This is a genomic window from Paenibacillus kribbensis (genome assembly GCF_001705305.1).
GTDB lineage: Bacteria > Bacillota > Bacilli > Paenibacillales > Paenibacillaceae > Paenibacillus > Paenibacillus kribbensis_B.
The window spans coordinates 1-57,671 of the sequence record NZ_MCBP01000019.1; the positions used below are offsets into that span (position 1 = coordinate 1).

The following is a 57,671-nucleotide window of genomic DNA, read 5'->3' on the forward strand; positions in this document are numbered from 1 at the left end:
TTTCCCAATTAGTAAGACCCCTTGAAGACGACGAGGTAGATAGGTTGGGGGTGGAAGTGCAGTAATGCATGGAGCTGACCAATACTAATCGGTCGAGGGCTTATCCTAAAGATAGGACGCAATAGAGTTTCGGATCCAGTTTTCAGGGTGTAGGTTTGATATAGCGTAAGCTCAAGTAGCTTAGGCTGGACAAGCGAACACACAGCATTTGGCGATGCTGATACCTGAATAAGAATTTGCGAAGCAAATTCATGTTTGGTGGCGATAGCGGAGGGGTTCCACACGTACCCATCCCGAACACGACCGTTAAGCCCTCCAGCGCCGATGGTACTTGGACCGCAGGGTCCTGGGAGAGTAGGACGTTGCCAAGCAACAGATAAAGAGGACCATGATCTCAATGAGATTATGGTTCTTTTTTGCTTATACATATATTTTAGAAACGTCCTTACAAAAGGAAGGTAACATTTTTGTTACGGAATGTAAGAGTAAACCCTGTATAATAGGTATTGAATCCCATACACACGCTGCATTATTGCAGAATTATGCAACTTCCTATGGTGGAATTTGTATAATCAATCAGGCTGGTAAGGAGGGAAGATCATGCGGCGAAATAAATGGCTTGCTCTATTGGTGCTATTCAGTGTCGCTGTCGCGATTCTTACCGGGTGCGTGGAAGAGGAGCCTTCTTGGACATCGTTTGAGGGAGCAGCCAACGAGAAGACGTTCCCGGTTCCCAAAGAAGCTAGTAAAACGGATCGGGCCAGCAGCAACTCGGATATGGACTATGTCCGCTATGCACTACCGGCGTTGAAGGAAAGCGATAGCTTGCCTGCTCCTTATTTGGAGGAGATTGCGGCTTGGGGCTGGACGGAGGAACCGAATTTATCCACTTCTAATCAGAAAGTGTTTCAGAAAAATAAGCACATGGTGCATTTGTCTGTACATGATGGCTCTTTTACTGTATTGGTTCCGAAGGATGGAAAGACTGCTGTGAAGAGCAAAAGTGTGGACCTTAATTAGTGAGCTCGCGATTTTCAACAAGGGTGCAAGGGCATGCAGCGCAAAACATGTTGTATGTCATTGTTAGTTCCAAATCATGCGGGTAGAATGCTGTGTATAATACTGAATGAAGAGATTAGATAAGGGAGCACTCAAAACTGCTGTTGAAGTAGCGGAGTGGCTTCCTTTCATATATTTGTGTATAGGTAAAAAAGGAGCGACTCTGTTGAGGTTGCTCCTTTTTTGGTAATAGATGATCGGGGATAGCCAGATCGGATCTGACCTTCTATCTGTGTGGATAGATGAATGGCAGGACTTACTGTTGATAATAGGAGGCATCTTCATCAGTAAACTTCAACATGCCGTCCTTTCTCTCGCCTGTAAGCCGGCTTAGAATGTATAGACGCGGTGCAATAAGCCAGAGATGCCAGAAGAGTAAGGATACAGTAAAGGCTGGTGGAGACCAGAGTATGAATACAGCTGACAAGCAAATACCGATCCAGAGTGTATGTATGTGTACACGACGAAAGATACTGTAGCCTATGTATTGGTCTGTCATATATCCCAGCCAAGGCAGTTTGCGGTGAAATGTCCAGCGTTTGCGGAAAGCTGTTCCGCCGCCTATGAATAGTACAGATCGCGAAATGACGAAGTGTACCCATAAGGTCAAGAAAAAAGCGAGGGCAAACAAAAAAATGCTGGTCCAGGAAAAGGCAACAAGCAAAAAAAGAAGCATAATGACAGGCAGTGAGATGTGGCTCCATATCAGCTGACGCGGTATACTGATTTTTTTAATGAGCTTATAGTGATAGTAGGTAGCTTTGGTTCCGGTTTCCTCTGTCATGCAAACAGTCCTTTCATTAATCTACTGCATCACAAGTGGCTTCCCGCCCACAGCCGGATAAAGGGACGGTACTTCGCTCATGCCGCTTTAAACAAGCATCAAATCGTTTTTTGTAAAAGTACAGAATGATTGGCGTCTAGCGTTAGCTAACCTATTCTATAATTAGAGGGAAAGCTATCACTAATGAAGTGTACAAGGCTCCCATGAAAGGGTATCCATACTTAGGAGCTTTTCTTATTATATCGGCATAGGCGGCAGTTTTTTTAAACATACGGCGTACAAACACCATAAGGGCCCAGAGGGAATATATATAGAGTATATCGTCGAGCTGGGCTATGAAAAGGTTTAAAATAGTAGAAAGTGCCCCATACTAATAGTAAAAGAAACAAGGTGGGATGGATATGCATGATCAAAACGGCCACCGCTGCATCATATGCGGCCAACACAAGCATGAAGGCATTTTTATCGTTTCCGAGTTTATCTGCGATGCGTGTGAAGTAGAAATGGTGCACACGGATGCAACAGACGCCAAATATCATTTTTTTATTGATCAACTTAAGCAAATCTGGGTTCAGAAAAATGCATAATATCCTTTGTCGGCTAGTCTTTAGAGGATTGGCATTCCAAGGCCTGTCGATACGGGCCTTTTTTTCTGTGAGTAAAAGTAGGATTCTGCTTGATTTTACGATAAAATAGGGTAGATATAAAGCTTTGTTTCGGAAGGATTGCAGAAGGATGGGGAAAAAGGCGGGACATGCACCATTAATGGAAGCCCTCATACGTTATCGGGATAAGGGTAGTGCTTCTTTTCATGTACCGGGTCACAAAAATGGACAAGTATATGAGCATGAAGATATCGCGTCTCTGCTACAAGAGGTGATGTCGATTGATGCGACGGAAATTACGGGACTGGATGATTTGCACCACCCAGAAGACGTGATTCGTGAAGGGCAAGAGCTGGCTGCGAAGTGTTTTGGTGCGGAGGAGAGCTTTTGGCTGGTTGGGGGGAGCACGGTCGGTAATTTGGCTATGATTCTGACAGTATGTACAAGGCCGGGAGATGTACTGCTGGTACAGCGAAATGTACACAAGTCTGTCCTAAATGGTCTTATGCTGGCAGGAGCTACTGCGGTGTTCATGGAGCCCGAAATAGATACGCTTAGCGGGCTGGCGGTTGCTCCGTCGACGGATACGGTAAAGGCTGCGCTGAAGGCCTATCCCTCGGCTAAAGGGGTACTGCTTACGCTACCTAACTACTACGGGATGGGGTATGATCTGAAGACAACGGCTAAAGCCTGCCATGCAGCCCATGTGCCGCTATTGGTAGATGAGGCACACGGCGCTCATTATGGGCTGCATTCTCGTTTACCAGCCTCTGCTCTCTCCTGTGGGGCTGATGTAGTTGTTCAGTCGACACATAAAATGCTCCCAGCTATGACCATGGGGGCCATGCTGCATGTGCAGGGAGAGCGAGTCCATCGAGAGCTGCTCCGTCAGCGACTAGCTATGGTACAAAGCTCCAGCCCCTCGTATCCGTTAATGGCCTCGCTGGATTTGGCAAGATGGCATATTGATGTTCATGGCGAGGAAGCCTTTACGAAGGGCTTGGCGGCGGTGGACGCTTTTAGAAAGGGTCTGGAGCAGCTTCCACGCTTTCGCTTGGTAGAGCCTACACGGCAAGCAAAACGTGGGGAAGGAGCTCATAAGGACAGCTCTGAGGGCTTGGAAGGGGACGGGGAGAGGACTAGTGAGTATTCAACCCAGGACCCATTTAAAATAGTATTGTACGATACACTGGCTGTATTGGATGGCTTTGGACTAAAGCATGAGCTGGAGACTTACGGGTGTATTCCGGAGATGAGTGACGAAAAACATGTTGTTTTACTGTTTACGTTAGGCTCTACGGTCAGAGATGCGAGTCACCTGTTGCAGGCGCTTGTGCATATAAATAATGATATAAGGTTTAAGAAGGCGGCTGGTGAGTCGGGTTCCATGGAGCTGGAGCAGCATGGACTAGATTTGGATTTTTCCACGTGGAACAATGATCGTATGACGGTTTACTCTAATCCGGTGCAGTTCGGACTTCAACCGATTAGCCCGGAACAGATAGAGGTCGTGTCGGTAGAGGACTCAGCTGGCAGGGTAGCTGCGGAAATGATTATCCCGTATCCTCCAGGTATTCCGCTGCTGTATGCAGGAGAGAAGATCACGGAGGCGAATGCTCTGCGGATGAGGCGTCTACGTGAGCTGGGAGCCAAGTGGCAAGGAGTAGCAGATGAAAGTATGCTTACGATTCGGGTATTCCGTTTAGAATAAAAATTAGGTACGAGAGACTCAACAAATACAGAAGGCTGAATAAAAGAAGCATACGAGCCTGTGGGTGACTTTTATTTTTCAGGCTGGAAAGCAGGGAATGATATGAATCGCAAAGGCATTTTTATTACGCTGGAGGGGGGAGACGGCTCCGGTAAAACAACCATGATCCAACGACTGGCGAAGTTTATGGAGGAGGAAGGCCATCCTGTCATCACGACGAGGGAGCCGGGTGGCATCGAAATTTCTGAGAAGATTCGCTCTATCATTTTGGACCCGGCCCATACCAGTATGGATGCCCGGACAGAGGCGCTTTTATATGCGGCAGCTCGGCGCCAGCATTTGGTGGAGAAGGTAAAGCCGGCTATTGAACAGGGAGCTATCGTATTGTGCGACCGTTTTGTGGATAGCAGCTTGGTCTATCAAGGATTTGCAAGAGGAATCGGGATAGATGAGGTTGCTTCAATTAATCGTTTTGCGGTCGACGATTGGGAGCCGGATGCTACTTTTTATCTGGATATCGAACCCGAGTTGGGATTAGCGAGAATTAATGCGTCACGGGGAGAGGGAATGGATCGCCTCGATATGGAGAGCATTTCGTTTCACCATAAGGTGAGAGAGGCCTATCTGGAGCTTGCTCGTCAATTTCCGGAGCGAATTACGATTGTCGATGCATCTCCTGCACCGGAGCAGGTAGAGCAAGTATTAAAGGATTTGCTGAAAAAGCGATTTATTCAGAATTTTAACGTGTAATTGTCGAAGGATATACGGTAAAATTGAGCTAGGGACAAGGTTGTCCCAAATATGGCTTGAAGGAGGAGTACAGGATGAAGCTGATTATTGCGATTGTACAGGATAAGGATAGTAACAGATTATCCAGCGGACTGGTGAAAGCTAATTTCCGTGCTACGAAATTGGCGAGCACAGGGGGATTTCTGCGTGCAGGTAATACGACGTTTATGATCGGTGTCGATGACAATCAGGTGGACTCGTTGATGAATGTCATTCGCAGCAGTTGCAAGGTTCGTGAACAGCTGGTCACACCCGTTACTCCTATGAGCGGGACGACGGACTCCTATCTGCCGTTGCCTGTTGAAGTACAGGTGGGCGGAGCTACGGTGTTCGTGATGCCTGTAGACCGTTTCGAGCATTTCTGAATCTACACAATAGAACCTATTCTGCCGATATGATAGGGAAAATGCATATTTCTTGCTCACATGATTGGGAGTGAGGGCAAATCCACTAAAACGGCAGCGCCAAAGCGCAGTCCCCGGAAAGCCGATGGGACCCCTAAGTTCCAGATTGAACTGTTGAAGAGGGGGAAAGTGGAAGCATCCGGGGAGAAAGCAGGTTTATATGAAAATAAATCCGGGCTATCGCCCTTTACAAAGTACGTTGTCTACAAATGAGATGAGCACGAAGCCGATTCAGCCCAAGAGTTTTTCCGATGTTATGCAGCAAAATGGGGAGCAGGCTTCGCAGCAGGAATTGAATCGGCGCTTCAAGGAAATTCAAATGCAAGGAGATCGTCTTGCACGCTCAATGACGATTCGTGAGCTGAAGGCTTACAAGATGCTGGTCAAACGGTTTTTGGAGGATACAGTTCGGAGAGGCGTATCTATGAAGGATACGAAGGGCTGGGATCGGCGCGGGCGCAGCAAGCGTTACAAGCTAATCGATGAAGTGGATGAGATATTGCTCAAAATGGCGGATGAGTTGCTTGAAACCGAGCAGGGCAAGATTGAGCTTTTGCAAGGAGTCGGTGAAATAAGAGGGTTGCTGATTAATCTCTCTTTTTAATGCAGAGTTATGCTATAAATGAATATAACGGGCTGTCGCCACGAAGAAATAATCTGCTTGCTGATCATGCTGGCAGATTATTTTTGACTATGTGGTGCATGTGAGCAGACGTGAAAGTGAGGAATTATGTCTTTCCAACATATAATGGGACAGGATATAGCCAAAAAAATGCTGCAAAGCGCGCTACGGAATCACACGGTCAACCATGCCTATGTTTTTAGCGGACCGCCGGGAAGCGGGCAGATGAAAACGGCGCAGACCTTTGCCAAGGCTTTATTTTGTGAAGAGCGGACGGATGATGCATGTGGAGAGTGTTTGTCATGTCGTAAGGTAGAACACGGGAATCACCCGGATTTGCATATTGTAGAGCCAGATGGAGCTACGATTAAAATTGACCAGATTCGTGGGCTTCAGCGTATATTTTCTTACAGATCAGAAAGCTCCAATCCGAAGGTATATATCATCCAGCGAGCGGATACCATGACAGTGCAGGCTGCAAACAGCCTGCTTAAATTTCTGGAGGAGCCCCAGTTACCCGTGGTTGGCATACTCATTTCTGACAATGGACAGGCTTTACTGCCTACGATCCAATCACGGACGCAGATGGTTCCTTTTCATGCTTTGCATCCGGAAGTGATGATGCAGGAGTTGATTGGGGAAGGCTATACGGCAGGGCTTGTTCGGTCGGTGGTTTATATTGCTTCGGGACTGGAATCATGTAGAGAAATTCTCCAGCAGAATTGGTTTGCAGAAATTAGAAACGTAGTGTTACAATTAGTGAAGGAGTCCATGAGCCGGGGGAGCTCGTCCATTATTCTGGCTCAACAGAAGATTTTTAAAACTGGACTTTCTGAACACCTGGATATTCTGTTTCATCTGTTTCATTTGTGGTTTAAAGATATGCTTCATTTCCGTTACGGAAGGCACGAAAGCATTGTTTTCATAGATCATTTGGAGTCCGTCTCCAAATTGGCAATCACCCGCAGCACGGAACAATGGGTCTCTTATATGGATTTGGCCGCGAATTGCAGAAAAAAGCTCCGTTTTAACGTCAATGGGCAATTATGCGTGGAGCAGCTTCTGATTGGGTTGTCCGATACAAGCGGTTCTATCACCGGCTAACAGGAAGGCGCTTGTTCCACTCTGCACAATCCGCGACGCCAGGTTCCCGGTTTGTGCGACAGTGAGACTTCAATTGCGGCCATTCGTACAATGTCGGCTTCAAATGAGGTTTAGTGGCATACAAGGGGGTTAATTTTTGTATAGTGTAGTGGGTGTCCGTTTCAAAAAGGCGGGCAAGACTTATTATTTTGATCCGCTGGATCTTCCAGTGGAGAAAGAAAACTGCGTCATTGTAGAGACCGCACGCGGTATTGAATATGGCAAGGTTGTGGTGGGCAAAAAAGAGGTAAATGACTCGGATGTTGTCCTGCCTTTAAAAAAAGTCATTCGTATTGCCGGAGATGATGATGCTCTTGTTGTAGAAGAGAATAAATTGGCGGCCAAGGATGCATTCGGTACGTGTTTAAATAAAATTAAAGACCATGGCCTTAAAATGAAACTGGTGGATGTGGAATTTACATTTGACCGCAATAAGATCATTTTTTATTTTACGGCAGAGGGTCGGGTGGATTTTCGAGAACTTGTAAAGGATTTGGCCAGTATCTTTCGTACACGGATTGAGCTGCGGCAGATCGGGGTACGGGATGAGGCTAAAATGCTCGGCGGGATCGGACCATGTGGACGTATTCTGTGCTGTTCCTCATGGCTGGGGGATTTTGACCCGGTATCTATCAAGATGGCGAAGGATCAGAGCTTGTCGCTGAATCCGACGAAGATTTCCGGGTTGTGCGGAAGATTGATGTGCTGTCTCAAGTTCGAACATGATAACTACGAGAGCATGAAGGAAGAGCTACCTCAGGTGGGTAAGATGGTGGTCACCTCTTTGGGGGAAGGTAAGGTTGTAGGCGTAAATGCAGGTCATCGTACAGTGCATGTTCAATTGTTTGAGATCAGCAAGGTCAAGGAACTTCCAATGGACGATGTAGTCGTCAAGTAAACCATTAGGTTGCTTCGGGGTGGAAACTTGGATAAATTAAATGTTTTTGCGCGTATTCACGAAATGGAAACCCAAATGGGACAGTTGTATAGCGATCTGGGTGAATTGAAACTGGCAGTGAAAGAGCTGCTGGAGGAAAATCAACGACTAACGATTGAAAACGAACAGGTGCGCAAGATGCTCAAGCGTGAAACCTCTGGAGAAGAAAAGCCGGCGAGCAAACCGAAGCTTCCTCCTCCAATCGTCATTAAAGATGAAGAGGGAACGGGCGAGGTCGTGGGCGAAGGCTACGACAATCTGGCACGGCTGTATCATGAAGGATTTCATATATGCAACGTGTATTACGGACATTTGCGAACAGAAGGCGATTGCCTCTTCTGTCTGTCATTCTTGAATAAATAAAAACAAGCCGTAGGAGTAAGATGCCTACGGCTTTTTTGTAAGGAAGTAAGAGTGATTCCGGTTAAAAAAGATGGGAGATCACATATGTACGAAAATGAAAAGAAGTCCGAACGGATTGACGATCTGCTTTCACATAATCTGCGTATTATTCAAAGTGATGAGGTATTCAGCTTCTCAATGGATGCAGTCCTGCTGGCACGGTTTGCCGGTATTCCGCAGCGAGGAAAGATTTTGGATCTGTGTACAGGAAATGGGGTTGTTCCTTTGCTGCTTACGACACGAACCAAAGCGGCTATTGAGGGAATTGAAATTCAGCCACGTCTCGCGGATATGGCTAGACGCAGTGTCAGCCTGAATGGATTGGAGGAAACGATTCAGATTCGGGAAGGGGATCTGCGCGAGCTGGTTCAAATTACGGGACATGGTGTTTATGATGCGATTACCGTGAATCCCCCCTATATGCCGTTAAACGGCAGCGATTTGAAGGTGAACCCTCATCAGGCCATTGCGCGTCATGAAGTTAGCTGTACATTGGAAGACGTCATTCAGGCGTGTACCCGACTCGTCCGCAACGGGGGAAAAGTGTCCATGGTTCATCGCCCGCAGCGGTTGGGTGAAATTATATCTCTGATGCGTGCTCACAGTCTGGAACCGAAGCGGATTCGTTTTGTTCACCCACGGGCTCATATGGAGGCCAATATGGTACTGATCGAAGCGCTGCGTGACGGTAAGCCGGAGGTTCGCTTATTGCCCCCGCTCATTGTTTATCAGGAAAATGGGGATTATACTCAGGAAATAAGGGATATCTATGGGGAAGTAAGCAAGGGGGATTCAGTGTGAAAGCAGCTGTGCAAAAAAGCTTTAGTACCAGTGAGGAAGAACGAGGCAAGCTGTATCTCGTTGCAACACCGATTGGGAATTTGGACGATATGACCTTTAGGGCGATTAACACCTTAAAATCGTGCAGTATTATAGCGGCAGAGGACACACGGCAGACACGCAAACTACTGACACATTTTGATATTACGCCGGAAATGCTCTTCAGTTATCATGAGCATAATAAGGTTGCCAGTGGGCCTGAGTTAATACGGTATATAATAGAAGGAAAAAATTTGGCACTGGTCAGCGATGCCGGTTTACCAGCCATTTCAGACCCCGGTGCAGATTTGGTCAAGCTGGCCCTGGAAGCAGAAATTAGCGTCATTCCTATTCCAGGAGCGAATGCGGCATTATCAGCTTTAATTGCCTCTGGGCTGGATACAGAAAGGTTCACCTTCGCTGGATTTCCACCACGGGAGAAAAAGGACCTCGAGAAGCTGCTGCAATCGTTTCAGGTATCTCACGGTACGATTCTTTTTTATGAATCTCCACATCGTATTGTGAAGACACTGACGGTATTAAAGGAAACATTGGGATCACGTAAAGTGGTGCTTGCGCGTGAGCTGACCAAGCTGCATGAGGAATGGGTGCGGGGAACGGTTGAGCAATGCCTTGCTAAACTGGAGGAGTATCCACCGATTGGTGAATATTGTCTGGTCGTTGAGGGAAAAAACGAAGCGGAAGAGGAGCAGGAGCGTCAGGCATGGTGGCAGACCTTATCCTTGGAGGCCCACGTCGCTCATTACGAGGCAGAGGGTATTACACGCAAGGATGCGATGAAGCGTACAGCCGCGGATCGCTCCATTTCCAAGAGAGATGTTTACAACGCACTGCTGTGAATACTTGTCCGGACAAAAAAGGGCCTTCCAACGGTTGGGTTCAAACCGTGGAAGGCAACAAGGAGTATATATGAAAAAGGTTAGAATTAACAATCTTTGATAAGTCTATTATATACTAAAATTCTCAGTTTGTCACAGGTGTTGGGATTTCAGAAATGCAATCTTGGCAAACAATTTTTCCTTTGAAGTAAATTACGTTCTCAGCATTGCCGCAGAAGATACAAGCAGGCTCGTATTTTTTAAGCATGATGCGCTCGCCATCAACATAAATTTCCAAAGCGTCTTTCTCTCCGATTCCCAGAGTACGGCGCAATTCGATTGGAATAACAACACGTCCGAGCTCGTCAACTTTTCTTACAATACCAGTGGATTTCATCATAATAAATCAGGCTCCTCTCGCCAATTAAAATAATATAAGTGTCATGATTCGACAAAATTTTCTCTTTTCTGATAATTACTATACCAACGATTCCCAAAACAGTCAACCTAAAAAAAGTAGTAACAGGCTGATTATGCAAAAATATTTAGATTAAAGAGCTTGATTCGTGTCAATTACCTTATTTTACAGATGATTTATCACTTTTGTCGATTTGGAAATGCCTAAAAGTCATGATTCGACATATTACGACAAACGATGTCGAATGAGGGAAACGATTTAGGATTTTAATGTATTTTAATCCATTATTCCGAAAATTAAAGGAGTTGATATCTTGCACCAGCCACTTAGTGAAGAAAAAGTTTTTAAAGACCCGGTACATAACTATATCCATGTTCAGGATACAGCGATATGGCGGTTGATTAACACGCCGGAGTTCCAACGGTTACGCCGCATCCGGCAGCTGGGTACATCTTATCTTACGTTTCATGGAGCGGAGCATAGTCGTTTTTCACATTCATTAGGCGTATATGAAATTACGAGACGTATTATTTCCCAATTTGAACGCGGGGATTTTCCCGATTGGCCAAAGGAGGAAAGGCTGGTTGCTCTGTGCGCCGCTTTGTTGCATGATGTGGGGCACGGTCCATTTTCGCATTCCATAGAAGAAGCCTTTCATATGAACCATGAGGATTGGACGTGTCGCATTGTATTAGGGGATACAAAGATCAACGCCGTACTGCGGCAGGTCGATGAGGAGCTTCCGCAAAAGGTGGCTGCGGTCATTGCCAAAACGTATGACAAGCCAATCGTCGTCAATTTGGTAACCAGTCCGCTGGATGCCGATCGTATGGATTATCTGCTGCGGGATGCTCATTCGACAGGTGTCAACTACGGCACCATTGACTTGGATCGTATTTTGCGGCTGTTGCGCCCACATAATGGGAGAATCGTCGTAAAGGAGTCTGGCATGCATGCGGTAGAGGATTATTTGATGTCACGCTACCAGATGTATTGGCAAATTTATTTTCATCCTGTAACACGCAGCTCGGAGATCCTTTTGCGTAAAATTTTCAAGCGGGCGAAGGAATTGTTTAAAAACGGATATGAGTTTGGTTTTCTGTTGGACCCGCTTCCGGACCTTCTGAAGGGAGACCTTACAGTAGAACAATATCTGATGCTTGATGAGTCTCTGATTCAGACGGTATTCAGCCAGTGGAGACGAGAAAAGGACAACATTTTAAGCGATTTGAGCACTCGTTTTATGGATCGTAAATTGTATAAATATGTAGAGATTGATAACATGGATACAGATACCATTGACAGTATTCGAGGAGCTTTGGCTGAGGCTGGTTTGCACCCGGAATATGATCTTGAAATTGATTTTCCAACCGATCTTCCTTATGATGTGTTTCGGAAGGGTGGCTCGACGGACAATCAGATTCTACTGCTTGGACGTCAGGGTGAGGTGAGAGAGATTTCCGAAGTTTCGGAAATTGTGCGCTCGATTAGTGGCATTCACCGGGGAAAATATCACATGTATTATCCCCAAAATAAATTGAATGGGGTAAAAGACAGGCTTCCTGCCGAAATAAGGAATTATTTTGTCAAACAATAGACAACTATATAACAATGAAAGTGAAAAAAGGAGATCAATACCTTGGAATTATTCGACACTCATACTCACTTGGATGCGCCGCAATTTGACGAAGACCGTGAAGAAGTTATAGCACGTGCTGTCGAATCGGGAGTAACCCGGATGATTAATATCGGATTTAATCGTGAGACGATTCCATCCACGATGAAATTGGCCGAGACGTATGATTTTATATATGCGGCAGTCGGATGGCATCCTGTGGATGCCATTACAATGCAGGAGGGCGACCTGGAGTGGATTGCATCGTTATGCAGTCACAAAAAAGTTGTTGCCATCGGGGAGATTGGTCTGGATTATTATTGGGATACATCACCGAAGGATGTACAGCATCGGGTGCTTCGAAATCAAATCGGTCTGGCTCGGGAGCTGAATATGCCCATTGTTGTCCATAACCGGGATGCGCATGAAGATATTATTAAGATTTTACGTGAGGAAAAAGCGAGCGAGGTTGGCGGAGTCATGCACTCCTTCTCCGGAAGCTGGGAGACAGCTAAAATGGTGCTGGATATGGGCTTTCACCTTTCCTTCGGTGGGCCAATTACGTTCAAAAATGCAAAGCAGCCCAAAGAGGTGCTTGCACAGGTTCCGCTGGACCGTCTGCTCATTGAAACGGACGCACCTTATCTGACACCTCATCCATTTCGTGGAAAACGAAATGAGGCTGCACATGTGAGGCTGGTGGCAGAGGCGGCTGCCCAAATCAAGGGGATTACAGTGGAGGAATTGGTGTCCATAACGACCCAAAATGCCTTGGAACGATTTGACATCAGATGAAAAAGAGAAGAAACCAACCAAAATAATGAGATAGACGGAGCTAATCATAAATTTGTTGCAGGAAACTCGAGAATATTACAATATTTTAACCGAATATTTTGAAAAATGTACTTGAAACCCGCTTTACAACATGCATAGAAACAGGATATCATCTTTTCAGTGAATTGTTGATTGAATGTAAACTCCAACAAGTCATTTCATGAACCAGTCTCGCTGAGTCCCTTTTACAGGGAACGGGGGAACCGGTATGGCTTACTGCAAGTCCGTCAAGCCATATTTCGATTTCTTTCTGGGTCTTCGGGGTGAATGTGAAGGCGACCGCCATGAGCGGTTGACCCAAGCTAGGGCGACTCTCTACGTCCGAACCCGACAGCTAACCCCGTAAGCGTAAACAAGAGAGAAGCCATCTCGTGCATGATTTTTCCGCATATTCACTACATGCCGGAAGCCACGAAAGAGCTCTCTAGTCTCTTTCTCTGGCTTTTTTTGTTTGTGAATAAAAGAAAATCTGTCATCATACTGTGATTAAACAGAGGAGGACAGCATGCCGCGAAGACGGGTACATGGTGCAGGACAGTCGCAGTACGGGCTTGTCTTGTAGAAAATCTGTTATAGTCACGTCAAATCTCAACTATGTCTTACTCTAGACGGCGGGCTATGTAAGGAGGACGGAGGAAATGGGCATTTTCCAAAAAGAGGAGACCCATGAGTCACGCTCATCCAGCATGTCTTACGTATTACGTTGGAAGAAGGAAAATGTGCGCCAGGCTGCTTTGGTTGCTATTTTTCTAATTGCACTAACGATTATGATTTCAATTCTGGTGTACACTCAATCCAAGAAACAGGTCTTTTTTGTCATCAATGGTAAGGCATCTGCGGTAGAAACCCGGGAATCCAAGCTCCAAGATTTGCTCAATGAGCATTCCATTTCAGTGCAGCCGCATGATACGATTTCTATGCCGCTGAACGGAGCCATACAGGATGGGGATCGCGTAATTATCAAACGTGCCAATCAAGTTAAAGTGACCTCAGGCAATGAGACGAAAAAGCTGTACACAACAGAAAATACAGTAGAGGGTGCTATTCGCACTTCGGGCTATAAATTATCGTCAAATGATAAGGTTTATCCCGCGCTCGACACTTCTGTTTCGTCTAACATGGACATAAAAATCGTCCGCGTGAAGAAACAGCAGGTCGAACAGAAGAAACAGGTGCCTTATCAGGTCATCAAAACGTCCGATCCGAGTCTCTATAAAGGCGATAATAGGGTCCTCCAAAGCGGTAAATCAGGTGTTGTCGTCCAGCACGTTCAGAAGGTATATCATGACGGAAAATTGGTATCCAAGCAGCTGGTCAACAAGGAAGTCGCACAGAAGCGTGTGGATAAGGTAATTGCCGTAGGAACGAAGAAAAAACCGGTCGTTCTGGCTGCTTCTGTCGGTCCGGAAGATGCCGGTAAGGTGACACAGGTGAGTTCGGGCAATGCTGTCCGTAAAGCGGGTGTAGATTTTAAATACAGCAAAGTATTGCAAAACGTCTCCATGACGGCGTACTCCTCACAGGAGCCAGGTATCGGTACACGTACCGCCTCTGGTACACGTGTCACGGAAGGGCGTACCATCGCTGTCGATCCAAGCATCATTCCAATCGGCTGGTGGGTGTATATTGAAGGGGTGGGCTTCCGCCGTGCGGAGGATACCGGTGGCGCCATTAAAGGCCACAAAATCGATGTGTATTATGAGAGTTTGAGCCGGGCTAATCAATTTGGTCGTAAACACGGTAAAACCGTATATGTAATCGGGCCGGTAAAGCCTGAAATGAACTAAAACGGCTTGTGTATGTTCAGGGCAATGCGATAGTATTAACATCATAGTTATGCCATGCTAAGAAGAGGATATCCTCTTCTTATTTTGTTTTCAAAAGCAGGGAAAGATAATATAGCATGCTGTGTAGCAGTGGAGGGAAACGCAAATGATCAAGGAAGTGATCGTGGTCGAGGGTCGGGATGATACAGTGGCTATTCGTCGTGCTGTTGAAGCGGACACAATAGAAACGGGCGGCTCTGCCATTAATAAAATGACGCTGCGCAAAATTGCATTGGCGCAGGAGCGGCGGGGTGTCATTATTTTGACCGATCCCGATCATGCAGGAGAGCGCATCCGCAAAATTATTGCCTCCAAGGTACCCGGCTGTAAGCAGGCCTTTATACCTGAGGCGGAAGCGACGCGTAAAGGGGATATTGGGGTGGAGAATGCTTCACCCGAGGCCATCAGACACGCCCTCGCACGAGTACATACGACGGTGGAAGGAGCCGATCCGCTGATTGAGTGGGCGGATTTGATTGACGCCGGACTTATCACCCACCCAAATGCTGCTGCGCGCCGTATGGCGCTCGGCAATGTACTGGGTATTGGCTATTGTAACGGAAAGCAGCTGCATAAACGGCTCGCTGTATTTCAGATCAGCCGTGAGGAATTTGCCGGTGCGCTGGCACAAATCGAAAGTGAAGGATTGTGATATCCGTATGACAGGGATTCAAGATATAGCAACACCGAGGCGTACGAAGGAAATTATTCAGCGGCACGGTTTTTCGTTCAAAAAGAGTTTGGGACAAAATTTTCTGATTGATCAAAATATTCTGAACAAGATCGTGAGTGCTGCCGGATTGGATGACACCAAGGGCGCACTTGAGATCGGTCCCGGGATTGGTGCTTTGACCGAAAAGCTGGCGCAATCGGCCAAGGTCGTGACTGCTGTCGAGATTGATCAGCGGCTGCTGCCTATTCTCGAGGAAGTGCTGGCTCCTTATGAGCATGTGAAGGTGCGTCACGGAGATGTGCTGAAGCTGGATTTGCGAGAGGTGTTCGCCTCTGATTTTGCAGGGGTCAGTAAAGTGAGCGTGGTGGCTAATCTGCCGTACTACGTCACTACACCGATTCTGATGAGGCTGCTGGAGGACAAGCTTCCTCTGGAGAATATCGTGGTCATGATCCAAAAGGAAGTGGCTGAGCGTATGGCTGCGTCTCCAGGTACGAAGGATTATGGCAGCCTGAGCATTGCAGTGCAATATTATAGCGAGCCTGAGCTGGTCTGCATCGTACCGAATACGGTGTTCATTCCCCAGCCGAATGTAGAATCGGCAGTGATTCGTCTGCGTGTGCGAGAAACCCCTCCAGTGGAGGTGGTGGATGAGAAGCACTTTTTTGAGGTCATTCATGCCGCTTTTGCCCAGCGTCGCAAAACGATCTCCAATAACTTGAAAAGCCGCTTCTTCACCAAAGAGAACAGGGACGCGCTGGAGCCGTTGTTGCAGCAGGCTGGTATTGAACCTTCCCGTCGGGGAGAAACGCTAAGCATTGAGGAATTTGCGCGTCTCAGCGCCGTGCTGCTGGAGGCCGGGATTTCCTAAGCTGTAACCAAACTGTGCATTCACCCATACGATATAGGAGGGGTGATACAGTGTGATGATTTTAGGAGACTTGGTCGTTCGAAAATCGTATGGCGGAGATGTCACGTTTCGCGTTGAGGACATCCAGCGGGATAAAGCGATCATCAAGGGGACGGAATTTCGGCTGCTGGCCGATTCCCCGGTGAACGATCTGGTCAAGGTGCCTGCGGACCAGGTTAGCGGTAAGACTCGGCAGGCCCATATTAAGGCTGGAGAGTCTCTTAATCTGCTGCAGCAGGCAAGACAGCGGCAAGCTGCCCGCAGTCAGGCGGCTCTGATTGGCGAGTGGAGTGATCCGGTAGAGTCGACATACTTTGAAATGCCCGGTAAGGTACTTCATCTGGATGGAGACCCTGGCTACTTGAAAAAATGTCTCAGCCTATATGAGCAGCTCCGTGTTCCCGCAGAGGGGCATCACGTTCATGAATCGGCGATGGCCGACACGTTGTACCGACTGCTTCCCCGCATCCGTCCGGATATCGTAGTTATTACTGGACATGACGGTGTATTGAAGCAGCCGCAGCCTTATGACCTGTACAGTCTGAAAAGCTACAAAAATTCGCAAAATTTTGTGGCTGCGATTCAGGTAGCCAGACAATATGAACGTCATCTGGATTCACTGACGATTGTGGCGGGGGCGTGCCAGTCCCATTTTGAGGCTCTGCTGCGTGCAGGAGCGAATTTCGCCAGTTCACCGGGCCGAATCCTGATTCATGCGCTGGACCCGGTTTACGTGGCTGCCAAGGCGGCCTTTACGTCAATCCGAGATACGGTCAACATGGGCGACCTGTTTCACCAGACGATCAGTGGCAGCCGTGGAGTGGGTGGTATCGAAACTCGGGGAAGTTATCGCATCGGCCTGCCCAAGCTTGAAAATTTGTCGACCCTTAAAGTAACGCCTTCCGCTATCTAGGATTTGAACGTGCTAATGCTGAATAAAATTTGCCTGAACAAAAGCCTCTGTATACAGGGGCTTTTTGTCATTTTTATACGGACCATTCCTGTTCGCAAAAATTTAAATTGACAACTTATTTTTTGTGTTGTTATAATATTTAGCTTGATTTGACAATCTCTCTAAAATTCGTTATAATGGACAAGGAAAGAGGTGGTCGTTAGGCAATGGCAAAAAATACGCTGTTGGAAATCAAACGCAGTCTCGACGCACATGTAGGGCAAAAAATTTTGCTGCGGGCTAACGGCGGACGCCGTAAGACCGTCGAACGAACTGGTGTCTTGGAAGAAACGTACCCTTCTGTTTTTATCGTCAAGCTGGATCAGGAGCAACAAACGTTTAAACGTGTCTCCTATAGCTATGCTGACATCCTTACCGAGTCGGTGGAGGTCACTGTATATGATCCCGACTCCCATACAAGTGTAGTCGAGTATTTTGAAGCACCTTAATTGGTTTTACGTAATTTATACCAGCTTTGCAGGTTTAACGGCGGCCTCGTCATTCCAAATGACGAGGTCGTTTTGTATATGTGGAACAGGATAAAGCTTGGCATCTCTGCGCATACTAAGGCGGGAATGATCTTCCTTATTCCATTGCCGAAGGAGGCGTATGCATGAGCCGAAGAAGACGGAGCGTTATGTCGGAGGAGCTAAAGTACGAGCTGGCCAAGGATCTCGGGTTTTACGATACGGTCAAGGAAGAGGGCTGGGGAGGCATTAAAGCCAAAGATGCGGGCAATATGGTCAAGCGGGCCATTCAGCTTGCGGAGCAGGCAGCTTCCCGCAAATCGTAATCATCGGTGGTGCTATGAAAAAGCGGGGATATCCGGTCTGTACCGGGTAATCTCCGCTTTTTTGAACCTCATGACTTGACACGCTGAGTCTGATATAATATGTTAAGCTGTCTTGAGGGAAAAGTTGAAGGTGGGTGAACGCCTTGAAAATATACGAAAAAGCACCGGCGAAAATTAATTTAATGCTTGATGTTTTGCACAAGCGGAATGATGGATATCACGAGGTCGAAATGATCATGACCATGGTCGATCTGTCCGATCGTTTGACGATGTCCGAGTTACCGCGTGACACTATTATTATTTCGAGCCAGGCCGGGTACATACCGTTGGATGAAAAGAATTTGGCCTTTCAGGCTGCACGTCTGATTAAGGAACGTTATAACGTGTCTACGGGGGTGCATATCCATCTGGATAAGCATATCCCGGTGGCAGCAGGATTGGCGGGCGGAAGCAGTGACGCCGCTGCCGCACTGCGTGGATTAAACAGGCTGTGGAAGCTTGGCATTTCGGATGCGGAATTAAGAGTGCTGGGTGCGGAGCTGGGCTCAGATGTGCCTTTCTGTATTACAGGGGGTACAGCTTTAGCGAGCGGACGCGGAGAACTGCTCAAGCCGCTTCCGAACCCGCCCCAATGCTGGGTGATTCTTGCCAAGCCGCCGATAAATGTATCGACCGCAGAAGTGTACGGCCGTGTCAAAGCGGACCAGATTATGCACCATCCGTCTGCCCGGCAAATGGAGAATGCGATCCGCAACGCTTCTTTTACCGAGGTATGCGATGCATTGGGGAACGTTCTGGAGGATGTAACGCTGAAGCTCTATCCAGAAGTGGAGCATCTCAAAAACTCCATGATCCGGTTGGGGGCAGATGGTGTGCTGATGTCAGGCAGTGGACCTACGGTATTCGGACTAGTGTCGAAGGAAGCGAAAGTGCCGCGGATTTACAACGGCCTGAGAGGTTTTTGTAAAGATGTGTATGCAGTACGACTTTTGACCTGATTTTAATTATTTTTTGCCAATTATAGTGGTAATTGTTGTACAAATACGTACGAAGATGATATATTTACTATTAAATATTCGGATTTTACTATACCACTTACATTCCGCCAGCAACCGGCCAGTCCGCCGGTGCTTTGCTGTACGAAGCGGGCGGCAGGAGAATAGATCGCGAGGAATTGTTGTGAAGAAACTTAAAAGAAGCTCACGATTGGTGGAAATGACGCAATTTTTGTTATCACGGCCGCATACGCTGGTGCCTCTTACTCATTTTGCGGATCGCTATGGGGCGGCCAAGTCATCTATAAGCGAGGATCTGGCCATTATCAAGGAAGTATTCGAGGATGAGGGCATTGGCGAGCTTCTGACGCTTGCAGGAGCGGCAGGGGGCGTCAAGCTCATTCCAAGGCTTTCCAAGGAGCATGCACTTGCGTTTGCGAACGACCTGTGTGCCCAATTGGAACAGCCTGATCGCATATTGCCGGGGGGATATCTGTATCTGTCCGATTTGCTGGGCCAACCGGCGATGATGAACGAGGCTGGCAAAATATTTGCGACCGCTTTTGCAAATCGCCAGATTGATGTGGTGATGACGGTGGAGACCAAGGGGATTCCACTCGCTTATGCAACGGGAGCGCAGCTGAATCTGCCAGTCGTTCTCGTACGGCGTGACCATCAGGTGACAGAAGGCTCGGCTGTAAGTATTAATTATGTTTCAGGCTCGCAAAAGAGCCTGCATACGATGTCTTTGTCCAGACGTGCGATGCGAGAGAAATCGCGTGTGCTCATCGTAGATGATTTTATGAAGGCAGGCGGAACAATTCAGGGAATGGTCGATTTGCTGGCCGAGTTTGACGCTGAGGTAGCCGGAGTAGGTGTGCTGGTGGAATCGGGCGAGGTTGAGAATGAAGAGCGCCTGCTGCACGATTATATTTCACTGGCTAATCTGACCGCAGTCGATTCCCGAAGCAAACAAATTACAGTCAAGCTGGGAAATTATTTTGATGACTTGGCAGGGCAGTAAATTGTCACAATCCATCATAAAATACCTAAATATGTCGAAAAGAAATCTTTTCAAAAAAATTACCTGAATTTAGGATACGAATTGTCCAAAAAAAGAAGGAATTCGAATTGCTGTGTGGAATATTACACCAAGTCCTATTTGGAAAAAGGTGGTGAAACACACATGCAGATTACGGATGTTAGACTTCGCCGAGTGAACTCAGAGGGAAGAATGAAGGCGATTGCATCCATTACGATTGATAACGAGTTTGTTGTTCATGACATCCGAGTTATCGACGGTAATAACGGAATGTTCGTAGCTATGCCAAGCAAACGAACCCCGGACGGAGAGTTTCGCGATATCGCTCACCCAATATCTTCAGGAACCCGTGAGAAGATTCAGGCTGCTGTTTTGACTGAGTACGAACGCGCAGCTGTGGATGAAGAAGTCGCTATTGAAGAAGGCGCTTAATTCGCCTAAAGCAGGATTGGGGTACAAAAGAAAAAGAGAGCCACTAACTGTGGCTCTCTTTTCTTTTTGGCTGGAATGAGATATATTCTTTAGTGAGTTAACAGTCAGTTTTAAGGCAACTTGGAGTCATCCGGGCTGCCGAAGCGGCTTTTTCATAAGACAGGGACTGTGCAGCTATGCGTCCCGGGGATGAATGTCCAGCACAAGCTGGCCTGAAAAAATAGCCATTAACCAAAGGTTCGCCGTTATTTTTCAGGAGGATTGTGAAAAGTTAAGCAAAATCTGATCTGGGAATTAACGATTTAGCCAAGGGGTAACTGTTATTTTCAGGATAGGAGGTTGGACTTGTTGGAAAGGTTGGCAGTCATTCTTGCCGCAGGGCAGGGAAAACGTATGAAATCCAAATTATATAAAGTTCTGCATCCGGTGTGCGGAAAACCGATGGTTGGCCATGTGCTCGACACGGTTCGTGAAATCGGGGTGTCCCGAAGTGTAGTTGTCGTGGGCCATGGTGCAGAAGCGGTACAGTCTTACTTGGGACCATCAGCAGAATATGCGCTTCAGGCAGAGCAATTGGGAACAGGCCATGCCGTCAAGCAGGCCAAAGACTTGCTCGGTCAGGAGAAAGGTACGACCATCGTCATCTGTGGAGACACTCCGCTGATCACAGCGGAAACGCTGGAGGGCTTGGTGCAATTGCACGAAAGCCGCGGAGCGGCTGCTACGATTCTGACTGCTGAGCTGGATGACCCGAAAGGATATGGACGAGTTATCCGTGACGCCTCAGGAGCTGTGCTCAAAATCGTGGAGCAGAAGGATTGCTCACCTGAGGAGGATGCTGTTCGGGAGATCAACACGGGAACGTACTGTTTTGACAATGCCAAGCTGTTCACAGCGCTGGACAAGGTAACGAACACCAATGCGCAGCAGGAATACTACCTGACAGATGTCATTGGTATTTTGCATGGCGAAGGTGAGCAGATCGAGGCGTATTTGACAGCTGATGTGTCGGAATCCATCGGTGTAAACGACAGAGTCGCTTTGTCGGTGGCTGAGGGCTATATGCGTGAACGTATCGTTCGCAAGCACATGTTGAATGGTGTCACAATCATTGATCCGTCCTCTATCTACATCGGGAGCGAGGTTGTCATTGGTTCCGATACGGTGCTGTACCCGAACACATGGCTGCATGGTCAGACGCAAATTGGCGAAGATTGCGTCATTGGGCCGCAGGCTGAGATTCAAAATACGATTGTTCATTCGGGCGCAACGGTAAAACATTCAGTGTTGAACGAAGCGGAAGTGGGAAGCAGCACGTCTGTAGGTCCGTTTGCTTATCTGCGTCCAGGTGCGAAGCTTGGCGAACATGTGAAGATCGGTGATTTTGTTGAGGTGAAGAATGCGACCATTGGGGATCACTCCAAGGTGTCTCATTTGAGCTATGTCGGTGATGCCAAGGTGGGAACAAACGTAAATATTGGCTGCGGGGCAATAACGGTCAATTATGATGGATATAATAAATCCATTACAGAAATTGAAGACGATGCCTTTATTGGCAGCAATGTGAATCTGATCGCCCCGATTAAGATTGGAAAAGGGGCTTATGTCGTAGCAGGCTCCACTGTAACGCATGCTGTCCCTGATAATGATTTGGCCATTGCCAGACCACGTCAAGAGAACAAAGCCGGATATGCGGATAAAATCCGCGCGCGTGCCAAAGCGAAGAAAAAAAGATCGGAATGACCTTAATCAGCAAGCTGTTGAATCTGTAATGAATGAACCAGCACGGAGGGTTTCTATTAATGACTTATTGCGATTCCAAACTCAAAATATTTACTTGTAACTCCAATCCGAAGTTAGCCCACCAGATTGCGGACTACATCGGAATCCCAATGGGGGAATCCCATACCACATCGTTTAGTGACGGTGAAATTCAGGTTAAGCTGTCGGAAAGCGTTCGCGGCTGCCATGTGTACGTTGTGCAGTCGACTTGTCTGCCGGTTAACGATAATTTGATGGAGCTATTGGTTATGATTGATGCACTTAAACGCGCTTCCGCGAAAAGCATCAATGTCGTTATGCCATATTACGGTTACGCTCGTCAGGATCGTAAAGCCCGTTCGCGTGATCCGATTACAGCGAAGCTTGTCGCCAACCTGATTGAGAAGGCGGGAGCTCACCGCGTAATCAGTATGGATTTGCATGCCATGCAGATTCAGGGATTCTTTGATATTCCAGTGGATCATATGCTGGGAGCGCCAATTTTGGCCCAATATTTCCGTTCCAAGCAAATTGAGAACCCGATTGTCGTTTCACCCGATCATGGCGGGGTTGTTCGTGCGCGCAAACTGGCGGACTTCCTGAGTGCGCCGCTCGCTATTATTGATAAGCGTCGTCCAGAGCCAAATGTCAGTGAAGTCATGAACATTATCGGGAATATCGAGGGGAAAACGGCTATTTTAATTGATGATATCATTGATACAGCCGGAACGATTGTGTTGGGTGCAAATGCGCTTAAAGAGGGCGGCGTCAAAGACGTGTATGCGTGCTGTACACATGCGGTGCTGTCCGGTCCTGCAATGGAAAGACTGGAGAATTCGCCATTAAAAGAGGTGGTCGTGACGGATACCATTCCGATCGTTCACCCGAATCCGACAAGCAAGCTGAAGATTCTGTCTGTGGCTCCGTTAATGGGAGAAGCCATCATCCGTGTGCATGAGGAATTATCGATCAGCAAACTGTTTGAAATCGAATAAGCGCTGGCTCATTAAAAAGGGGTTGCTTTTTCCATTCGGAAAAGGTAACCCCTATCAGCATGTCAGGCTAAAAGCCTGGCCGAGATATAAATGTGAAGCGTTGACGATTGTATAGCGTGTCCTCTATTTCGACAAAATGCTCATTAAAACGTGCAATGATGCCAATCTGGATGTGCACATTCCCGTCATAAATCTGGACAGGAACGGAATGTTTTAAATGATATAGAAAATGGCTGTCGTATAAGAGGCTATCACCCTGATTGAGCATACCGGCACGCACCTTCCTGTTCAATACAACTATTTTACCAAAAAATACAGACTTCGAAAGAGGGTGTTACGGTTCATGAAGTGGATTGTAGGATTGGGTAACCCTGGTCCCCAATACGAGAAAACGAGACATAATGTGGGATTTATGGCGCTCGATGCACTGGCCTCACGTCATAACATCCAGATCAATCAAAGCAAATGCAAGGCGTTAATTGGAGAGGGACATATCGGCGGCGTGAAAACCGTGCTGATCAAGCCGATGACTTATATGAATCTCTCAGGCGAGTCTTTGCGTGCTTATATGGACTACTATAAAGCGGATCTCGAAGATTTGATCGTCGTGTATGATGATCTGGATACAGAGGTTGGTAAAATAAGATTGCGTTATCAAGGCAGCGCAGGCGGCCATAACGGCATTAAATCAATCATTCAGCATACAGGAACACAATCCTTCAACCGGATTCGTATGGGCATTTCTCGTCCAGAGCCTGGACATGCTATTGTCGATTACGTTCTGGGGACCTTCCCCAAGAAGGAAAAAGATTCGTTAACCGGGATGATAGAAGATACGTGCAGCGCTTTGGAATATAGCTTGAGTCATCCTTTTGAACGGACGATGGCAGAATTCAATAAGTAGCTCAGGCAGAGGCAGACGGGCTTAAATGGAAGATTGTTGGACATACTGAAAGGTATAGAAAACTTTCAGGAGGCATATACATTACATGATTGTTAATTATGTATGCAGACATTGTCGAACTTTCTTGGGACGCATTGATTCGGCGGCAATAACCGAAGAAAGGTTGGGCTTCCATTCCTTGACCCCTGCCGAGCGTAGAGATATAATAGCGTATAATTCGGGCGGCGAAGTGACTGTCAAAGTCATTTGCGAGCATTGCAGTCAAGCGCTGGAAAATAACCCGGAGCTGAGTTTGCTCGTAAATCCGCTCCAATAACAGGTATTCAACTGGTGAGATGTACCAGCTTGAGAGGTGAAGCGATATTTTTCGCTTGTGGAGCCTTGGCAGCATTGCTGAGGCTTCTTTTTCGGTTTACATGTAACTATTTATAAGCATAAAGGGGTGCCTTTTTTGTTACAAGCACTTATTCAGGCTTTTACGAAGGATGCTGATTATGCATCCATTGCAGCAGGCATATCATCAGGCATGAAGGAACAGTTGATATCGGGCTTGTCCGGCTCTTCCAGACAGGTACTGATGGCCGCGCTAGCCGAAGATACCGGACGACCGTTGATGGTCATGACGCACAATATGTTTTCCGCTCAAAAAATAGCAGATGATTTGCAGGAAGCGCTTTCTCCTGATCAGGTTTTACTGTATCCTGCTAACGAACTGGTAGCTGCTGAAGCAGCGATATCCAGCCCAGAGACATTAACCCAACGAATTGATGTATTGATACGATGCGCCCAGGGTTTTCGTGGGGTTGTTGTTGTGCCTTTTTCTGGTGTTCGGCGTTTACTGCCGATTCCAGAAACATGGCGTGAGGCTCGTATCGAGCTGAAAGAAGGCGAGACGATTCAGCTAGAGTCGTTTTTGCTGCATATGGTCGAAATGGGATACCAGCGTGTAGAACGTGTAGAGTCACGTGGTGAGATGAGTGTACGCGGGGGAATTATTGATTTCTATCCAATGACAACCCGTTGGGGCTACCGTGTGGAGCTGTTTGATGATGAAATTGACTCCATCCGTATGTTTGATCCACAAGATCAGCGTTCAATAGAAAAGGTGCAGAACGTCATCGTAACACCGTGCAAGGAAGTGATTGCGAGCAACGAGCGTATGGATCAGGCAGCGGATGCCGCTGCGATTCTGCTGGAGGAGCAGCTGGCCAAAATGACCGATCGTCAAGCCAAGCAGCATCTGAAAGAAGAGATCCATCGTGAAATTGAGCTGCTGCGGGAGCATATGTATTTTGACGAAATCTATAAATATATCTCCCTACTGTATCCGGAACGTAAAACCTTGGCGGATTACATGCCGGAGGATACGATTCTGGTGATCGATGAACCGGCGCGAATGCTGGAGACGGCCAAGCAGTTGGAGCGGGATGAGTCTGAATGGAACCTGCATTTGCTTCAAAACGGTAAAACGCTACCGCAACTGGAGCTATCGGATAACTCGGACAATCTGCTATATAATCGAAGATTTCAGACTCTGTTCCTGTCGATCTTCCTTCGCCAGGTTCCGCATACCCAGCCGCAAAATATTTTAAATTTCATTTGCCGGGGCATGCAGGATTTCCACGGTCAAATGAATGTGCTCAAGGCGGAAATGGATCGTTGGCGCAAGGCGGGCACACAGGTGATGATGCTGGCAAGCGGAGAGGAACGTCTGGATCGAATGCGCCGGGTACTTCAAGACTACGGCATTGATGAGCCTACGATGGCTATTGGCAATCTGCAAAGCGGCTTTGAGATGCCATCCATTCATTTGGCGGTCATTACTGAAGGGGAAATGTTCTCCCAGAAGCAGCGCAAAGCGCGTAAACAGGGCCGCCATGTGGACAACGCTGAGCGGATTAAGAGCTATAGCGAGCTGAAGGTGGGCGATTATGTCGTACACCAGAATCATGGGATCGGGAAATACATGGGGATTGGCACGTTGGAGGTTGGCGGCATCCACAAGGATTACATGCACATTCTCTATGCGGGTGGCGATAAGCTGTCTGTGCCGATTGAACAGATTGATCTGATTCAGAAGTATGTTGGCTCGGAGGACAAAGAGCCCAAGATTTATAAGTTGGGCGGCAATGAGTGGACACGAGTTAAAAGCAAGGTGCGCAGCTCGGTTCAGGATATTGCAGATGACTTGATCAAGCTGTATGCAGAGCGTCAATCGGCACCGGGGTTTGCTTTTGAAAAGGATTCACCGGAGCAGCAGGAATTTGAGGATATGTTCCCGTATGAAGAGACCCGTGACCAGGTTCGGGCCATTGAAGAAATTAAGAAGGACATGGAGCAGAGCCGCCCGATGGATCGTTTGCTGTGCGGTGATGTAGGCTACGGCAAGACCGAGGTTGCTATTCGGGCTGCTTTTAAGTCTGCTATTGAGGGCAAACAGGTAGCGATACTGGTACCGACGACGATTTTGGCACAGCAGCACTATGAGACGTTCCGTGAGCGTTTTTCCGGGTATCCGTTCAACATTCAGGTGTTGAGCCGTTTCCGCTCGCGCAAAGAGCAGAATGAGACGACCAAGGGAGTTCGGCAAGGTACGGTTGATATTGTCATTGGTACCCATCGTCTGCTTTCACAGGATCTGGTGTTTAAGGATCTGGGGCTGCTGATTGTCGATGAGGAGCAGCGCTTTGGCGTGACGCACAAGGAAAAGCTGAAAAAGCTGAAAACGAATGTAGACGTGCTGACGTTAACGGCTACGCCTATTCCGCGTACGCTCCATATGTCTATGCTGGGTGTGCGTGACCTGTCGGTCATTGAGACACCGCCTGAAAACCGGTTTCCGGTGCAGACTTATGTGGTTGAGCACAGCCAGACGCTGGTACGCGAGGCTATTGAACGTGAGATGGCACGTGGAGGGCAGGTATACTACCTGTACAATCGTGTGCAGGGCATTCAGGAAATGGCTGCTGAGATCAACGCGCTCGTGCCAGAGGCTAAGGTGGGGGTGGGCCATGGACAGATGTCCGAAACCGAGCTGGAGAAGACCATTTTGGACTTCCTGGATGGTGAATATGATGTATTGGTCAGCACCAGCATTATCGAAACCGGAGTGGATATCCCGAATGTGAATACGCTCATTGTGCATGATGCCGATAAAATGGGCCTGTCCCAGCTTTATCAGCTCCGTGGTCGTGTAGGCCGTTCTAACCGGATCGCCTATGCTTATTTCACGTACCAGCGGGATAAAGTGCTTACGGAAGTGGCGGAGAAGCGCCTACAGTCCATCAAGGAGTTTACAGAGCTGGGCTCCGGATTCAAGATTGCAATGCGCGACTTGTCCATTCGCGGAGCGGGTAACCTGCTGGGTGCAGAGCAGCATGGATTCATCGCATCCGTCGGTTTTGATCTTTATTCACAAATGCTGGCTGAGGAGATTAATAAACGTAAAGTCAGCGTGCTTGGAGAAGAGGATCTGTCGAATCGGACTTGGAGTACGTCGATTGATTTGAGCGTCGATGCTTACCTGCCGGGAGACTATATTTATGACAGCATTCAGAAGATTGAGATTTATAAAAAAGTTGCGGCAGTCAGTACCTTTGACGAGGCTTCCGAGCTGGAGGATGAGTTGGTCGATCGGTTTGGCGATCTGCCGGAGGCAGTGCGTCATTTGCTGGCCGTGGCTCGTCTCAAGGTATATGGGCGGATGTATGGCATCGAGTCCATTGTCCAACGGGATGACAATATGGTGTTGAAATTCCACGAAGGGCGCCAGCAGGCGCTGCAGACTGCCAGGCTTGCCGAGATTGGCAATCGCTTTGAAAGACGTGTACAATTTGAACAGGGTACTTCTATGAGCGCACGCATAAAGGGTAAAGGTCTGAACGATGCACAACTGCTAGAACTGCTGGAGGAATTTTTGAGTGCATTGAAAGAAGCATTCACATTGAAGGAGGAACTGCAAAATGTCTCAACTAAATAAAAGGAAACCTTGGAGAATGCTCTCCTTGGGCATGGCAGCGCTGCTGGCTATATCCGTGCTGGCGGCATGTACAAAGCAAGCTGATGAGAGTAAGGTCAAGGACGAGCCGAAGGACAACAGTACGGTTGTCGCGACCTATACGGGAGGAACCATTACAGAAGCGGAATTTAATCGTGCGATTAGTATGGTGAAATTCCTTTCGCCAGAGTATGAGTCTGTTATTAGCTCCGAACCAATGCGTGAACAAGTTGTGAAGCAAGAAGTGTTGTACAAGCTACTGGTTGCCAAGGCAGATGCTAAGGCCAAGGAGGAGGGGGCTAAAAATGGAAATGAGCAATTTGAGCAGTATAAAAAGTCCCTTGGTGATGCTAAGTTTAAGTCATCTTTAAATGAACAAAAGTTGACCGAGCAAGATGTAAAAGATTACTTTACCCGTATAATGACCGTTATTTCCAGTGAAGCTAACAAAGTAACAGACGATCAGTTGAAACAGGAATTTGAGAAAAATAAAGATCAATTCACGACCGCAAGCGTGCGCCATGTATTGATTAATTTCACAGATCCAAAAACGAACAAAGAACGTAAAAAGGAAGATGCTCTCAAGCTGGCCAAGGAAGTGAAGGCGAAGCTGGACGGAGGAGCAGATTTTGCGACAATTGCCAAGAAATATTCAGAGGACCCAGGCTCTGCGTCTAATGGCGGTCTGTATGAAAATGCGTCCGTAGCGCAATGGGTGCCTGCTTTTAAAAAGGCAGCCGAAACCCAGCCGATTAACAAAATCGGTGATCCGGTGGAAACGGAATATGGATATCACATCATCAAAGTGGAATCCCGCAATGAGCCGACGTTTGATAAATTGAAGGACAACGAAAAAGAGGCCTTAAAAAGTAAATTAGTGGGAGATAGCGTTCAAAACTTCATGACACAGGATTTACCGAAGCTTAATTTGAAAATCAATCTGCCGAAGGCACCTGCTGCGGAAGAGAAAAGCGGCACCACTCCGGGCACAGGCAGCACGACTGCGCCAAGCGGAACAACGGGTGGTACCAGCGATACCAAGGCAGGAACAGCTAAAGATGGGGCTACAAACGAAGGTAAATAACTGAACATGCATAAGGAATTGGGAACAGATGAATACTATGGTCAGATATCACCATAAACACCATGACCGTGACGTTCTTCGTGACCGCTTCCGGGGGAGCGGAAGCGTCTTTCGATACCGTCAGTAGTTGACTAAATTCTTCTTGGGAAAGTGGGGCAACATGTGAAATGAAAGCTACTGGTATAGTTCGCCGTATTGATGACCTTGGGCGTGTAGTTATTCCGAAGGAAATTCGCCGCACCTTGAGAATTCGTGAAGGAGATCCGCTTGAGATCTTTGTGGATCGTGACGGAGAAGTCATTTTGAAAAAATATTCACCTATCGGTGAGCTTGGTGATTTCGCCAAAGAATATGCTGAGTCCCTGTTTGAAAGCACAGGCCATATTACGATGATTACCGATCGAGACACCATTATTACGGTGGCTGGAGGCTCCAAAAAGGAGTTTTTGGACAAGCCGATTGGCAGCATTATCGAAAATAGTATGGATAATCGCAAAACGGTGCTGGAAACAGCCAGCGGCTCCTATGAGCTAACTCGTGACCACGAAGAAACAATCTCGTCCTTTGTGACGGCTCCCATTGTTTCCGGTGGTGATCCCATTGGTTCGGTTATTTTGCTGAACAAGGACGAGAATGTAAAAATGTCCGAAATGGAGATCAAAATGGCTGAAACGGCCGCTGGCTTCCTGGGCAAGCAAATGGAACAGTAACACCCCGTTTCACCCCCTGTATGGCGTACAGGATGGCGAAAGCCGTCCTCCGTTGTACAGGGTTTTTTTTCTTTCCGGGAGAAGAGGCGGTATAATAGGAATCGTGTAAGATGCATATTTCAGGTAGGAGTGGAGACGGGGAATGCAGGAAAATCGCGCCGCTTCGCGGCTGCTACGGGGTGCTGTCATTTTGACACTGGCGGCAGTAGCGAGCAAGCTGATCGGTACTTTGCAAAAAATTCCGCTACAAAATATCGGTGGCGACGGTGTGTTTGGTATTTATAATACGGTTTATCCCTTTTATACGCTGTTAATTACCATTGCAGCTGCCGGATTTCCAGCAGCGATATCAAAATTTGTAGCTGAGTATGAGGCGGTGGGAAACCGGGCAGCAGGGCAAAGGATTGCTCGGTTATCTTCGCTGGTATTGAGCATCTTCGGTTTGATTCTGGGAGTGCTGATGTATACGTGTGCCCCGTTAATCAGTCTGTGGATCGATAACGCTCATGTCATTCCATCGGTGAGGGCGGCGGCGTTTGCCTTTTTGTTCGTGCCGGTTATGGCAGGGCTGAGAGGATATTTTCAAGGCTTGCAAAATATGATCCCGACCGCTGTCTCCCAAGTGACGGAGCAGGCGGTACGGGTCAGTGTGATGATCGTACTGCTGCTGCTCATGCTGTCGCAGGGAGCGGGGGCGGATATGATTGCCGCTGGAGCTGTGTTTGGTTCAGCCGCTGGCGGTGCAGCGGGTTTGGTCGTCATGCTGTTATTCTGGCGCAACCACAGGAAGAAGCTCACAAGGCAGGAGAAGCTGTCTGAGCAGGCTTCGCGGCCTGTGGGGAAGATCGAGCAGATGGGCATACAGGAGACTGCGACAGGACATGCTGGTGCCCCAGAAAGAACAGCGGATGATGTGGCGAGTGGCAGTCGTGCTGTCGTATCAGGTGTGCTGGAGAGTGCAGCCGGGGCAGTGAGGGAACAGGCTGGAGAAGCCCAGCGAACCGAGAGCTGCGGCTTTTTGCTAAAAGCATTGCTGCGTTATGCCTTGCCTGTGTGCCTTGGAGCACTGGCCGTTCCGTTAATTAACCTGGTAGACACGTTCACCGTCCCCCGTTTGTTAAAGCAGGAGGGCCTGGACGATACGGCGGCTATGGTGGCCTTCGGCGTCTATAACCGGGGTCTGCCGCTGGTGCAACTGGTCATGATGTTTGCCACTACCCTGTCGGCATTGTTCATTCCATCGCTGGCAGAGGCGCGGGTGACCGGCGGCACGGAGCTGGCGCGTCGCCAGTGCGAGCAATCGCTGCGCTGGTTTTGGCTGCTGGGGCTGGCCGCTGCGACAGGTCTGATCGTGCTGGCCGTGCCCGTTAATGTGATGCTGTACGCGGACAGTACCGGCAGCGAGATCATGCGCTGGATGGCGCTGACCGCCGTAGGCGGCACGCTCAGCATCATCTCGGCGGCCCTGCTGCAAGGGCTTGGCGCAGTTCGCGCGCCAGCTCTGGCGATGCTCGCTGCCACCGCAGCCAAGGCCTTGCTGAACTGGCTGCTTGTGCCGCAGCTCGGCACGGCTGGAGCCGCCATCGCGGGAGCCGCCGCCTATCTGCTGGCGGCGGTGATCAACATCGCGCTGCTGGCCCGCCTCGTGGGCTTGCGCGGAAGCTGGTCCGCCAGCGTGCTCAAGCCGGCGGCTCTGTTGGCCGCCTTGGCCTGTGCGGCTGTGGCGGCTTCCTGGGGCACCGGCGCTGTGCTGGGTGCCTTGGGATGGGCTGCTGGTGGCCGTGCCACAGCAGCAGCGGAAAGCCTGCTGGGCGTAGCTGCAGGCGCCTTGGTGTTCGTGATCGGCCTCGCTCGCTTGAGGCTGATCACGGAGGCCGAGCTTGTGGCGGTGCCCAAGCTCGGACGCCCGCTGGCAGCCGCGCTGCGGCGGCTGCGCGTGCTGGCGTAGCCTTGGCCGTGCCGCTTGCGGAGCGGAGCGGCACGGTCACTTTACGAGTCTATACAACTTTGTGATATAGTAAATGACAAAGAAAGGAAGCGGAAGTGGGATGCGCTGTGTATTTTTCGGAGCATGCCTTGTTTCTGCGGAACGGAGGATGGGATATGAGCGTAACATTAACGGTCGTAGGCTTGGGCTCGGGAGATCCCGATCAGCTTACGATAGGGATATTGAACAAAATGCGGGATGCTTCAGCGCTGTACCTGCGGACAAGGGAGCATCCGGCGGTTAAAGTGCTGGATGAGTTTGAAGTGGCTTTTGAGTCGTTTGACACGGTGTATGAGACAAAGGAATCTTTTCCAGAAGTATATGAGGAAATTACCAGTCAATTGATCGCAACGGCTGCCAAGGCGGTGGACGGAAGCGAAATTGTCTATGCTGTTCCCGGTCACCCGATGGTGGCGGAAGCAGCGGTACAGCTGCTCAAGGAACGTTGTCCCGGGGAAGGCATCAAGCTGAACATCCTGGGCGGCGAAAGCTTTCTGGATGAAGCTTTTGTACGACTTGGATTTGATCCGATTGAGGGTTTCCAGTTGCTGGATGCGGGAACACTGGATGCGGGCTGGCTTCAGCCTCAGCTACACACGCTGATCGGACAAGTATATGACACCTTTACTGCATCCGATGTAAAGCTGTGCTTGATGGAACGTTATCCTGACGATTATGAAGTGTATGTCGGCCACGCTCTTGGGGTGGAAGGTGAGGAAGCGGTACATAAGGTGCCTCTGTACGAGCTGGATCGGGTGGAGGGCTACGGAAACCTGTCCCTGGTGTACATACCACGTAGTGAGGATGAGACGCTCAAGCGTCGATCCTTTGATCGTCTGCACGAGATTGTCGATATTTTACGCAGCCCGGAAGGGTGTCCGTGGGATCGTGAACAGACCCATCAGTCCATCCGCAAAAATCTGATCGAGGAAACGTATGAAGTCATCGAAACGATAGATGAGGATGACCCTGAGCATATGAAGGAGGAGCTGGGCGATTTGCTGCTGCAAATTTTGCTGCATGCCCAAATGGAAGAGGAAGTTGGAACCTTCAATGTGTATGACGTGATTCAAGGGCTGAATGATAAGCTCATTTTCCGCCATCCGCACGTATTTGGCGACAATCAGGCGAATGATGCGGAAGAGGCGCTGCAAAACTGGGAGCAGATGAAAGCTGAGGAAAAACGGCTTAAAGGGGCAGCATCTGCACAGCCTTCTGTACTCGATGGTGTTCCACGTGATTTGCCTGCGCTCATGAAATCGTACAAGCTTCAGAAGAAAGCAGCTAAAGTAGGCTTCAACTGGGATGGCATTGAAGGTGTATTTGACAAACTGGACGAAGAAGTGGCTGAATTGAAGGAAGCAGTCCGTGAAGGACATTCCGTAGAAGCACAGTTGCTGGAGCTGGGTGATGTATTATTCGTTGCTGTGAATGCAGCCCGATTTATGGGAGTAGACCCGGAAGAGGCGTTGTCTGCCACGAATCGAAAATTTGTAAAACGATTCCAGTATATTGAGCAAAAATTACGTGAGCAGGGACGTCGTCCTGAGGACAGCAGCGTAGAAGAAATGGAAATCTACTGGCAAGAGGCTAAAAAGCTCCCTGATAGAGCTTAGTTATGCCGTTCCTTTGCACCATGCTCCGGTGCAGGGTTGAAAATATACCCGGCTTGAAGGCATACTGATTTCGAGGCATCCCGGTTTAAAAGCACAGCGGGTTTGTGAAGACTTGCCAATGGGGAGCGTTTTGTAGTAGGATGTTGGCTTAACTGGGGTCCAATAAAAAAACACCTGCCATAGCAGGATTTTTAGGGACAAGCCAGAATAACTTGTAGTAATTCTGAAAATAACTGTAGCTTACAGACAAACGTGCTACAGTTGAATTCAGAGAGGCTTCGGCCGCAGTTTGACCTCACGTCTGCTCCATATATGGACATGCAGCGTGATGATTATTTTTTGACATTTGGGAGGCTTTTATCTATGAACAAGACAGATTTGATCAACAATATTTCCAGCAAAAGCGGTTTGAGCAAACGTGACGTTGAAGCTGTATTGAATGGCGTTCTTGGTGAAATTACAGATGCACTCGCTAGTGGCGACAAAGTGCAACTGATCGGCTTTGGTACTTTTGAAACGCGCAAGCGTTCCAGCCGTACAGGCCGCAACCCACAAACCGGTAACACGATTGAAATTCCAGAATCGACCGTTCCTGCTTTTAAAGCCGGTAATAAGCTTAAAGAAGCCGTCAACTAATGCGTCTTGATAAATTCTTGAAAGTCTCGCGGCTGATTAAGCGGCGTACTGTAGCCAAGGATGTCTCCGAACAGGGGAGAGTGGTGGTGAACGGACGCGAAGCCAAGCCAAGCAGTGCGGTCAAAGTAGGCGATGAGATCACCGTCCAATTTGGCCAAAAGCTGGTGACTGTGCGAGTGGAACGGCTCGCCGACACCACACGCAAGGACGAGGCTGCAAGTATGTACACTTTGGTGAAAGAAGAGCCTATCGCCAGGGAGAACGGTTTGAACTGGTAAGCAGGCATCGGATTTTCTCATCACGCTGTACATGAAAGCACTTCTTCATCATTTGATGAAGGGGTGCTTTTTTCTGTAGATGATAAGCTTTCTACTGCAAAGTATGCTGATGTAGAGCAAAAGCAGTTCTAAATCATATGGCCCCTCTCATAAGCTAAGAACAGAAGGAGGGGTACATGCCATGATTGAACAAGGGAAGCCCAAGCACCACGATCTGCGCATGCAAGGCCGCAAACAGCTCGATATTTCAGGCGTCAGCAATGTGGAGAGCTTTGACAGTGAAGAGTTTCTGCTTCAGACCGAGCTGGGCCATCTCACCATTCGCGGACAACATTTACATATCAAAAACCTCAGTTTGGAAGAGGGGCTGCTGTCCATTGAAGGTCAGATTCATTCCCTCGTCTACCTGGAGCCCGGGGCCCCAGCCAAAAATGGAAAAGGCCTATTCGGCAAGCTCTTCAAATGAACCCTTACACACAATGGCTGACGTTGACGTGGATGCTGCTGTCGGGCATAGCCATGGGAGTGGTGTTTGACAGCTACCGGGTGCTGTCCATCCGCTTTCATTTTGCCCGTTGGAGCGTTCATATGTTGGACGTGCTGTACTGGGTGGCCTCGGCGCTGTTTATTTTCCGTGTGCTGTACGCGAGTAATCGCGGTGAGCTGCGGTTTTATGTCTTTTTAGGACTACTTTTGGGGGTTTGGCTCTATTTTTGGGCCTTTAGTGTTACAACCCAACGTTTTGTGGTAATGTTATTAGAGATCGTCCGCAGACTGACGTTGATCGTGAACAGCATACTGCGCATCCTGATTGTTCTTCCGGTGTTGGCGCTGTATCGGCTGGTACGCAAGCTGGTCGGATGGACATGGGCACTTATCGTGTTCCTGGGAAGGATGCTGATATACATCTTGATGCCAGTTTGGAAGCCGATTCTATGGCTAATCGGTCCGCTCAAAGCGCGCTGGAAGACTCCAGAGCCACTCGTGAAGCTCGGCATCAGATTGAAAAACACAGCAAAAAAATGGTTTGGAAGGAGGTAGTATCATGCGTAATTCGTCTGTAGATCGCCATTCATCTCCTACGTCCAAGTCCAACGCGGGCGGGCGCAGGCGAATCATGATTTGGTTGCTATCGCTTGCCGCCTTTGGTAGTTGGGCCATTTTCACCTTTTTTTCTCAAGAGATGACTATGGCTGATCGAAGTGAACAGCTCACCCAGAAGGAAAAGCAGAAGCAAGCTGCTACACAAACAGAACAACAGCTTCAAACCGAAGTGAATCGTCTCAAGGACCCCGAATACATTGGAGAGATTGCCAGAAGCAAATATGGTCTCTACAAACCGGAAGAGACGCCGATCATCGGAGATCAGAAATAGGAGCATGATCGGGCCAATGCTTAGTTGACCTTAGTTCCGCCATTTTGTATAATCAAATCACCACAGCGGGATTTTTTTGCAAAAAATCGGTTGTATATTTTAAGGGAGGATCATTTTATTCTATGGCAATTGAAGTGGGCACCAAGTTAGAGGGCAAAGTGACAGGCATCACGCATTTTGGAGCATTTGTGGATTTGTCTGGAGGTGTCACGGGTCTCGTTCACATCTCGGAAATCGCCGATAACTACGTTAAGGATGTTAACGACCACCTGAAGATTAATGATGTCGTGACGGTGAAAGTCATTAATGTTGACAAAGATGGCAAAATTGGACTTTCCATTAAGCAAACGATTGACAAGCCGGCAAGTGAAGCCCGTCCGCCAAGAGCTCCAAGACCGGAGCGTACAGGAGGAACAGGTGGAGGAGACCGTTTCGGCGGTGGAGGTTCAGGTCCAAGTCAAGGACGCGGTGGTGGTGGTTTCAACCGTGATCGTGGAGGCCGTTCTTTCAAGCCTGCACCGGGTAAACCTTCATTTGAGGATAAAATGTCACGCTTCCTGAAAGATAGTGAGGAACGCATTTCGTCGCTGAAAAAGAACACCGAGGGTAAACGCGGAGGACGCGGCGCGAAGCGTGTTTAGTTCACTTTGACAACCGTATCAACCATACACGGAAAACCGTACAGTCGAAAGACTGCTACGGTTTTTTTGCGTTTTACCGACAGCACATGAGGCAGGCAAGCGCTGCAGAGGATACAGACAGCTGTCAGTCTGCGAGCATATGATGAGAATCATGATTTGTTGAACAACCGAAGAACAATTGTACTGGAAAGTGTATGTTTTTTTTGTCGTGTCCACCTAATCGTCCGACAAACTCCAACGGTTTTCCGTCTATCTTCTGTGCAAATCGCTAGTTTGGACGTAGTAATGGACGACAGGGAGAGGCTGTGCAAGTGAAGGATTGGTGCAACTTCCATCCGCTTCCATACGCGTGTAGCCTGATTTTCAGGCCGATGCTCTGCCCTTTCGCGCAGAACGTTTTTTTGTCGGAAATTTCTTGGAATAAGGCGTGAGGTTCTGACAAACTTTCTCAATCGTTCCGGTTTAAGATGGGAACATCAAATTGATGAATGGGGTGCCTGACGCATGATGGAGAAATGGAACGTGGTACAATTTCCGGGTTTGAAATCTAGAAAGTCCAGATCCAAAGAACGTACGGAAGGTTGGACTTCCAGACTCAAGAAGCGGCTGGATTCACATAAAGCGGTGCAATGGGTCATGGCGCAAAGATGGATGCTGCTATTGTCGGCTATGGGACTTTTGCTGGGGCGCGCCATGATTTTGGACGAGCTTTCTCCTTTTGCCCTCGCTTATTTTGCGGTCATTACATTCCTTCGCCGTGATCTGATGCTGCCTATAGCTGTATCGGTATTGCTGGGCAGTTTGTTGGCTCCCTATCCATCGTTGTTCATGATTGGAGGTGAGCTGATTGTATTTTATCTCTTGTTTCGCGGGCTGCGAGCCTTTGATCGTCTGGAATTATCCTATGCCCCGCTGATGGTTTTCCTGTCTGTGTTCATGGTCAATTTATTTAACGCTGTGATGGCTCCGTCGTTCACATGGTATGATCTTGTCATTGTGGGAACGGATGCGGTTCTCAGCTTTATGCTTACACTGGTGTTCACGCAAGCGATTCCATTGTTTACGTACCGAAAAAAGACAAGCCAGCTCAAAAATGAGGAAATTTTGTGTCTCATTATTTTACTGGCCTCTGTTATGACAGGAGCGGTAGGATGGACCATTCATTCACTGTCTGTCGATCATGTCCTGTCACGATATTTGGTCTTGGTGTTTGCTTTGGTTGGAGGCGCTTCACTAGGTGCTTCGGTTGGTGTGATTACCGGCTTAATTCTAAGCTTGGCCAATATGTCTGCGATTGTGCAGATGAGCTTGCTTGCTTTTGCAGGCTTGCTGGCAGGGATGCTGCGTGAAGGACGAAAGGGTGCTGTTGCACTCGGGATGCTGCTGGGCTCTTCCATTTTAACGATCTATCTGGATGGGACCGGAGATGTGCTGACATCGACCTGGGAGAGCTGTGCGGCCATTTTATTATTTTTAATAACCCCAAAAAGTTTCTTTAAAGCGATTTCTACCTATGTTCCCGGTACACAGGATCACGCCAATTCCCAGCATGAATACGCCAAAAGGGTTCGTGACCTCACCGCAGAGCGGGTGACGAAATTTTCCCGCGTGTTCAGTCAATTATCCCGTAGCTTTCATCAGATATCTGCGAGTGAGGGCGCAAAGCCGGACGGAGAAATTGAGCATTTTATGAACGCCGTAGCGGAAGGCACGTGCGCCTCCTGCTTTAAGTGCGAGCAGTGCTGGGACAGCAAGTTTATGCAAACTCATCAGTATATGACGGAAATGATGAGCGCCATCGAGGATAACCCCGATTTGGAGCCGGAGCAGATGCCGCCGCAATGGAGCAAGGCATGCGCCAAAACGGGCGCTGTACTGCAGGTGATGAAGCAGCAATATAGTCTCTATCAGCATAATATGCAGTGGAAGCGCCAAGTATACGACAGTCGTCAGCTTGTTGCTGACCAGCTATCAGGCGTATCACAAATTATGGAGGATTTGGCGCGGGAAATTCAGCGCGAAGGACAGACCATGCATCGGCAGGAAGAGCAAATACGGGAGGCGCTTGAGCGGCTCGGCTTGTCCATCCAATCGATTGAGATTATTAATCTGGACGCGGGTCAGGTAGAAATCGAGATTGTCCATGCCTATACAAGGGGATTCGATGAATGTCGGAAAATCATTGCTCCACTGCTGTCGGACATATTGGACGAGCATATTGCCGTGATGCGCGAAACGGCGGCAGATCGCCGCCAGGGCTTGGCCACCGTCATGTTTGGCTCTGCCAAGACGTATGAGGTGGCTACAGGAGTAGCCAGTGCCGCCAAGGGAGGAGATTTTTTCTCAGGAGACAGCTATAGCACCATGGAGCTGGGAAACGGGACCTTTGCAGTCTCCTTGAGCGATGGGATGGGGAATGGGGAGCGTGCGCAGCAGGAGAGCAGCGCGGCTCTAAATATTTTGGAGGAATTACTACAATCGGGGATGGATGAAAAATTGGCGATCAAGTCGGTTAACTCTGTCCTGATGCTGCGATCACCCGAGGAAATGTACGCCACCGTCGATATGGCGCTGATTGACCAGTATACGGCCCGAACGACCTTCATGAAGATTGGGTCTACGCCGAGCTTTATTAAAAGGGGGGAGGAGGTCATTCCTGTATCTGCCAGTAATTTGCCAATTGGCATTATACAGGATATTGAGGTGGATTTGGTGTCGCTTCAGCTAGAGCCGGGTGATATTCTCATCATGATTACAGACGGTATATACGATTCGCCTGGTTATGCGGTCAATAAGGAAATATGGATGAAGCGCATGATTCAGGAAATTGAGAGTGATGATCCGCAGCAGCTGGCCGATTGCTTGTTGGAACGGGTTATCCGTTACCAGCAAAATCAAATCTATGATGATATGACGGTTGTTGTTAGTAAAATAGATCATTACCGTCCAGAGTGGGCGACCCTTCATGTACCGGGTATAAGCTGGGCGGAGCGTCCACGGACGGTGAGTTAAACCGACATTGCCCGGGAAATTCCCTTCTCGCTTTTAAAAATCCGCATTCTTCGTTTGAATCGTTCCGGAATAGGCAAAGATAGAATCTATCGGGATAGATTAAGAGGAAGCGGAGGTCAAAAAGCGATGAAGCAAATTTTGATCATTACAGATGGATGTTCCAATGTAGGTGTAAGTCCGGTCATAGCGGCAGCTCAGGCTCTACAGGAAGGCATTACAGTGAATGTCGCCGGAGTCATAGATTATGGAACCATAGGCGAGCTTGGCAGTACGGAGATTCGGGAAATTGCTAAAGCTGGAGGAGGATTCAGCCAAATCGTAGGCACGAAGCAGCTGGCCCAGACCATGCAGATGATGACGCGTAAAACGGTGGTTCAAACGATTCAGCAGGCGGTTAATAGAGAGTTAACGCATATTTTGGGTGAGGGGGGCGCCCGGCATATCGGTGAGCTGCCTCCGGCCAAACGGGCTCAGGTGGTGGAGGTGATGGACGAACTGACAGAGACCAGCACCCTGGAAATTGCTTTACTCATTGATGCCAGTGCGAGCATGAAGCCCAAACTTCCTGCTGTAGAGGACAGCATTCGCGATTTGCTGCTCAGTTTGCAGTCCAGGAGTGGACTCAGCCGCATATCTGTATTTCATTTTCCGGGCGGCCGCATGGGTGAAGACGTGGTTATGGATATCGGCTGGACCTCTGAGCTCAGCCAGATCAAATCGCTATTCGGACGTCTGCGGATGAAAGGAGCGACGCCGACAGGTCCAGCCATTTTACAAGTGATTGATTATTACCGATATGTTACACTAGAGGAACAGAAAGATATGGAAGAATCCTATGATAAAGGAGAAGGGATGCTCGGTGACTACGTCGTCTGATCCCGTTCTTGCACCCGGAACGGTCATCAAGGGCAAGTGGAAGCGGAGCAGCTATGTCATTCAGCGCCTGCTGGGCCGGGGAGCGAACGGAACTGTATATTTGGTAAAAGAAGCGCAGGCCGATCGGCAATTTGCTCTGAAAATGGGAAGAAACACGCTGGATCTGCAATCAGAGATTAATGTGCTGACTACATTGCAGTCTCAGGGGACCAAGGCGATATTCCAAAAAAATGGGAATCCTTCCTTTTTGTTTGAAGTAGACGATGTGGTGTTACGCAGTGGAGAGATTCCCTTTTATGTCATGCGATACGTCAAGGGCGATCCGCTTCATCGTTTTGTTGCAGCCAAAGGGGCGGAATGGTACGGTGTAGCTGGAACCGGTATCCTCAATCGTCTGGCGGAACTGCATCAGGCGGGATGGGTGTTTGGCGACCTGAAGCCGCAAAATATTTTGGTCAATGCCTATGGAGAAGCCGAATTAATTGATTATGGCGGAGTATCTCTTGCAGGCAGGAGTGTAAAACAATTTACAGAATGGTATGACAGAGGATTCTGGAATGCTGGCAACCGAAACGCCGATCCCCAGTATGACCTGTTTGCCTTTGCTCTTCTAACGATTCATATATTGGAGGGCGAACTGTTAAAGGCTGCTGCGAGCAGGTTGCCACAGCTACGCAATACGGCAGAATTGACGGTTATCATTCGCCGCAGCCGCGTATTGCGTCCCTATGCCGAATGGCTGCTCGGTGCAGTGCGCGGAGAATATTCCGATACTCGTGCAGCGGCCCGATCCTGGTCGCATCTGGCTTCAACACATGTCAGGCAATCGTCGGCCAAACGAGGGAATCCACGCTGGCTGGGATATGCTTTCACGGTCTCACTTTTGCTGCTGGCTGGGGCGCTCTGGATAGCGTTGCGGTAGCGGCATGACTTACATAAGATAACAGATGATCATCATTTTTACGGTCGGGAGAAGAGAGGGTCGTCAATGGGAACAACCAAACCGACCGGTGTTGTACAGGAAGTGCTCGCCCTCGCGCGAGATCATTCACTGTGGAGCCCCGGAGACCGCATTGTGGTTGCTGTATCCGGTGGGCCGGATTCGGTGGCCCTTTTGCACATTTTACATGAAATATCCGTTATACATATGCCTTTGCAGCTCATCTGTGCTCACGTTCATCATGGCTTCAGGCCAGAGGAATCGGATGCGGAGGCTGAAGAGGTACACAGCATAGCCCGAAAGCTGGAAATTCCGTTTGAAATGATTCGGGTTGATGTACCCGTCTATATGAAGGAAAGCGGAAAAGGCCCGCAGGAAGCGGCCCGTGAGCTGCGCTATTCCTTTTTGCATAATACGGCTGCAAAGTGGGGAGCGCAGCATATTGCAATGGCCCACCATGGCGACGATCAGGCCGAAACAGTCCTTTTGCACCTGCTTCGCGGCAGCGGTCCCGCGGGCCTGGCCGGTATGCGATTGGCACGCAGGGAAAAAAATGTGCAACTCATTCGCCCGTTGCTGCGTATGTACAAGGCTGACCTGATTGAGTTTTGCAACTTTTATGGACTTTCCTATGTGACGGACAGCACTAATCTGACCTCCAAATACCGTCGCAACGCTATCCGCATGGATGTGCTTCCTTTTTTGGGGCAATATAATGAGCAACTGACACCATCCCTCAACCGACTGGCCGAAACGATGGCTGAAGAGAATGATTTTATGGAGGCATCTACGCTGTCGGTATACGAGGAATTGGTACGCTTGGATAACGGGAGATACATGTTTTCCATTGCTTCCTATCGCAAGCTACCCGTTGCTTTACAACGGAGGTTGATTAAACTAATATTAAATTATCTGCCTTCGGACAGTGATAATTTTGATTTTCGTAAAATTGAGACCGTTCGACTGAGACTTCTTCAGGAACAACCGTCCACGTGGAGTTTGGACTTGGGAGGCGGTGCGGTTGGAGTCCGCGAATATGACCAAGCGGGGTTGTTTGACCGAACGCAAGGACCTATTGGCGAATGGTGTTATGGACTAGACGTATTGCCTATGTCTGGCGAGCTTGAATTGCCTGAGGCGGGTGGTGTACTTCGGTGGCGAAGAATCTCCTATTCGGATGGACCCTATCCGGCGAATGAGGAGGAAGCATGGTTTGACGCAGATGAATTGAGTTTGCCGTTGACCGTACGCTCACGATTACCTGGAGATGCCATGCATGTCATGGGATTAAACGGAAGAAAAAAGGTTAAAGATATTTTCATTGATGGAAAAATTCCTCCTTCACTACGTTCCGTTATTCCCATCGTCTGTGACCAATCCGGAGCTATTCTCTGGATTCCGGGCGTGCGGCGTTCTGTACATGCCGCAGTGCAAAAGCACACGTCTTCGGTTGTATACATGTCATGGCAAAGACGGAAGAGTCCGGGACACCGATAGTCGCACAGGAACGGCTTTCATAGTATAAACTTAGGAGGTTTACACCGTTGCAGAATGATATTCAGGAAGTATTGATCAGCGAAGAAGAAATTCAGAGTAAAATTAAGGAATTGGGCGCACAGCTCAGCGTAAAATATGAAGGAAAGAATCCATTGGTGATTTGCGTGCTGAAGGGTGCGTTTATCTTTATGGCTGATTTGGTTAAATCCATTACAGTGCCGTTGGAGCTTGATTTCATGGCTGTATCAAGTTACGGAGTGTCCACGAAATCCTCAGGAGTCGTTAAAATCATTAAAGATTTGGACGCATCGGTTGAAGGACGCGACGTTCTGATTGTCGAAGATATTATCGACAGCGGTCTGACGCTGACACATTTGATTGAACTGCTTAAGAACCGTAATGCCAAGTCGGTATGTGTCGTAACCTTGTTCGACAAGCCTGCACGCCGGAGCGTTAATCTTGAAGCGGATTATACCGGATTTACGCTTCCGGATGCATTTGTTGTCGGCTATGGTCTGGATTATGCCGAGCACTACCGGAACCTCCCATACATAGGGATTTTGAAGCCGGAAATCTATACCAGCTAATCTCAGCCTCCAGTCCTAGGACTAAATAAGGCCCTTTGTTGAGAAGGACTTACAGGCTATGGTAAAATAACTTAAGTGTCTCGAGAGGAGGTAGGGGATGAATCGGTTCATCCGGAATTCTGGTTTTTATTTGATTCTTTTTTTAGTTGTGGTGGGTATCGTTCAGTTTGTTAGCAACAGTAACGAAGCCTCCGATCTCCCTAGATATGACCAATTACGGCAAGAGGTTAAAGCGAATAACATCTCTAAAGTAACGGTCCAATTTGACGGTTACGCCTATCTTGTAACCGGTGCATATAAGAAGCAGCCGGCTGATGCTAAATCGATTAATTTTTCCGTATATGTTCCGCCAACGGATCAAGCACTGAGTGAACTGGTTAATGCCAGCGAAACGAACAGGTTTGAATACGTACAGAAGAAGATGGAAGGCGAAAGCATCTGGTTGACGTTTTTGACTTCTATTATTCCTTTGGTGATCATGTTCCTGCTGTTCTTCTTCCTGTTTAATCAGGCGCAGGGCGGCGGCGGCAAAGTTATGAACTTCGGTAAGAGCAAAGCCCGTCTTTATAACGAAGAGAAGAAGAAGGTTACCTTCGAGGACGTGGCCGGGGCTGACGAAGAGAAGCAGGAGCTTGTCGAAGTCGTAGAATTTTTGAAGGACCCGCGCAAGTTCGCTGCTGTGGGCGCTCGTATTCCAAAGGGTGTCCTGTTAGTGGGCCCTCCGGGAACGGGTAAAACACTCTTGGCCAGAGCCGTTGCAGGCGAAGCAGGAGTACCTTTTTTCAGCATTTCGGGTTCTGATTTTGTAGAAATGTTCGTCGGTGTCGGTGCTTCCCGTGTTCGCGATTTGTTTGAAAATGCGAAGAAGAACGCACCATGTATCATTTTCATCGATGAGATTGATGCTGTTGGACGTCAACGTGGTGCCGGATTGGGTGGCGGACACGATGAACGTGAGCAAACGCTCAACCAATTGCTCGTAGAGATGGATGGATTCGGCGCGAACGAAGGTATCATTATCGTAGCGGCTACCAACCGTCCGGATATTCTCGACCCTGCATTGCTTCGTCCGGGACGTTTTGACCGTCAAATTACGGTTGACCGTCCAGACGTTAAAGGCCGCGAAGCTGTATTGCATGTACACGCACGCAACAAGCCGTTGACGAAGGATGTTAAATTGGATGTAATCGCGAAACGCACAACAGGTTTTACAGGTGCTGATCTGGAAAATCTGCTGAACGAAGCTGCTTTGCTGGCAGCCCGTCGTAACCGCAGAGATATTTCGATGCGCGAAGTAGATGAAGCTATCGACCGTGTAATCGTAGGTACAGAAAAACGCAGCCGCGTAATCAGTGACCGCGAGAAACGAATTGTTGCTTACCATGAAGCAGGCCATACGATTATCGGCTACTTCCTGGAAAACGCCGACATGGTTCACAAGGTAACGATCATTCCACGTGGACGTGCAGGCGGGTATGTCATCATGCTTCCGAAGGAAGATCGCATGCTGACGACCAAGCAGGAATTGCTGGACAAAATTACTGGCTTGCTGGGTGGACGTGTATCCGAGGAACTGTTTATCGGCGAAATCGGTACGGGAGCCTACAGTGACTTCCAGCAAGCAACAAGCATCGCACGCAGCATGATTGTGGAATACGGTATGAGTGAGAAGCTCGGTCCAATGCAGTTCGGTACTTCACAAGGTCAGGTTTTCCTTGGACGGGATATCGGTCATGAGCAGAACTACAGTGATCAGATCGCTTATCAGATTGATCAGGAGATGAATCGCTTTATCACTGAATCTTATGAGCGTGCAAGAGAGCTCCTGACCAAGCATTCCAAAGAGGTTCATCTGATCGCTCAAACCCTGTTGCAAGAAGAAACCCTGGAGCTTGAACAAATTAAGCGTTTGATCGAGACAGGTTCTTTGGACGGCAGCACGAATGAGGGTGAAGGAACACCGGAAAAAGGTGAACCTGTGATCGATAACATTGGAGACGTTCGTGTACGTATTCAAGGCAAGGATGACGAGCCTAAGAATACGACGGATCAACCGAATGATATCCCTAATCTGCAGAAGCCAGAGGATGATAACAATTCGGGCAACTCCGGTGGTACTCCACCGACAACAACCTGATCTTCAGGTTGGATAGTTGAATAAGCGTATATATAAGCTCCGGGGAACCAGTAACTTTTGGTTTTCCGGAGCTTTTTAAAATATGGCAGATGATTGCTGACGTGATTTGACAGACAGAGGAACGTTGTGTACATTTATTGTTAAATAAACGGCTGTCGTGTTCTTGGCATATACAAGCCAACAGCCGCTGCAATTGAATTTCTTTCCTTTAGAACTTATACCGTGAGCGCATACTGTACAATCTATGGTGTGCGCTATTCTCTGTGAAATCAGGTGAAGGCATGATTCCAAGATATCTAGTTGATTTTGATGTAGCGGAATTGACTAAATTGGAAGCCGACGTGTTAATTATCGGCTCGGGCATTGCAGGCTTATATACGGCGATTAAGGCCGCGGAGGATCGGAACGTGTTGCTGATCACCAAGAAGGCTTTGATGGAGAGCAACACACGTTATGCGCAAGGCGGCATCGCCGCTGTCACATCGGACGAGGATACACCTGCTTCTCATATGCAGGATACCTTGATTGCTGGTGCAGGCTTGTGTGAACCGGAGGCAGTCAGAGCACTTGTTCATGAAGGTCCAAACGGTATACAGGAGCTAATACGTTTGGGGACGGCCTTTGACCGGGAGAACGGCGAGCTTGCACTGACACAGGAAGGTGCACATAGTCATCGGCGCATCCTGCATGCGAACGGAGATGCTACCGGCTATGAAGTTGTTCGTGCGCTGTCAGAGCAAGTTGCTGCTCATCCCGCTATCAAAGTGTGGGAAGAGTGTATGGTCATCGACCTGTTGACTGATCATGGCGAATGCATTGGGGCTCTCGTCCAAAGGCCGGATGGCGAAAGGTTATATGTAACTGCCAACGCAACGATTTTATGCTCGGGCGGAAGCGGGCAATTATTCCGCTATACCACCAATCCGGATATCGCAACCGGTGATGGTATCGCTATGGCGTATCGTGCGGGAGCGGCTGTGCGGGATATGGAGTTCGTACAGTTTCATCCGACGGCGCTGTGCCGTCCGGGTGCTCCGAGGTTTCTGATTTCCGAAGCCGTACGGGGGGAAGGGGCCGTGCTGCGCAATATTCATGGAGAACGGTTCATGGAGCAGTATGATTCCCGGCAGGAGCTTGCACCTAGAGATATTGTAGCCCGTGCTATCGTTCATGAAATGGAACGTACCCAGGCTACATTTGTATACCTGGATATTACAGATGAGCCGCCTGAGCGGGTTAAGCAGCGTTTTCCTACGATTTATCGGACATGTCGGTCCTTTGGCCTGGATATGACCACAGACTGGATTCCAATTGCACCTGCCGCGCATTATATGATGGGTGGCGTTCAGACCAACTTGTATGGGGAAAGCTCTATTGCTCGTTTGTTCGCCTGCGGGGAGGTTTCTTCCACAGGTGTTCACGGAGCTAATCGTCTGGCGAGTAATTCGCTATCTGAAGCTATCGTATTCGCCAGCAGGATTATTGAGCGGCTGCATTCATTGCCGCCGCTGGCTGGTCATACGTTATTAGCTTACAGCGATAACCGTGCAGAGCTCCTGGCTTCATCTGTCGTGAAGGAGCGGCACAAGCTGCAAGAAACAATGGCTCGTTATGCTGGAGTTCGTCGGCATGGGGAAGGGCTGCAAGCAGCGTTAGATGAGCTGCACAGCCAAATGCCTATATTTAAGGCTGTGATCACCAGCCGGGAAGAGATCGAATTTGCCAATTTGCTCACCTGTGCTTTATTGGTTGCAGACGGTGCATTGCTACGGGAGGAGAGCCGGGGAGCGCATTATCGCGAGGATTTTCCTAAGACAAATGATAGCGTGTGGCATAAGCATGTTCAGCAGCGGCGTGAGCAAGGCATAACGGAGGAGTGTGTTCATGACATCTAACAGCGAGCATTATGGAGAGTTTAGCGGATATCAGGAAGAGCTGTTGGCACAGATTCGCAGCTGGCTGCGGGAGGATACCGGTTCTGGCGATGTAACCACGTGCTGGACGATTGAGCAGGGTCACCAGTCGAAGGCTGTGATTCATGCCAAGGAGCCTGGCATTGTTGCAGGTTTACCTGTGGCTGCGCTTGTATTTCAGATAGTCGACCCTTCCTTGTCATTCACTCCGCTGGTAACCGATGGACAGGCGATCGAAAAGGGGAGCATTCTGGCTGAAGTGAACGGAAGTACCCATTCGATTTTGACCGGAGAGCGACTGGCACTCAATTTGCTTCAACGGATGTCCGGTATTGCAACGCGGACTCAATCTTTTGTAGATCAATTGCACGGCCTGCCCACCCGTCTGGTGGATACGCGTAAAACAACACCGGGACATCGACTGCTGGAGAAATACGCTGTTCGTGTGGGCGGCGGCTCCAATCATCGCTTTGGTCTTTACGATGCTGTTATGATTAAGGATAATCATATTAAGGGCGCGGGCGGGATTGCACAGGCAGTGAGCCGAGCGCGTGCTCATATACCGCACACCATGACCATTGAAGTAGAGACGGAGAACATGAGGCAGGTTCAGGAAGCTCTGGATGCCGGTGCGGATATTATTATGCTGGATAACATGTCTGTTCAGGATATGAAGGAAGCAGTTCGTTTCATTCGTGAACGGGCTCCACATGTCAAAACGGAAGCCTCAGGCAATGTATCGCTGGATACAGTACGTGCGATGGCTGAGAGCGGCGTAGATGTGATTTCTGTAGGCAGGCTGACATACTCCTTCCATAACCTGGATATCAGCCTTGACCTTAACGCAAAGAAAGTTAGGTGACACCCTTTGATTCTTGTAGTGGATGTAGGTAATACCAATATTGTTCTGGGGATGTACGATGGGACCGAGCTGCTGCATCATTATCGGATCAGTACTTCCAGACAGGCAACCGCAGATGAATACGGCGTACTTATACATAATCTTTTTAGTATGGGTGGCGTATTAAAGGATGATATTCAAGGGGTTATTATTTCCTCTGTTGTTCCGCCGTTGGTTCGTGTATTGGAGGACATGTGCGATAAATACATAGGCAGAACGCCGTTAATCGTCGGACCGGGCATCAAAACCGGTCTTAACCTGCGTTATGAAAATCCGCGTGAAGTAGGGGCAGACCGGATTGTGAACGCAGTTGCTGCTGTCGAGCGGTTCGGCGGGCCATTGGTTGTGGTGGATTTTGGAACAGCAACGACGTTTGATTGTATTGATGATAAGGGAAACTACTTGGGCGGAGTGATTGTGCCTGGTATCGGAATTTCGACGGAGGCATTGTATCAACGAGCTTCCAAGCTGCCCCGTATCGAGCTGGAGAAACCCAAAAAAGTTATTGGTCGTAATACCGTTCATGCCATGCAGGCCGGGATTATTTTCGGCTACGCGGGGCAAGTGGATGGCATTGTGAGACGCATTAAGGAAGAAATGCAGGCAGAGCCTACGGTTATTGCTACCGGAGGTCTTGCTGAGCTCATCGCATCCGAGACACAGAGCATTCAGAAGGTGCTTCCGATGTTGACGCTCGAAGGCTTGCGCATTATTTACCAACGTAACGCTGAATAAAAAAGTGGATATAAGCTGCCGCTGAGGCCAGCCGATGATTTTATCGGTTTGGATTAGCGGCGTTTTTCGTCTATACTGAAATATGTTACGTTTTTGAACGATTCGCGTGATCTGTCAATGCAGGTTGTTTATATAGCAGGAAATCATGCTTTAATTAGCGCAAACACGAACAAAAATAAGCAGCGTAGCTGCCTTGGAGCATAGGGAGGATATCAATATGGAAAAGAAACAGGATCGGCTTATTCGCGGAACAGCCATGGATGGAAGGGTTAGAGCTTTTGCTGTTCGCACAACACAGTTGGTAGAGGAATTGCGGAGAAGACATGATACGTATCCTACCGCTACCGCTGCTTTGGGGCGTACACTCACAGCGGGTGCCATTATGGGTTCTATGCTAAAAGGCAACGAGCGACTGACCATCCAAGTTAAAGGTGACGGGCCGATTGGGCAAATCGTCGTGGATGCCAATGCTGCAGGTGAGGTACGCGGCTATGTTGCCGAACCGCATGTACATTTGCCAAGCAACAGCATGGGCAAGCTGGATGTAGCAGGTGCTGTAGGTACAGAAGGCTTTATTCATATTATTAAGGATCTGGGGTTAAAAGAACCTTATCGCGGTAGTACTCCGATTATTTCGGGTGAACTGGGTGAGGATTTTACCTATTATTTTGCCAAGTCGGAGCAGACACCGTCCGCAGTGGGTTTAGGCGTATTGGTGGATACCGATAACTCCGTTATTGTGGCAGGCGGATTCATTATTCAGTTGCTACCCGGCCTGAATGATGACGAGATCACAGCCATTGAAAATGCGGTTGGCTCACTTCCACCAGTTACAGCTCTGCTGGATCAAGGCCTGGAGCTTGATGAAATGCTGCGCTGGATGCTGCCGGACGTTCGGGTCCTCGACGAGACGGATATTCATTTTCAATGTGAATGCTCACGGGAGCGTGTGGAAAAGACATTGATCAGCTTGGGAGAAAGCGAGTTGACACAATTAATTGAGGAAGAGGGACAGGCCGAAGTTGTGTGCCACTTCTGTAATGAGGCTTATCAGTTTAATAAGGATGATTTGCAAAATCTGTTGAATCAGGCCAAAGCCTAACTGGATAGGCGGTGCGAGCGATGACTACACGGGAGAAAGGATTATGGGCAGCCGTCATTATCCTGACCGTTAGCGTCACCGCCTTGGGTGGTCTGATCATGCTTCGGGGGCTGGTAAAGCCGGGTGATATAAGCAAGGATGACGGCGATCATACTGTGGCGGAGATTGGTCAGGAAGGCATATCGGAGGAACAATGGGTTGCAGAGCTAAAGAAGCGATACGGAGCCAATACGCTGTTGCAAATGTTGAATCGTAAAGCCGTGCAAGCTGAAACCAAGCGTCTCGGTATTAAAGTCACCCAAGATGATCTACAGCAGGTGCTGGAGGAGGACAGTAGAGGGTATGCTTCAGCTCAAGCCTATTTTGAGGAAATGCAGCAGCAGCTTGGTCTAGGTCCGGTTGATTTGCGGAATGAAGCGGAATACCGGATTGGCTTGGAGAAAATAGCCACGCAGGGTATTCAAATTAAGGAAGCGGAAATTGACGAGTATTGGAAGCAGCATCCCGAGGAATTTGCTGCCGGTAAGCAGATCAAACTGGCAGCCCTTTATGTACCTACGGTCGAGGGAGCAGAGGCGTTGCTTGAACGGGTCAAACAGGGAGAAAGGTTTGATGCGCTGGTTCAAGAATTTTCAGGTCAGTCCTTTGGGAACAATACCAGTGGACAGCTGGGATGGGTGGATGAGCATGATCCTTTTCAACCGGAGGCGATTATGAAGGCGGCGAGGGAACTGAGCTCTGGGGATGTTGCTGGTCCCATCTCAGTTAACGATGGTTATGCCGTTATCTATGTACAGGATATCCGCCTGAAAGCTTCTCCAGACAAACAACAGATTCGACAGCAAATCCGTCGATCGCTTGCGCTTGCCCAAGCGGCTCCTTTGGAAGAGGTCGAGAAAAGCCTGCGTGATAAATATGGTGCGCGTATTTTATCCGAGAGGAATATGCCCTCCGCTTCTCTATGAGCATGGCAAAAAGCCTTGGGATTGAAGAAGCACGGTGCTGAAGACGAGGGGCGGCAGCATTGTGTTTTTAGCGCTTGTATTGACATTGGAATTGAAGATTGTTATGATTAGCGTATAAAACCAACTATTTTTATCGGAAATTAAATAAGCACCCTAAAAGCAAGAATGATCTACTAGGAATGGTTTACAATGTGATTTCGCAATTTTTAATATAACATCACAGTCAGGGAGGAACTTATTATGGCTAAAGTCGTTAATAGTATCACCGAACTTATTGGGGGCACTCCCCTTGTTCGCCTGAATCGGCTCGTACCGGAGGATAGTGCTGAAATTTATTTGAAGCTGGAATATCAGAACCCCGGCTCCAGTGTAAAAGACCGTATCGCGATTAGCATGGTAGAGGAAGCTGAACGTGAAGGGCTGCTTAAACCAGGCGGTACAATTATTGAAGCGACTAGCGGTAATACAGGAATCGGCTTGGCTATGGTTGCTGCTGCGAAGGGCTACAAGGCGGTAATCGTTATGCCGGAAACGATGAGTATAGAACGCCGTAACCTGCTGCGTGCTTACGGAGCTGATCTGGTGTTGACACCTGGATCGGAAGGTATGAACGGTTCCGTTAAGAAAATGGAAGAGCTGCTGAGTGAAAATCCGGATTATTTTGCTGCAGAGCAATTCAAAAATAAAGCTAACGTCAAAATTCACCGTGAAACAACGGGTCCTGAGATTGTGGAAGCGATTCGCTCCATCGGCGGAACGCTGGATGCTTTTGTAGCAGGCATAGGTACGGGAGGAACTATCTCTGGTGCCGGAGAAGTGCTTAAGAAAGAATTCCCGGAAATTAAAATTGTCGCTGTAGAGCCGGCTTCTTCTCCACTATTAGCTGGCGGCAAGCCAGGGCCTCACAAAATTCAGGGACTGGGCGCCAACTTTATTCCTGAGATTTTGAACCGTGACATCTACGATGAAATTATTCATGTAGAAAACGATGAAGCTTTCGAGGTAGCGCGTAAAGTAGCCAAGGAAGAAGGTATCTTGTCGGGTATTTCCTCCGGTGCGGCTGTTCACGCGGCTTTGAAGCTGGCTAAGCAATTGGGCAAGGGTAAACGAATTGTTGTCATTATTCCAAGTAATGGTGAACGTTACCTGAGTACACCACTATACAATTTTGAGCTGTAATTACGCCGTAATTGTGTATACTATATGTAAGGAATCCCTCATTTCCCTGTTGCCAGGGGGGTGGGGGTTTGTTTTTAAGGAGAGAATACAGACTTTTAGCAAAGGAATGGAAGGGGAAGCGCACACGGATGAAATCGACAGCTAGAGTGACGGCCGCGCAGTGGCAGGTTTGGCAGGAAGAAGGCTGGAGTATACTTCCTTATATTGCTGAGTATCAGTTGCCCGTGGGCGGTTTGCCGTTATCATGGCGCAAGGCATGGGAGGATTCATCGCCATATGCCTTCTTGCTGGAGAGCGGTAAGGGCGGGAGATATACCTATCTGGGCTTAAATCCGGTTGCCATATTGGAAGGTAAGGGAGAACATGCAGTTTGGACGGATCTACAAAATGGGGAGCATGGTGATATATATGGTCAACCTCTGACCGTTATGAACGACTGGATCGCCCCCTACCGCGCGCCTCATGTACCTGGCCTGCCTTTTTTCACTGGAGGAGTTGCGGGTTATCTGGGCTACGATGTAGCTCGCTCGCTGGAGCGCTTGCCTATTCAGGCTGCGGATGATACAGACATCCCCGATTATGTGTGGATGCGGGTGAATGAGCTATGGATTTATGATCATGAAAAATCGTGCATATATTGTGCTGTTCACTTGCCCACTCCTGTCCATACTGAAGCCGCTAGCAAGACCGATTTTGCTGGTCATGTTGCGCTGGCTGAGCAAAATAACATACTTTATGAGCATTATGCGGAAGCTGTTCGTCGAGCAGAACGGATGTTGACTCAGTGGGAGAAAATCATGGATGCCGGAGAGGCTGATCCAGCGTATTCTCGTCGTCGTACAAGGCTTGCCGAAGCGGAGCTATCAGCTGTTCATCATGAATCTGAAGGTTGGGAAGCCGCATTCAACCAAACCGATTTTGAACATGCTGTGAAACGTGTACAGGAGTATATCGCACAGGGTGACGTATTTCAGGTTAACCTGTCGATTCGCCAGCAACGTACGCTTGCAGCCCGCCCTGAAGATATATATGAATGGCTGCGTCTGTTGAATCCTTCCCCTTATATGGGGATGCTGTGTATGCCGGATTTACAGATCGTCAGTGGCTCGCCGGAGCTACTGGTGAAGCTGGAGAATGGACGTGTCAGCGCACGACCTATTGCAGGTACGAGAAGAAGGGGGCTGACACCGGATGAGGATGCCGCTATGGCTGCCGAACTTTTATCGAGCGAAAAAGAACGTGCAGAGCACATTATGCTCGTCGATCTGGAGCGTAACGACATCGGAAGGATTGCCGAATATGGCTCGGTACATGTACCTGAGCTACTGACTGTCGAATATTATTCGCATGTGATGCACCTGGTTTCTCAGGTTGAGGGAAAATTAGCCTCTGGTCGTACGGCCATAGACGTGATTGGCGCTACCTTCCCTGGCGGGACCATTACCGGAGCACCCAAGGTGCGCACGATGGAAATCATTGAAGAATTAGAGCCTGTCCGGCGAGGTCCTTATACAGGATCGCTTGGATGGATTGACTATAACGGCAATATGGAATTAAATATTATAATAAGAACACTAGCTGTCAAAGGCAGCACTGCCTATTTACAGACAGGTGCGGGTATCGTTATTGATTCAGACCCGTACAGGGAATATCGGGAATGTCGGAACAAGGCCAGAGCTGTCATGAAGGCGGTACAATGTGGTGAAGAAGAAGCTGCTTTGAACAAGAGCGGTATCCTAGGAGGGTGAGTCGTATGATTTTGGTGATTGATAATTATGATTCGTTTACGTACAATCTTGTTCAATATTTGGGTGAGCTTGGCGAAGAAGTAACCGTAAAGCGGAATGATGAGATTGATGTGAAAGGCATAGAAGAGCTGGCACCAGAGCATATTTTGATCTCGCCAGGTCCATGCACGCCGAACGAGGCGGGAATTTCGTTGGATGTCATCCGTCATTTTAAAGGTCGTATCCCGATTTTCGGCGTATGTCTCGGCCACCAGGCCATCGGACAGGCTTTTGGCGGTAAGGTGATCCGGGCTGAACGGCTCATGCACGGTAAAACATCACCGATTCTCCATCACAATAATTCAGTATTCGAAGGCTTGCCATCCCCGTTCACCGCGACCCGGTATCATTCGCTGCTGGTGGAGCGCGAGAGCCTGCCTGAATGTCTAGAGATTACCGCTGAAACCGCAGAAGGTGAAATTATGGGTTTGCGGCATAAGGAATTCGCCGTAGAAGGAGTTCAGTTCCATCCCGAATCCATTATTACCGACTACGGACATCAATTGTTGCGCAATTTTCTAAAACGTAAGGTAGGCGTCTGATTCATGAAATATATCGGAGTCAACGGCGTCCTCACGGAAGCCGCAAAGGCCGTGATTCACGTAAGTGATCACGGCTTTTTATACGGCATGGGCTTGTTTGAAACGTTTCGGACTTACAAGGGTGTTCCATTTTTACTGGATCGGCATCTGCATAGACTGGAGGAAGGCTGCCGCATGCTCGGCATTCCTTTTCAACCGGACGAGGAGCGGCTCACGAGACAAATCCAAGGTCTGATGGTGGCAAATGGACTGGACGAAGCCTATATCCGCTACACCGTATCAGCGGGTGAAGAGGTGCTTGGCTTGCCATCCGGTGACTACTCGCAGCCTAACCATATTTTGTTCGCCAAGCCGTTGCCTTCTGCAAACACACAGGCCGGGGGAGCGGCTTCCCCATCGGCGCTCCAGCTGCTGCGAACCCCGAGAAACACGCCAGAGGGTGAGATTCGTTTAAAATCACTCCATTATATGAACAATATTCTTGCAAAACGGGAGCTTCAGCAGTATACCGCTGCCGTCCAGTACAAGGCCGAAGGCATGATGCTTACGGCCAATGGTTTTCTGGCAGAGGGGATGGTCAGCAACCTGTTTTTTGTGCGACATGATACGTTGTATACGCCTGACCTGTCCACTGGAATTCTGCCAGGCATTACACGTGAGTTCATTTTGGAGCTGGCGCAAGCGCGAGACATTCCCTGTGAGCAGGGTTTGTATCGTTGGGACGAGTTGCAGCAGGCTGATGAGATTTTTATGACCAACTCCATACAGGAAATACGTCCTGTCCATCTGCTGCTGGAGCCGGACGGAGCTACACATCACATATCGGATTTCTTGGGTCAGACCGGGTCCATAACAGCCTTGCTGTTGCACGACTATAGACAGAAAGCAGGGATCAAGTGAATATACCAACTCTTTATCAACGCAGCTATCGCATGGGAGCTGCTGAGCTTACGCTCGGACATGCCACACAGATCATGGGTATACTGAATGTGACTCCGGATTCATTTTCCGATGGGGGAATGCATCATAGTCCGGAGCTGGCTGTTTCACATGCCTTGAAGCTGGTAGAGGATGGAGCCGATATGATTGACATTGGCGGAGAATCTACACGCCCGGGCCATGAACCGGTAGGTGTGGAAGAGGAGCTGGCCCGGGTTATTCCGGTCATCCAGGCGATCCATCGTATCGCACCGCACATTCCGTTATCTGTGGATACTTACAAAGCCGAGGTGGCCCGCCAGGCACTTGAAGCGGGGGCACATATCATTAATGATGTGTGGGGGTTTAAGGCAGACCCCGACATGGCGCGTGTCGCTGCTGAGTTCGATTGTCCAGTTATTTTGATGCATAATCGTCATGATCGCAACTATAGGGATCTGGTATCTGATATGCTGGCCGATTTAAAAGAAAGCATCCAATTGGCGCTCGATGCAGGTGTACGCGAGGAACAAATCATTTTGGACCCAGGCATTGGTTTTGCCAAGGATTATGATGAAAACATTCATGCCATGACTTCTCTTGATACATTGAGTCAGCTAGGCTTTCCGCTGTTATTGGCCACGTCGCGTAAAAGATTTATCCGTACAGCACTGGATTTGCCTGTGGATGATGTGGTGGAGGGTACAGCGGCTACGGTTGCCTTTGGCATTGCTCAGGGTTGCCAGATTGTGCGTGTACATGATGTGGCCCAAATCAAGCGCACGGTACGTATGTGTGATGCGATGGTGTACGGGTCTAAAATGCACTGAGTTATGGTGGGTAAAGCCCGCTTCATGAATGATTTGATCCTGCGATCGCTGTTGCAACGGGATTCTTTGAATTGGTAAAACATATGACTGTAAGAATCCCGTTGCAAAGGCGAACGCTCCGCTTCTTCGGATTCAAATCCTTCATTACGCTACTACCAGCATAAAGTCACTGCATTTTCAGAAAAAAAAATTATTATAAAAGTTAAACTCGAAAAATGCACATTAAAAAGGAGTAGGCGGAATGGTGTTGTACAAGCGATGGGAAGCACCATCCGACCGCGTAGTGGCACCGCGTGTACACCTTTGGTTGAGCTTATATAGAAAAATCTAATAAAAAACAGGGGGACTACCCGCGAATGGATAAAATGGTTTTGCATCGCATGGAGTATTACGGGTATCACGGCGTTTTTCCCGAGGAACGCAAGCTGGGACAGCGTTTCTACATCGATTTGGAATTGGAGCTTGATCTGCGTGAGGCGGGCGAGCAGGATGCATTGGATAAAACGGTAAATTACGCTGAGGTGCATTACACCGTTAAAGACATTGTAGAAAAGGAATCTTACCAATTGATTGAAGCTTTAGGCGAACGTATTGCATCTTCCCTACTGGACACTTATACTGGTGTAAATGCACTGACTGTCAAAGTCACAAAGCCGCATCCGCCGTTTGATATTCATTTTGAGGGCGTGACGGTTGAGCTTTATCGTGCAAGAAAGTAGGAACGTACATGAACGCACATTCGACCTCTGAGGCATCAGAGGCTTATATTGCTTTAGGGGCTAATTTGGGGGAGCGTGAGCATACCCTGTATGAAGCCATCACGGCGCTGGACGAACATCCGGGTATACGGGTGCTGCGTTGCTCCAGCCTGTACGAGACTGAACCTGTCGGGTATCTGGATCAGCCTTCTTTTTTGAATATGACGGCAGCCGTATCTACAACACTTGCTCCCGAGGAGCTTCTGGCTTTTATGCTGGAGGTGGAAAGTCGTCTGGGTAGAGTAAGGCATATTCCTAACGGTCCGCGTACGATTGATCTGGACTTGTTATGGATGGAAGCCGTGCAACTGGCCACACCGGATTTGGAGCTTCCTCATCCCCGCATGTTGGAGCGTGCTTTTGTGCTTGTGCCATTGGCTGACATCGTTCCGAACCAAGATCCA

Annotated in this window: 57 protein-coding genes, 2 rRNA genes and 1 riboswitch (1 of these 60 running past the window's edge); of the genes, 57 read left to right on the forward strand and 2 right to left on the reverse strand. The window is 48.6% G+C overall.

Features of this window, described 5'->3' with window-relative positions:
* The 3 genes from BAZ21_RS24590 to BAZ21_RS24600 form a co-directional block, all read left to right on the forward strand.
* Positions 1 to 108 (forward strand): 23S ribosomal RNA (locus BAZ21_RS24590); the annotation flags it as partial.
* Positions 109 to 254: 146 nt separating this feature from the next.
* A 5S ribosomal RNA gene (rrf, locus tag BAZ21_RS24595) occupies positions 255 to 371 on the forward strand.
* A gap of 229 nt (positions 372 to 600) precedes the next feature.
* Positions 601 to 1,020, forward strand: a complete 420-nt coding sequence (locus BAZ21_RS24600) for a hypothetical protein (RefSeq protein WP_007427993.1) — start codon at positions 601 to 603, stop codon at positions 1,018 to 1,020.
* A 295-nt stretch (positions 1,021 to 1,315) separates the two neighbouring features.
* Here the strand turns inward: BAZ21_RS24600 and BAZ21_RS24605 are convergent, their stop codons facing one another.
* Positions 1,316 to 1,843 (reverse strand): hypothetical protein, encoded by a 528-nt coding sequence (locus tag BAZ21_RS24605; protein WP_068505528.1) that lies wholly within the window; start codon positions 1,841 to 1,843, stop codon positions 1,316 to 1,318.
* 401 nt (positions 1,844 to 2,244) lie between these two features.
* Here BAZ21_RS24605 and BAZ21_RS24610 point away from each other — a divergent pair, with 401 nt between their 5' ends.
* From BAZ21_RS24610 to rsmI, 10 genes are all read left to right on the forward strand, one after another.
* The gene (locus tag BAZ21_RS24610) at positions 2,245 to 2,430 is read left to right on the forward strand and encodes a sigma factor G inhibitor Gin (RefSeq protein WP_007427995.1); all 186 of its coding nucleotides are present in this window, start codon (positions 2,245 to 2,247) and stop codon (positions 2,428 to 2,430) included.
* A 148-nt stretch (positions 2,431 to 2,578) separates the two neighbouring features.
* Positions 2,579 to 4,159 carry an aminotransferase class I/II-fold pyridoxal phosphate-dependent enzyme gene (locus BAZ21_RS24615; RefSeq protein ID WP_068505529.1) on the forward strand — a complete coding sequence of 527 codons (1,581 nt, stop codon included), beginning with the start codon at positions 2,579 to 2,581 and terminating at the stop codon, positions 4,157 to 4,159.
* A 102-nt stretch (positions 4,160 to 4,261) separates the two neighbouring features.
* Positions 4,262 to 4,909 carry a dTMP kinase gene (tmk, locus tag BAZ21_RS24620; RefSeq protein ID WP_068505576.1) on the forward strand — a complete coding sequence of 216 codons (648 nt, stop codon included), beginning with the start codon at positions 4,262 to 4,264 and terminating at the stop codon, positions 4,907 to 4,909.
* Positions 4,910 to 4,983: 74 nt separating this feature from the next.
* The gene (locus BAZ21_RS24625) at positions 4,984 to 5,313 is read left to right on the forward strand and encodes a cyclic-di-AMP receptor (RefSeq protein WP_007427998.1); all 330 of its coding nucleotides are present in this window, start codon (positions 4,984 to 4,986) and stop codon (positions 5,311 to 5,313) included.
* A gap of 199 nt (positions 5,314 to 5,512) precedes the next feature.
* Complete coding sequence (locus BAZ21_RS24630; RefSeq protein ID WP_025719053.1) at positions 5,513 to 5,956, forward strand: YaaR family protein; 444 nt, start codon at positions 5,513 to 5,515, stop codon at positions 5,954 to 5,956.
* A 126-nt stretch (positions 5,957 to 6,082) separates the two neighbouring features.
* The gene (holB, locus tag BAZ21_RS24635) at positions 6,083 to 7,078 is read left to right on the forward strand and encodes a DNA polymerase III subunit delta' (protein ID WP_068505530.1); all 996 of its coding nucleotides are present in this window, start codon (positions 6,083 to 6,085) and stop codon (positions 7,076 to 7,078) included.
* A gap of 136 nt (positions 7,079 to 7,214) precedes the next feature.
* Entirely contained in the window at positions 7,215 to 8,015 is an 801-nt protein-coding gene (locus BAZ21_RS24640) for a PSP1 domain-containing protein (RefSeq protein WP_068505531.1), read from the forward strand.
* A gap of 27 nt (positions 8,016 to 8,042) precedes the next feature.
* Positions 8,043 to 8,417 carry a DNA replication initiation control protein YabA gene (gene yabA / locus BAZ21_RS24645; protein WP_010349522.1) on the forward strand — a complete coding sequence of 125 codons (375 nt, stop codon included), beginning with the start codon at positions 8,043 to 8,045 and terminating at the stop codon, positions 8,415 to 8,417.
* 84 nt (positions 8,418 to 8,501) lie between these two features.
* Complete coding sequence (locus BAZ21_RS24650; RefSeq protein ID WP_068505532.1) at positions 8,502 to 9,257, forward strand: tRNA1(Val) (adenine(37)-N6)-methyltransferase; 756 nt, start codon at positions 8,502 to 8,504, stop codon at positions 9,255 to 9,257.
* Positions 9,254 to 10,135, forward strand: coding sequence for a 16S rRNA (cytidine(1402)-2'-O)-methyltransferase (rsmI, locus tag BAZ21_RS24655; RefSeq protein ID WP_068505533.1), 882 nt, complete (start codon positions 9,254 to 9,256; stop codon positions 10,133 to 10,135). The genes BAZ21_RS24650 and rsmI overlap by 4 nt, the downstream gene beginning before the upstream one ends.
* 124 nt (positions 10,136 to 10,259) lie before the next feature.
* Here the strand turns inward: rsmI and BAZ21_RS24660 are convergent, their stop codons facing one another.
* Positions 10,260 to 10,514 (reverse strand): AbrB/MazE/SpoVT family DNA-binding domain-containing protein, encoded by a 255-nt coding sequence (locus tag BAZ21_RS24660; protein ID WP_007428005.1) that lies wholly within the window; start codon positions 10,512 to 10,514, stop codon positions 10,260 to 10,262.
* A gap of 331 nt (positions 10,515 to 10,845) precedes the next feature.
* On the opposite strand from BAZ21_RS24660, the gene BAZ21_RS24665 reads away from it, so the two are divergent.
* The 44 genes from BAZ21_RS24665 to folK all read left to right on the forward strand — a co-directional run.
* Positions 10,846 to 12,129, forward strand: a complete 1,284-nt coding sequence (locus BAZ21_RS24665; RefSeq protein ID WP_068505534.1) for an HD domain-containing protein — start codon at positions 10,846 to 10,848, stop codon at positions 12,127 to 12,129.
* 42 nt (positions 12,130 to 12,171) lie between these two features.
* Positions 12,172 to 12,942: a TatD family hydrolase gene (locus BAZ21_RS24670; RefSeq protein ID WP_068505535.1), complete on the forward strand. Its 771-nt coding sequence runs from the start codon at positions 12,172 to 12,174 to the stop codon at positions 12,940 to 12,942.
* Between the two features lie 201 nt (positions 12,943 to 13,143).
* Positions 13,144 to 13,345, forward strand: a riboswitch (cyclic di-AMP (ydaO/yuaA leader).
* 274 nt (positions 13,346 to 13,619) lie between these two features.
* A complete protein-coding gene (locus BAZ21_RS24675; protein WP_068505536.1) occupies positions 13,620 to 14,768 on the forward strand; it encodes a 3D domain-containing protein in 1,149 nt (382 codons plus the stop codon).
* Between the two features lie 145 nt (positions 14,769 to 14,913).
* Positions 14,914 to 15,459 carry a ribonuclease M5 gene (gene rnmV / locus BAZ21_RS24680; RefSeq protein ID WP_010349530.1) on the forward strand — a complete coding sequence of 182 codons (546 nt, stop codon included), beginning with the start codon at positions 14,914 to 14,916 and terminating at the stop codon, positions 15,457 to 15,459.
* A gap of 7 nt (positions 15,460 to 15,466) precedes the next feature.
* Entirely contained in the window at positions 15,467 to 16,351 is an 885-nt protein-coding gene (gene rsmA, locus BAZ21_RS24685) for a 16S rRNA (adenine(1518)-N(6)/adenine(1519)-N(6))-dimethyltransferase RsmA (RefSeq protein WP_007428010.1), read from the forward strand.
* Positions 16,352 to 16,406: 55 nt separating this feature from the next.
* Positions 16,407 to 17,303, forward strand: coding sequence for a sporulation peptidase YabG (yabG, locus tag BAZ21_RS24690; RefSeq protein WP_068505577.1), 897 nt, complete (start codon positions 16,407 to 16,409; stop codon positions 17,301 to 17,303).
* Positions 17,304 to 17,509: 206 nt separating this feature from the next.
* On the forward strand, positions 17,510 to 17,791 hold the full coding sequence (gene veg, locus BAZ21_RS24695; RefSeq protein ID WP_007428012.1) for a biofilm formation stimulator Veg: 282 nt from the start codon (positions 17,510 to 17,512) through the stop codon (positions 17,789 to 17,791).
* A 164-nt stretch (positions 17,792 to 17,955) separates the two neighbouring features.
* A complete protein-coding gene (locus BAZ21_RS24700; protein WP_007428013.1) occupies positions 17,956 to 18,135 on the forward strand; it encodes a small, acid-soluble spore protein, alpha/beta type in 180 nt (59 codons plus the stop codon).
* Between the two features lie 143 nt (positions 18,136 to 18,278).
* Positions 18,279 to 19,133: a 4-(cytidine 5'-diphospho)-2-C-methyl-D-erythritol kinase gene (ispE, locus tag BAZ21_RS24705; protein ID WP_068505537.1), complete on the forward strand. Its 855-nt coding sequence runs from the start codon at positions 18,279 to 18,281 to the stop codon at positions 19,131 to 19,133.
* 181 nt (positions 19,134 to 19,314) lie between these two features.
* Positions 19,315 to 20,154, forward strand: coding sequence for a pur operon repressor (gene purR / locus BAZ21_RS24710; RefSeq protein ID WP_068505538.1), 840 nt, complete (start codon positions 19,315 to 19,317; stop codon positions 20,152 to 20,154).
* A 162-nt stretch (positions 20,155 to 20,316) separates the two neighbouring features.
* The gene (gene spoVG / locus BAZ21_RS24715; protein ID WP_007428016.1) at positions 20,317 to 20,604 is read left to right on the forward strand and encodes a septation regulator SpoVG; all 288 of its coding nucleotides are present in this window, start codon (positions 20,317 to 20,319) and stop codon (positions 20,602 to 20,604) included.
* A gap of 345 nt (positions 20,605 to 20,949) precedes the next feature.
* Positions 20,950 to 22,347, forward strand: coding sequence for a bifunctional UDP-N-acetylglucosamine diphosphorylase/glucosamine-1-phosphate N-acetyltransferase GlmU (gene glmU, locus BAZ21_RS24720; protein ID WP_084011911.1), 1,398 nt, complete (start codon positions 20,950 to 20,952; stop codon positions 22,345 to 22,347).
* A gap of 59 nt (positions 22,348 to 22,406) precedes the next feature.
* The gene (locus BAZ21_RS24725; RefSeq protein ID WP_068505540.1) at positions 22,407 to 23,360 is read left to right on the forward strand and encodes a ribose-phosphate diphosphokinase; all 954 of its coding nucleotides are present in this window, start codon (positions 22,407 to 22,409) and stop codon (positions 23,358 to 23,360) included.
* 343 nt (positions 23,361 to 23,703) lie between these two features.
* Positions 23,704 to 24,264 (forward strand): aminoacyl-tRNA hydrolase, encoded by a 561-nt coding sequence (pth, locus tag BAZ21_RS24735; RefSeq protein ID WP_068505542.1) that lies wholly within the window; start codon positions 23,704 to 23,706, stop codon positions 24,262 to 24,264.
* An 85-nt stretch (positions 24,265 to 24,349) separates the two neighbouring features.
* Positions 24,350 to 24,580: an anti-sigma-F factor Fin family protein gene (locus tag BAZ21_RS24740; RefSeq protein WP_013308128.1), complete on the forward strand. Its 231-nt coding sequence runs from the start codon at positions 24,350 to 24,352 to the stop codon at positions 24,578 to 24,580.
* Positions 24,581 to 24,715: 135 nt separating this feature from the next.
* On the forward strand, positions 24,716 to 28,243 hold the full coding sequence (mfd, locus tag BAZ21_RS24745) for a transcription-repair coupling factor (protein ID WP_068505543.1): 3,528 nt from the start codon (positions 24,716 to 24,718) through the stop codon (positions 28,241 to 28,243).
* A complete protein-coding gene (locus BAZ21_RS24750; RefSeq protein ID WP_068505544.1) occupies positions 28,227 to 29,345 on the forward strand; it encodes a peptidylprolyl isomerase in 1,119 nt (372 codons plus the stop codon). Before mfd ends, BAZ21_RS24750 begins: the two co-directional genes overlap by 17 nt.
* 167 nt (positions 29,346 to 29,512) lie before the next feature.
* The gene (spoVT, locus tag BAZ21_RS24755; RefSeq protein WP_068505545.1) at positions 29,513 to 30,055 is read left to right on the forward strand and encodes a stage V sporulation protein T; all 543 of its coding nucleotides are present in this window, start codon (positions 29,513 to 29,515) and stop codon (positions 30,053 to 30,055) included.
* Between the two features lie 142 nt (positions 30,056 to 30,197).
* A complete protein-coding gene (locus BAZ21_RS24760; protein ID WP_068505546.1) occupies positions 30,198 to 32,003 on the forward strand; it encodes a putative polysaccharide biosynthesis protein in 1,806 nt (601 codons plus the stop codon).
* A gap of 155 nt (positions 32,004 to 32,158) precedes the next feature.
* Positions 32,159 to 33,658 (forward strand): nucleoside triphosphate pyrophosphohydrolase, encoded by a 1,500-nt coding sequence (gene mazG / locus BAZ21_RS24765; protein WP_068505578.1) that lies wholly within the window; start codon positions 32,159 to 32,161, stop codon positions 33,656 to 33,658.
* A gap of 363 nt (positions 33,659 to 34,021) precedes the next feature.
* A complete protein-coding gene (locus BAZ21_RS24770) occupies positions 34,022 to 34,294 on the forward strand; it encodes an HU family DNA-binding protein (protein WP_007428028.1) in 273 nt (90 codons plus the stop codon).
* Complete coding sequence (locus BAZ21_RS24775) at positions 34,294 to 34,572, forward strand: RNA-binding S4 domain-containing protein (RefSeq protein ID WP_007428029.1); 279 nt, start codon at positions 34,294 to 34,296, stop codon at positions 34,570 to 34,572. The genes BAZ21_RS24770 and BAZ21_RS24775 overlap by 1 nt, the downstream gene beginning before the upstream one ends.
* A 181-nt stretch (positions 34,573 to 34,753) precedes the next feature.
* Positions 34,754 to 35,038 carry a sporulation protein YabP gene (yabP, locus tag BAZ21_RS24780; RefSeq protein ID WP_068505547.1) on the forward strand — a complete coding sequence of 95 codons (285 nt, stop codon included), beginning with the start codon at positions 34,754 to 34,756 and terminating at the stop codon, positions 35,036 to 35,038.
* The gene (yabQ, locus tag BAZ21_RS24785; protein WP_068505548.1) at positions 35,035 to 35,613 is read left to right on the forward strand and encodes a spore cortex biosynthesis protein YabQ; all 579 of its coding nucleotides are present in this window, start codon (positions 35,035 to 35,037) and stop codon (positions 35,611 to 35,613) included. Before yabP ends, yabQ begins: the two co-directional genes overlap by 4 nt.
* Before the next feature lie 4 nt (positions 35,614 to 35,617).
* Entirely contained in the window at positions 35,618 to 35,947 is a 330-nt protein-coding gene (locus BAZ21_RS24790; protein WP_007428032.1) for an FtsB family cell division protein, read from the forward strand.
* Positions 35,948 to 36,069: 122 nt separating this feature from the next.
* Complete coding sequence (locus BAZ21_RS24795; protein WP_025721295.1) at positions 36,070 to 36,588, forward strand: S1 domain-containing RNA-binding protein; 519 nt, start codon at positions 36,070 to 36,072, stop codon at positions 36,586 to 36,588.
* A gap of 504 nt (positions 36,589 to 37,092) precedes the next feature.
* Entirely contained in the window at positions 37,093 to 39,600 is a 2,508-nt protein-coding gene (gene spoIIE / locus BAZ21_RS24800) for a stage II sporulation protein E (RefSeq protein ID WP_084011913.1), read from the forward strand.
* Between the two features lie 126 nt (positions 39,601 to 39,726).
* The gene (locus tag BAZ21_RS24805) at positions 39,727 to 40,476 is read left to right on the forward strand and encodes a vWA domain-containing protein (RefSeq protein WP_068505549.1); all 750 of its coding nucleotides are present in this window, start codon (positions 39,727 to 39,729) and stop codon (positions 40,474 to 40,476) included.
* The gene (locus BAZ21_RS24810; protein ID WP_068505550.1) at positions 40,460 to 41,398 is read left to right on the forward strand and encodes a protein kinase domain-containing protein; all 939 of its coding nucleotides are present in this window, start codon (positions 40,460 to 40,462) and stop codon (positions 41,396 to 41,398) included. The genes BAZ21_RS24805 and BAZ21_RS24810 overlap by 17 nt, the downstream gene beginning before the upstream one ends.
* Before the next feature lie 66 nt (positions 41,399 to 41,464).
* Positions 41,465 to 42,913, forward strand: coding sequence for a tRNA lysidine(34) synthetase TilS (gene tilS / locus BAZ21_RS24815; protein ID WP_068505551.1), 1,449 nt, complete (start codon positions 41,465 to 41,467; stop codon positions 42,911 to 42,913).
* A 47-nt stretch (positions 42,914 to 42,960) separates the two neighbouring features.
* Positions 42,961 to 43,500 carry a hypoxanthine phosphoribosyltransferase gene (hpt, locus tag BAZ21_RS24820; protein ID WP_068505552.1) on the forward strand — a complete coding sequence of 180 codons (540 nt, stop codon included), beginning with the start codon at positions 42,961 to 42,963 and terminating at the stop codon, positions 43,498 to 43,500.
* Between the two features lie 97 nt (positions 43,501 to 43,597).
* Complete coding sequence (gene ftsH, locus BAZ21_RS24825; protein WP_068505553.1) at positions 43,598 to 45,637, forward strand: ATP-dependent zinc metalloprotease FtsH; 2,040 nt, start codon at positions 43,598 to 43,600, stop codon at positions 45,635 to 45,637.
* Between the two features lie 281 nt (positions 45,638 to 45,918).
* Positions 45,919 to 47,532, forward strand: coding sequence for an L-aspartate oxidase (gene nadB / locus BAZ21_RS24830; RefSeq protein ID WP_068505554.1), 1,614 nt, complete (start codon positions 45,919 to 45,921; stop codon positions 47,530 to 47,532).
* The gene (gene nadC / locus BAZ21_RS24835; RefSeq protein ID WP_068505555.1) at positions 47,522 to 48,412 is read left to right on the forward strand and encodes a carboxylating nicotinate-nucleotide diphosphorylase; all 891 of its coding nucleotides are present in this window, start codon (positions 47,522 to 47,524) and stop codon (positions 48,410 to 48,412) included. Before nadB ends, nadC begins: the two co-directional genes overlap by 11 nt.
* 6 nt (positions 48,413 to 48,418) lie before the next feature.
* Positions 48,419 to 49,186: a type III pantothenate kinase gene (locus tag BAZ21_RS24840; RefSeq protein ID WP_068505556.1), complete on the forward strand. Its 768-nt coding sequence runs from the start codon at positions 48,419 to 48,421 to the stop codon at positions 49,184 to 49,186.
* A gap of 217 nt (positions 49,187 to 49,403) precedes the next feature.
* A complete protein-coding gene (gene hslO / locus BAZ21_RS24845) occupies positions 49,404 to 50,288 on the forward strand; it encodes an Hsp33 family molecular chaperone HslO (protein ID WP_010349559.1) in 885 nt (294 codons plus the stop codon).
* Between the two features lie 20 nt (positions 50,289 to 50,308).
* Positions 50,309 to 51,253 (forward strand): peptidylprolyl isomerase, encoded by a 945-nt coding sequence (locus BAZ21_RS24850; RefSeq protein ID WP_068505557.1) that lies wholly within the window; start codon positions 50,309 to 50,311, stop codon positions 51,251 to 51,253.
* 240 nt (positions 51,254 to 51,493) lie between these two features.
* On the forward strand, positions 51,494 to 52,432 hold the full coding sequence (cysK, locus tag BAZ21_RS24855) for a cysteine synthase A (RefSeq protein WP_068505558.1): 939 nt from the start codon (positions 51,494 to 51,496) through the stop codon (positions 52,430 to 52,432).
* 128 nt (positions 52,433 to 52,560) lie between these two features.
* Positions 52,561 to 54,180 carry an anthranilate synthase component I family protein gene (locus tag BAZ21_RS24860; RefSeq protein WP_068505559.1) on the forward strand — a complete coding sequence of 540 codons (1,620 nt, stop codon included), beginning with the start codon at positions 52,561 to 52,563 and terminating at the stop codon, positions 54,178 to 54,180.
* 5 nt (positions 54,181 to 54,185) lie between these two features.
* Positions 54,186 to 54,761 carry an aminodeoxychorismate/anthranilate synthase component II gene (pabA, locus tag BAZ21_RS24865; protein WP_007428048.1) on the forward strand — a complete coding sequence of 192 codons (576 nt, stop codon included), beginning with the start codon at positions 54,186 to 54,188 and terminating at the stop codon, positions 54,759 to 54,761.
* 3 nt (positions 54,762 to 54,764) lie between these two features.
* Positions 54,765 to 55,661 (forward strand): aminotransferase class IV, encoded by an 897-nt coding sequence (locus BAZ21_RS24870; protein WP_068505560.1) that lies wholly within the window; start codon positions 54,765 to 54,767, stop codon positions 55,659 to 55,661.
* A 32-nt stretch (positions 55,662 to 55,693) separates the two neighbouring features.
* Positions 55,694 to 56,509, forward strand: a complete 816-nt coding sequence (gene folP / locus BAZ21_RS24875) for a dihydropteroate synthase (RefSeq protein WP_068505580.1) — start codon at positions 55,694 to 55,696, stop codon at positions 56,507 to 56,509.
* A 356-nt stretch (positions 56,510 to 56,865) separates the two neighbouring features.
* The gene (gene folB / locus BAZ21_RS24880; protein ID WP_068505561.1) at positions 56,866 to 57,228 is read left to right on the forward strand and encodes a dihydroneopterin aldolase; all 363 of its coding nucleotides are present in this window, start codon (positions 56,866 to 56,868) and stop codon (positions 57,226 to 57,228) included.
* Positions 57,229 to 57,236: 8 nt separating this feature from the next.
* A protein-coding gene (folK, locus tag BAZ21_RS24885; protein ID WP_068505562.1) for a 2-amino-4-hydroxy-6-hydroxymethyldihydropteridine diphosphokinase crosses the window boundary here: on the forward strand, positions 57,237 to 57,671 show its 5' portion. Its footprint extends 123 nt past the window's final position; the window shows 435 of its 558 coding nt (coding positions 1-435); the start codon lies at positions 57,237 to 57,239; its stop codon lies beyond the right edge, outside the window.

What these genes read in the sequence shown, in the direction of transcription:
- BAZ21_RS24600 (WP_007427993.1), top strand. Translation starts at nt 601, where the DNA reads ATGCGGCGAAATAAATGGCTTGCTCTATTGGTGCTATTCAGTGTCGCT.
- BAZ21_RS24605 (WP_068505528.1), bottom strand. Translation starts at nt 1,843, where the DNA reads ATGACAGAGGAAACCGGAACCAAAGCTACCTACTATCACTATAAGCTC.
- BAZ21_RS24610 (WP_007427995.1), top strand. Translation starts at nt 2,245, where the DNA reads ATGCATGATCAAAACGGCCACCGCTGCATCATATGCGGCCAACACAAG.
- BAZ21_RS24615 (WP_068505529.1), top strand. Translation starts at nt 2,579, where the DNA reads ATGGGGAAAAAGGCGGGACATGCACCATTAATGGAAGCCCTCATACGT.
- tmk (WP_068505576.1), top strand. Translation starts at nt 4,262, where the DNA reads ATGAATCGCAAAGGCATTTTTATTACGCTGGAGGGGGGAGACGGCTCC.
- BAZ21_RS24625 (WP_007427998.1), top strand. Translation starts at nt 4,984, where the DNA reads ATGAAGCTGATTATTGCGATTGTACAGGATAAGGATAGTAACAGATTA.
- BAZ21_RS24630 (WP_025719053.1), top strand. Translation starts at nt 5,513, where the DNA reads ATGAAAATAAATCCGGGCTATCGCCCTTTACAAAGTACGTTGTCTACA.
- holB (WP_068505530.1), top strand. Translation starts at nt 6,083, where the DNA reads ATGTCTTTCCAACATATAATGGGACAGGATATAGCCAAAAAAATGCTG.
- BAZ21_RS24650 (WP_068505532.1), top strand. Translation starts at nt 8,502, where the DNA reads ATGTACGAAAATGAAAAGAAGTCCGAACGGATTGACGATCTGCTTTCA.
- BAZ21_RS24660 (WP_007428005.1), bottom strand. Translation starts at nt 10,514, where the DNA reads ATGATGAAATCCACTGGTATTGTAAGAAAAGTTGACGAGCTCGGACGT.
- BAZ21_RS24675 (WP_068505536.1), top strand. Translation starts at nt 13,620, where the DNA reads ATGGGCATTTTCCAAAAAGAGGAGACCCATGAGTCACGCTCATCCAGC.
- rnmV (WP_010349530.1), top strand. Translation starts at nt 14,914, where the DNA reads ATGATCAAGGAAGTGATCGTGGTCGAGGGTCGGGATGATACAGTGGCT.
- rsmA (WP_007428010.1), top strand. Translation starts at nt 15,467, where the DNA reads ATGACAGGGATTCAAGATATAGCAACACCGAGGCGTACGAAGGAAATT.
- yabG (WP_068505577.1), top strand. Translation starts at nt 16,407, where the DNA reads ATGATTTTAGGAGACTTGGTCGTTCGAAAATCGTATGGCGGAGATGTC.
- veg (WP_007428012.1), top strand. Translation starts at nt 17,510, where the DNA reads ATGGCAAAAAATACGCTGTTGGAAATCAAACGCAGTCTCGACGCACAT.
- BAZ21_RS24700 (WP_007428013.1), top strand. Translation starts at nt 17,956, where the DNA reads ATGAGCCGAAGAAGACGGAGCGTTATGTCGGAGGAGCTAAAGTACGAG.
- spoVG (WP_007428016.1), top strand. Translation starts at nt 20,317, where the DNA reads ATGCAGATTACGGATGTTAGACTTCGCCGAGTGAACTCAGAGGGAAGA.
- BAZ21_RS24725 (WP_068505540.1), top strand. Translation starts at nt 22,407, where the DNA reads ATGACTTATTGCGATTCCAAACTCAAAATATTTACTTGTAACTCCAAT.
- pth (WP_068505542.1), top strand. Translation starts at nt 23,704, where the DNA reads ATGAAGTGGATTGTAGGATTGGGTAACCCTGGTCCCCAATACGAGAAA.
- BAZ21_RS24740 (WP_013308128.1), top strand. Translation starts at nt 24,350, where the DNA reads ATGATTGTTAATTATGTATGCAGACATTGTCGAACTTTCTTGGGACGC.
- BAZ21_RS24750 (WP_068505544.1), top strand. Translation starts at nt 28,227, where the DNA reads ATGTCTCAACTAAATAAAAGGAAACCTTGGAGAATGCTCTCCTTGGGC.
- spoVT (WP_068505545.1), top strand. Translation starts at nt 29,513, where the DNA reads ATGAAAGCTACTGGTATAGTTCGCCGTATTGATGACCTTGGGCGTGTA.
- BAZ21_RS24760 (WP_068505546.1), top strand. Translation starts at nt 30,198, where the DNA reads ATGCAGGAAAATCGCGCCGCTTCGCGGCTGCTACGGGGTGCTGTCATT.
- mazG (WP_068505578.1), top strand. Translation starts at nt 32,159, where the DNA reads ATGAGCGTAACATTAACGGTCGTAGGCTTGGGCTCGGGAGATCCCGAT.
- BAZ21_RS24770 (WP_007428028.1), top strand. Translation starts at nt 34,022, where the DNA reads ATGAACAAGACAGATTTGATCAACAATATTTCCAGCAAAAGCGGTTTG.
- BAZ21_RS24775 (WP_007428029.1), top strand. Translation starts at nt 34,294, where the DNA reads ATGCGTCTTGATAAATTCTTGAAAGTCTCGCGGCTGATTAAGCGGCGT.
- yabP (WP_068505547.1), top strand. Translation starts at nt 34,754, where the DNA reads ATGATTGAACAAGGGAAGCCCAAGCACCACGATCTGCGCATGCAAGGC.
- yabQ (WP_068505548.1), top strand. Translation starts at nt 35,035, where the DNA reads ATGAACCCTTACACACAATGGCTGACGTTGACGTGGATGCTGCTGTCG.
- BAZ21_RS24790 (WP_007428032.1), top strand. Translation starts at nt 35,618, where the DNA reads ATGCGTAATTCGTCTGTAGATCGCCATTCATCTCCTACGTCCAAGTCC.
- BAZ21_RS24795 (WP_025721295.1), top strand. Translation starts at nt 36,070, where the DNA reads ATGGCAATTGAAGTGGGCACCAAGTTAGAGGGCAAAGTGACAGGCATC.
- spoIIE (WP_084011913.1), top strand. Translation starts at nt 37,093, where the DNA reads ATGATGGAGAAATGGAACGTGGTACAATTTCCGGGTTTGAAATCTAGA.
- BAZ21_RS24805 (WP_068505549.1), top strand. Translation starts at nt 39,727, where the DNA reads ATGAAGCAAATTTTGATCATTACAGATGGATGTTCCAATGTAGGTGTA.
- tilS (WP_068505551.1), top strand. Translation starts at nt 41,465, where the DNA reads ATGGGAACAACCAAACCGACCGGTGTTGTACAGGAAGTGCTCGCCCTC.
- ftsH (WP_068505553.1), top strand. Translation starts at nt 43,598, where the DNA reads ATGAATCGGTTCATCCGGAATTCTGGTTTTTATTTGATTCTTTTTTTA.
- nadB (WP_068505554.1), top strand. Translation starts at nt 45,919, where the DNA reads ATGATTCCAAGATATCTAGTTGATTTTGATGTAGCGGAATTGACTAAA.
- nadC (WP_068505555.1), top strand. Translation starts at nt 47,522, where the DNA reads ATGACATCTAACAGCGAGCATTATGGAGAGTTTAGCGGATATCAGGAA.
- hslO (WP_010349559.1), top strand. Translation starts at nt 49,404, where the DNA reads ATGGAAAAGAAACAGGATCGGCTTATTCGCGGAACAGCCATGGATGGA.
- BAZ21_RS24850 (WP_068505557.1), top strand. Translation starts at nt 50,309, where the DNA reads ATGACTACACGGGAGAAAGGATTATGGGCAGCCGTCATTATCCTGACC.
- cysK (WP_068505558.1), top strand. Translation starts at nt 51,494, where the DNA reads ATGGCTAAAGTCGTTAATAGTATCACCGAACTTATTGGGGGCACTCCC.
- BAZ21_RS24860 (WP_068505559.1), top strand. Translation starts at nt 52,561, where the DNA reads ATGAAATCGACAGCTAGAGTGACGGCCGCGCAGTGGCAGGTTTGGCAG.
- pabA (WP_007428048.1), top strand. Translation starts at nt 54,186, where the DNA reads ATGATTTTGGTGATTGATAATTATGATTCGTTTACGTACAATCTTGTT.
- BAZ21_RS24870 (WP_068505560.1), top strand. Translation starts at nt 54,765, where the DNA reads ATGAAATATATCGGAGTCAACGGCGTCCTCACGGAAGCCGCAAAGGCC.
- folP (WP_068505580.1), top strand. Translation starts at nt 55,694, where the DNA reads ATGGGAGCTGCTGAGCTTACGCTCGGACATGCCACACAGATCATGGGT.
- folB (WP_068505561.1), top strand. Translation starts at nt 56,866, where the DNA reads ATGGATAAAATGGTTTTGCATCGCATGGAGTATTACGGGTATCACGGC.